Consider the following 54,333-nt stretch of genomic DNA (forward strand, 5'->3'; position numbering starts at 1 on the left):
GCGCCGACCCGCTCCCGCGCTCGCGAGCCCAAGCGCAGCAGCTGACCGCGCAGATGCGCCCGCAACTTAAGGTCGATGCCCGCACCCGCGAGATTGCCGAGCTGATCCTTGCGGGGCGAGGTGCGCCGGCGATGGGAGAGGTTCCTCGCAAGCTGGCGATGCAGGCGGCGATCGACCTTCTGCCGGACTGGGCGCGGCGCATGCACGGCTTCTCGCTCTCGCCGCTCGAGCGCCCGCTGGTGCGTGCCGGGACGTTCGGCGTTGCGCAGACCTTGCGCTGGGCCTTCCGTTAAGGGGTTGCTTTGGAACCGAGGTTGGCTGGCGGCCTTCGACAAGCTCAGGCCAAGCGGTGTTGGGGTGTGCCCCTCCGTTTAAACGAAAAGTCGCAGCGATCTTCCTCCAACACCGCCTATGCTGAGCTTGTCGAAGCATGCCAGCCACCGGTGCGTCCGAGCTAGGCGCCCTTGACCCTGCCCCCCACGACAACTCACACGACCAAAATATCACGCCGCAACCAGCGCCAGTCAGGGTCGACACTCCGACGCGGCACGCCCACATGCGCGGCGATGTTCGCCCGCCTCGCTCCCGCCCTCTTCGTGCTCATTTGGTCGAGCGGCTTCGTCGTCGCGCGCTGGGCCGTTCCGCATGCCGCTCCCGAACTGATCCTGCTCGCGCGCATGGCGCTGACTTCGGCGATGATGGGTGGCGCGGCGCTGGCGGCAGGGGAACAGTGGCCCACCGGCGCGCGGCTGCGGCGCCACCTGCTTGCGGGCGTCATGCTCAACGGGGTCTATTTGTGCACCAGTTGGTGGGCGGTGCAGCAGGGCATGCCGGCCGGAGTGATGGCACTGCTCGGCGCCTTGCAGCCGCTCGTGGTGGCCGTGGGCGCCTTCCTGTTCCTGGGCGAGCGGCTGCCGGCGCGCGGGTGGGCGGGCCTGGGCATTGCGCTAGCCGGCGGGGTTATGGTGCTGGCGCCGCTGCTCGAGAGCGGGCTGGCGATCAGCGTGCCGCTCTATGTGGTGGCGGGCGCCGTCGCCTCGATCCTGGCGATGGCAGCGGGCACGATGATCCAATCAGGATCGCTGGCGCAGGACGGCATTCGCGTGTCGAGCTCGGTGCAGAACGCGGGTGGCGCTGCCGTCGCGCTGGCGGCGACGGTGAGTTTCGGCGACTATCGCTGGGACAATTCGCTTGAGCTGTGGCTTGGCCTGGCGTGGTCGGTGCTCATGCTCTCGGCCGCTGCCTTGTCGCTCCTGGTGTGGATGACCCGCCGCCAGGGCGCCACGCGCGTCAGCGTGCTGCTGCTACTGGTGCCGCCGCTCACGGCCGTGGAGTCCCGGTTGCTCTTCGGCGAGCACCTGATCACGATCCAACTGCTCGGCTTCGCGCTGGCGCTGGGCGGCGTGCTCCTTGCCCGCTCCGGCAAGGCAGCACCTCCGCCCGAGCCTGCTTAACGCTTCTCGTAGCGGGTCAGGCCAGGGCCGATGGCGTTCTGCCCCAGCTTCACCGCGTCGCCCGACCAGTCGGCCACGAATGCGCTGCGGCGCTCGACACCGGGCGCGAAGCGAGCGTCGTTGCCGTCGATCAGCAGCCCGCCCGAGGTGTGGTTCTGATGCTCGGCCGCGACCGCGATGAAGGCGGAGTAGTTCTCTTTGTCGCGTCCTTGCACGAACCAGTTGCCCGCGATCTTGCCGGTGGCGCCATCGCTGAGGTCGATCATGTAGTTGCTCTGTCGACCGTGCGAATCGTCAAAGCTGCAGTTGAGGATCGCGATCTTGGCGGCGCGGGTCTTGGCGTAATGGCCGCCCGTGCCCTGCTCGAAACGGCTGCGGGTGACGGACAGCGCACCGTAATTGCCGATGTAGATCGAGTGCGCGCAGCCCGAGCCCTCGCACGTGCCGAGCCGGGTAAACGTCGACTTGTCGATCTGGACGACGCCTTGCGGGTCGTCACCGGTGAGGATGCCCTGCTCGCTGTCGCGAAACCAGCTCTGCGAGACCGAGAGGCTGCCGTGCTCGAGCCGGATGCCGGCGCCGTTCTTGTCGCTGACGCGCATGTTGGCGAAGACGAGGCCGTCCACGCGCGAGGCGCGGCCGCGCAGTACCAGGGCCGCCTTGCCCTCGCACGTCACGCCATCGAACACCGCTTGTCCGGGCACCGCCGCGACATAGGCGACATCGCCCTGCGTCTGCACCGCGCAATCGGCATAGCGCGCGGGCGCCAGGCGGATGGTGCCGCGTCCGTCCCCTATGGCATCGATCGCGTCCTGCAGCCGCGTGTAGCCGCGGCCGCTCTCGACCACGGTGTAGGGCGCGGCCTCGTCGCGCGCAAAGGTCGGCGCGGCTGCGAATGTGAGCGTGGTGGCGGTTGCGGCGAGAGCGAGGATCGTCTTCATGCGTCAGGGCATAAGCGCTGATCGGTTAAGAACTAACCAGCGACATCTGCCTAGATCCTCCCCTGCAAGGGGAGGATCTATTCTGCACTTGTGACAAATCGTGTCCCGACGCACCCAATCCTTGAACATCGCTTTGTACCGCTTAACTTGTTTCATGCGGACCGGGCCCCTCTGGCGCGGCGCTCTTCGGAGCGTCACGTGATGTCGGACCGCATCGGGTGAGACCGATGCTGGAGCCCGGGGCACCTTCCCCCAAACTCCCTAGGCACCGGGGTCGAGCATCGGCTCATTCGATCGAACCAACATCCTCGTTCGATAGGGATCCGATATGAACACCCGCTTTTTCCTGATGCTCGAGCTCCTCCAGAAGCTTGACACGCGCCTGCGCATTGCCCGCACTCCCCTGGAGGCGGCGCGGTTGCGTGCCCGCAAGCGCACCGTGCGCGAGCGGCTGGCGCGCGCCATGAAGACCTCCACCCCGCAACCGGCGTGAGGCGCGCATGGAACTGCTGACCGCCGACTGGCTCGGCACGCCGGCCTGGTTCTGGCTCGCTTTCGCCGCCATTGTCCTGATCCTCACTGCCTTCGACCTCGGCGTCCTGCACAAGGACGACCGCGAGATGGGCATCGCTGAATCGCTCAAGCTTTCAGTGTTCTACATCGCGATCGCCATGGCGTTCGGCGGCTGGGTCTGGTTCGCTAAGGGCGCGACTTCGAGCGTCGAATACTACACCGGCTACTTCATCGAGAAGGCGCTCTCGATCGACAACGTCTTCGTGATCTCGATGATCTTCGGCTTCTTCGCGATCGCGCCCAAGTACCAATACCGCGCGCTTCTGTGGGGCATCCTGGCGGTGATCGTGCTGCGCGGTCTGATGATCGCCGGCGGTGCGGCGCTGGTGGCGAGCGCGCACTGGGTGATGTGGATCTTCGCTGCTTTCCTCGTCTTCACCGGCTTGAAGATGCTGCTGAGCAAGGATCACGATCCGGACATCGGCAACAACCCGGCCGTCCGCTGGATCTCGAAGCACCTGCATGTCACCAAGGAGCACCACGGCCACCACTTCTTCGTCCAGCAGCCCAACGCCGCTGGCAAGCTGGCGTGGGCGGCGACGCCGCTGTTCCTGGCGCTGGTGGTGATCAACCTGGCCGACTTGGTGTTCGCGGTGGATTCGGTGCCGGCGATCTTCTCGATCACCACCGATACCTTCATCGTCTACACCTCCAACATCATGGCGATCTTGGGCCTGCGTGCGCTCTATTTTGCGTTGGCAGCGATGGTGCACCGCTTCCACTACCTGAAGTATGCACTGGCGCTGGTCCTGGTCTTCATCGGCGCGAAAATCCTGGTTGCCGACTTCGTGCTGGGTGGCGCCAAGTTCCCGCCGCTGCTGAGCCTGGGCGTGACCCTGGCGCTGATCGCGGGCGGTGTCGGCTGGTCCTTGTGGAAGACGCGGCGGGAGCCTGAAGCCCCCATCCTCGCCCCGCCGGGGAGAGGATAGCGAAGCTTGCTCCGCCAGGAGCTAGCGCAGCTTGGAGAGGGCAGCGTGCGCGCGCAACCCTCTCCGACTCCGGCTAGTTCGCTGCGCTATCCAGCCCGAGTATCCTCTCCCCGCGGGAGGATCGGGTCCGTCCGCTCTTTACCCGTGCAAGCCATGCCCAGCATCGCTAAGGCCCGGCGATGCAAGCCGTTGCCGCGACACCGAATGCCCGCACCTGGAGCCCCGCCCACCTTGCCGCGCTGATCACCGCCAACGTGGCGCTGGCACTTGGCCCATGGTTCGTGCGCCTGGCCGATACCGGTCCGGTCGCCGCCGGGTTCTGGCGCCTCACCATCGCGCTGCCCGTGATCTTCGCGCTGTCCTTGCGCGAGCCGGCGGAGCGCCGCCGGGTCGCTGGTGGCACCCTGGCACTGGTCGCGGGTGCCGGCGTGTTCTTCGCGCTCGACCTCGCCAGCTGGCATGTCGGCATAGCCACCACCAAGCTTGCCAACGCCTCGCTGTTCGGCAACTCGGGAAGCGTGATCCTGATGGCCTGGGGCCTGATCGCGGCCCGCCGGGCGCCGCGCGGGCTGGAGATCGCCGCGATCGTGGCCGCTCTTGCCGGCGCCGCGCTGCTGATGGGCGGCTCGCTGGAGGTCAGCCACGCCAGCTTCGTGGGCGACTTGTTCTGCTTGCTCGCGGGCTTCTTCTACGCCTTCTACATCCTGATGCTGGCGCCTGCCCGCGCCCGACTGGGGCAGTTCTCGGTGCTGTTCTGGTCGACGCTGACCGGCGCACCGATTCTGCTCGGCGTGGCGGCACTGATGGGCGAGGCGATCGTGCCGCACCACTGGACGCCGCTGCTGGTGCTGGCGATGAGCAGCCAGGTGATCGGTCAAGGTTTCCTGATCTACTCGCTCAGGAACTTCACTCCACTGGTGATCGGCCTGGCGCTGCTGACGCAGCCTGCGGTCTCCGCGCTGGCAGGCTGGCTGGCTTTCGGCGAGGTGCTGAGCGCCGGCGACGTGCTGGGCATGGTCCTGCTCGCCGGCGCGCTAGCGATGGCCAAGGCCGGCGACAAGCCGGGTTAACCCGGACCCGGGTCAAGCCCGGGTCGACGCGCCAGCGAGCGCGTCAGCGCGCGCCCAGATCTCCATGACCAATGGTGCCGCTCGCCAATTCGAGCATGCGGTCGAGGCTCTTCTTGGCCGAGAGGCGCAAGCCGTCCTCGATCTCGATCCGCGGCTCCCGGTCACGCAGCGCGACGTAGAGCTTCTCCATGGTGTTGAGCGCCATGTAGGGGCAGATGTTGCAGTTGCAGTTGCCGTCCGCGCCCGGCGCGCCGATAAAGGTCTTTTCCGGCAGAGCCAGCTGCATCTGGTGGATGATGTGCGGCTCGGTGGCCACGATCAGCGTGTCGCCCGGCATCGTCTTGGCGTACTGCAGGATACCGCTGGTCGAGCCGACATAGTCCGCATGGTCGACGATGTGCGGCGGGCATTCCGGATGCGCGGCGATCGGGGCGCCGGGGTGCTGCGCGTGCAGCTTCAGGAGCTCGGTCTCGCTGAACGCCTCGTGGACGATGCACACGCCCGGCCACAGCAGCATGTCACGGCCGAACTTGCGGTTGAGATAGCCGCCCAGGTGCCGGTCCGGCCCGAAGATGATCTTCTGATCCTTGGGGATCTGCGCCAGGATGGTTTCGGCGCTGGAGCTGGTGACGATCACGTCGGACAGCGCCTTCACCTCCGTCGAGCAGTTGATGTAGGTCAGCGCGATGTGATCGGGATGCGCCTCGCGGAAAGCCTTGAACTTCTCGGGCGGGCATGAATCCTCAAGGCTGCAGCCCGCGTCCATGTCGGGCAGGACGACGATCTTGTCGGGGCTGAGGATCTTGGCGGTGTCGGCCATGAACTTGACGCCGCAAAACGCGATCACGTCGGCATCGGTCTCGGCCGCCTTGCGGCTGAGTTCGAGCGAATCGCCCACGAAATCCGCCAAGTCCTGCAGCTCGGGCTTCTGGTAATAGTGCGCGAGGATCACCGCATTTCGCTCCTTGCGGAGCCGATCGATCTCGGCGCGCAGGTCTACTCCGGTCAGGTTGAGGGTCTGTGCGGTCATGGTATCCCCTGGGGTCTTTGGCCGCTCATGTAGTGAGTGACGGCGCAGACCCCAAGGGCTTTCACGCTAGAACGGCGGCTTGGGGTACGTGAGCGCCGGCTGCTCTGCGCCTGGCGTGCCGGCGACTGTGCGATCGTAGATGGCGGCTGCAAAGGCGCTGCGCCCGACGGTCTCGGTGGTGAGCTGCAGCAGCAGCAGTACGACCAGACCAAACCACCAGGCCGGATGCACGCGGCCATAGCGCCGTTTGTCACGCACGATGCCCGCGACGGGGAACGCGATCATGCCGATGAACACCGCGGTGACCATGCCGTACATCAGCAGCGGCGCCGGCAGCAGCCGGCCGAACGCCGGTCCCATGATCGCCGCCATGCCGCACACGATCAGCCGCGGGTGCCACTCACGGTCGCGCCGCTTGACGACCGCGCCGATCAGCAAGGCGGCGAACACGACGACGCTGACCGGGTTCATGATCAGGAACTGCGCAGGCAGGAAGAAGAACGGCACGCCGCCCATCTGCACCGTCCAGATCGTCGTCAACGTGCCGACCACCACCATCGCGAGCGCCCAGCCAAGCGCCACCCAACCGAGCTTGCGATGCAGCGCCAGTGAGTTGGTGCCGGCAAGAGAAACCTGCAGCGAAAACAGCAGCACCCAGCCCATGAACAGGACAGCGTGGATGTGGACGTAAACAGGCGCGCGGAAGCTCGAGATGCCCATCGCTGCAAAGAATGAAAACGCGGCGATGTTCAGCACCGCCATGATCAATGCGATAATGACGTAAAAGCGTGTGTCGCCGGCAAGTGCCGGACGCTGCAAGGCCACGGTCGCCATACTCAGTGCCCTCCCCGATCTGAGCCATTGTCGAGGAGGGTAACAATACATCAGCCGGCGGAGGCTGGATAGGGCTGGTTTTGGATGGCGCTGCTATTTGGGAGGTGCTTCACCTTCAAAGTGTGCGTTCACCGTCACATCGCCGAAGCCCGCCACTTGCAGCGGTATCGCCAGGTTCTGTCGGATCGCGTCCTTTGCGGCGGAGCGCGCGAGGTTCATCAGCACCGGATTGCTGGCCTGCTGCGTCGCCTGCTGCTCGGCGAGACGGGTGTTGCTGCGGCTGAGCGAGTCCTGCGCCTCGCGGCTGATCCACACGCCCTCGCGCAAGTACTGGGCACGCGCCTCGTCCAGGTTGGGCGTGCCGACGGTGAGCGGCGGCAGCAACACGTCGAGCGTGTGTGTGCTGGTGTTCCACGCGAGGCGGTTGCGGTCCATCCGCGAGAGGTCCAGGGCATAGTCGACCCGTGCCGGGATGACGGCCACCTGGCGCGACTTGACGAGGCCCATCAGGCGGCTGTCCTCTGCCGCGACCACGGGCGCCAGTTGTGCGGTGAACACGGTCAGGCGGTTCTGCTTTTCGAACGCGACGATGGTTGTGCCGATCGGATCGCCCCCGCCCTTGGGCCAGAAGGCGCGGTAGCCGAGCCAGGCGGCGAGCGCGAGCATGAGGATGAAGAGCAGCCACGGCAGGGCCTGGGTGCGGGCCAGCGCGCGATTTAATTCGGGTGCGGGCGGCGGGGTCTCGGGGCTGATCATGCGCGAGAAACGCCAGGGTCGCGCTTCGTGTTCCGTGCTGCGGCCGAGGTTGGCTGGCGGGCTTCGACAAGCTCAGCGCTAGCGGTGTTATGGGAGGATCCGGCTAACTTCCTAACGGCTTACACATGCACCGCTAGGGCTGAGCTTGTCGAAGCCCGCTAGCTGCCCTCTCGCCCCTACCTACAACAAATGCCCGGTACGATCCCGCTTGGTGTCCAAATACCGCGCATTGTGCGGGTTGGACGGCAACTGGTGCGGCACGCGCTCAACCACGGTCACGCCGACCTCCTCCAGAGCCGCGACCTTGGCTGGGTTGTTGGTCATCAACCGGATGGCATGGACACCCAGCAGTTCCAGCATCCTCGCCGCCACCGGGAAGTCGCGCGCCTCCGTCGGCAGACCGAGGCGGTTGTTGGCATCGACAGTGTCGAACCCTTGGTCCTGCAACCGATACGCACGCAGCTTGTTGACGAGGCCAATGCCGCGGCCCTCCTGCCGCAGATAGAGCAACACGCCCCAACCCCCTTGCGCCGCCTCGTCCGCCATGGCCCGCAGCGCGGCATCGAGTTGCGGGCCGCAGTCGCACTTGAGCGAGCCCAGGATGTCGCCCGTGAGGCATTCCGAATGAAGCCGCACCAGCGGCGCGCGATCCCCGTCCTGCTCGCCGATCACCAGCGCCACATGCTCGCGCATGTCGTCCCGCGAGCGGAAGGCGACGATCTCCGCCTGCTCGGTTGCGGCGATCGGCAGGTGCGCGCGCGAGGCGATCGCCAGGCGCCCGGTGTCCTTCCAGGCGGCGAGGTCGGTCGCAGCAACGGACTGAGCCTCCTCCTCGGCCGCCGCGGAATCGACTAGGAAGGCTGGAAGGATGCCCGCTAGCCGTGCCAGCTCCATCGCCGCCCGCGCGGCATCGAGGTCCACGATGTGGTCGGCCGCAAACGGCCCCTTCATCGGGAACACGAGATCGAGCGCGGGATCGGCGATAGCGCGCGCGGCGGCAAGGTCGAAGGGCTCGGCGGCGCGGATCAGCACCGGTGCTTCGGGCACCGCCGCCTCACGCTGGTTGGCGAGCTTCAAGGTGACTGCACGCGCGGCCGAGATCAGCATGCGCCCGGCGTGCGCACCGGGCGCAAAGCCCGTTTCGGCGGGCAGCAGGGTGAAAGCCTCATCCACCCGGATCGCCCAGCCGTGGCGCAGCGCATCGATCGCCAGCGCCACGCGGCGGGATGGCGAGCTCTGGCTCAGAGATCGAACTCGGTGATCAAGGGCACGTGGTCGCTCGGCTGCTCCCAGCGGCGCGTCTCCTCGACGAAGCAGTGCGTGCGGGCTTGCGGCGCCAGCTCGGGGCTCGCCCACATATGATCGAGCCGCCGCCCCTGGTCCTTTTCGCGCCAGTAGCTGCGGTACGACCACCAGGAGTAGTTGCGCTCAGGCGCAGGGATGAACTGCCGTCCCAGATCAACCCAGCCGTGCGCATCGCGGAAGGTGCCTAGCGTCTCGACCTCGATCGGGGTGTGGCTGACGACTTTCAGCAGTGCCTTGTGGTCGTAGACGTCGCAGTCGAGTGGGGCGACATTGAAGTCCCCTACGATTAGCGTCGGCCGGTCGATCGCATCGGCCCAGCGCGTCATGCGACCGAGAAAATCCAGCTTCTGCCCGAACTTGGCGTTGACCTCACGGTCGGGCACGTCGCCGCCTGCGGGAATGTAGACGTTCTCGACGATCAGGCCCGATTCCAGCAGCTCGACGCCGATGTGGCGGGCTTCGCCGTTGTCCTGCCAATCGTGCTTGGAGAAGTCGCGGAATGGCAGGCGGCTGATGGTCGCCACGCCGTGGTAGCCCTTCTGCCCGTGGATCGCGCGATGGGTGTAGCCAAGCCGCTCGAACATCTCGTGCGGAAACAGGTGCTCGGCAACCTTGATCTCCTGCAGGCACAACACGTCGGGGGCCTGTTCGGTGAGGAAGCGTTCGACCTGATCGATGCGCAGGCGGACCGAATTGATGTTCCAGGTGGCGATGCTGACCATGCGGGCGCTTTAGGGATGTGGGTCTAGAATTGCCAGAGTGTCGGAAGTCACGATGTCCCCTCTCCCCTTCCTCGTCATTCCCGCGAAAGCGTGAATCCATCTCCGGTGGTCGGGAGCCGCGACTGTCCGGGCGCATGCGGCGATGCAGCGTCCCGGCGCGCCATCAGATTAACCGCAAGCTCTGAAGATGGATTCCCGCTTTCGCGGGAATGACGAAGGGGGTGGAGCAAAGAGCAGAAGACAAAAGAAAACCCTCGAGCCGGGGGCAGAGGCTCGAGGGTTCCTTTGAGCGTTCGTCACGCTTGTCAGCCAGCTATTGGGAGGACAGGCAACAGGGGGGAAACCCGCCTCGAGCCTTGCTGACACCCCCTATGTAGGAGGTATCGCCTTGCTGCCAAGTGAACGACTTCGGCTGTTTTGTCGCAGTTTGTCGCACCTAAGGCGCTGCTGCCGACGAACCGTTGTTCCTTAACGACGAGTGTTCGGACGCGGATCCCGCCAGCGGAATGCCGAGTCAGGAACGGCGACGCCATACTGCTGATTGCTGAGCTGAACGGTCGTGCGCTTGTTCTGGGAATCGAGCGAAACCCAGTAGCTCAGTTCCAGTCCGCCCGGGGCGGAGGCCTTGCGCGTGAAGATCAGCGTGATGATGCCGTACTCGGGGTGCTTCCGGTCCCGCACCTCGACGCTGATCACATTGGGATTGCCGGTCGGCTTGAGAGTGCCGAACTTGCCGACGTCGCGGCTGGGATCGAGCAGTGCGCCCAGCGGGCTGTTGCCGATCGGCCAGCGCTGGACCTGCTTCACTTCGTAGTCGACCAAAGTCAGCGCCTTGCCATCGCCGACGATGAGCAGCGGCACGCCCTGCTGGTACTGGAAGCGGATACGCCCCGGACGCTTGATCGTCAGCACGCCACTGACGCTCTGCCCGGAGCGATCGGTCTGGATGAAGTTGGCGCGCAGCGTGGAGATTGCGCGCAAGGCTTCGACGACTTGGCCAAGCGGGTTCGCAGCTTGCGCGGCGGCCGGCACAGGGACGGTCAGGGCAGGAACGCAAAGCGCGGCCAAAGCGGCCGCGCTCGCGTATGTACGAAGGGTTTTCAAAGACTGGTTCATAGGCTCCCTATGCGGGTCTCAGCCTTGAACCGGCCCTGAATCGCCGGAAGCTGAGCCCTTACTTGATCTTGGCTTCCTTGAACTCGACGTGCTTGCGCACGACGGGATCGTACTTCTTGAAGCTCATTTTCTCGGTCGTGTTCCGCGGATTCTTCTTCGTGACGTAGAAGAAGCCGGTGTCGGCGGTCGAGACCAGACGGATCTTGACGGTTGCGGGCTTCGCCATGGCGCTTGTCCTGTTCCTTTAGAGCCGCGCCGTGGCGGCCGCTGTACGCTGTTTCGAAATAAATGAGGGCGGCAACAACGCACCGCCCCGCAAGGCTGCGGCCCATGGCGGATGAGCGTGGGTGAGTCAAGGGGTGGGGTTGTTGCAGGAGGTTCGCTGTCGGGCTTCGACAAGCTCAGCCCAGGCGGTGTTGGACTATATTCCTGCATGCCCGAGGTTCGCCCAAGAAGCGTTGGAGCTGAGCTTGTCGAAGCCCGACAGCCGCCCTCGCGGCCTATGCTTCTTGATGCGAAGCGATCGGCTTCAACACCCCGAACTCCTCACGCGCCGGCTCATGGCCGAGCGGCTTGAAGTCCAGCGCCGGCGCCTCGCACTGCGTGTCCGGCAAACGGTCGAGCAGGTTGCGGATCAGGGTCAGCCGCCCGCGCCGCTGGTCGTTGAAGTCGACGAGGGTCCACGGCGCATGCGGCGTGTGCGTTGCGGCCAGCATCGCCTCGCGGGCCTCGGTATAGGCGGTGTACTTGTCGCGTGCGGCAAGATCGACCGGTGAGAGCTTCCAGCGCTTGAGCGGATCTTCGAGCCGCTCGGCCAGGCGCTGCTCCTGTTCCTCCTGATCGCACGTCAGCCAGTACTTGAAGAGCAGGATGCCGTCATCGACCAGCATCTTCTCGAAGGCGGGCGCGTGCTCCAGGAATGCGCCGACCTGCTCGGGCGCGGCGTACCCCATCACGCGCTCCACACCGGCGCGATTGTACCAGCTGCGGTCGAACAGAACGATCTCGCCGCGCGCGGGCAAGTGCGGCACGTAGCGCTGGAAGTACCACTGCCCCTGCTCACGCTCGCTGGGCGCGGAGAGCGCGACAATGCGGCATTGGCGCGGATTGAGCACATGACTGATGGCGCCGATCGCGCCACCCTTCCCCGCCGTGTCGCGCCCTTCGAACAGCACCACGATCCGTGCGCCGGTGACCGCGGCCCAGCGCGCCATGCCGACAAGCTCAAGCTCTAGCGGCTCGAGGGCGGCCTCGTATGCCTTGCGCTTCAATCCGCCCATCAGCGCGACAGCAGAAACACGGCGAGCGCGCCCGCGACGATGCGGTACCAGGCGAACGGCCCGAAGCCCGACTTGCTGACGAAGGCCATGAACGCCTTGATCACGACGAGCGCGACCACGAACGACACGAAGAAGCCGATGCCGATCTCGCTCCAGCCCACCGGCCCGGTGCCTGCGGCGAGGGCATGACGATTGTCGAGCAATTCCAGCGTGGTCGCGCCGACCATCGTCGGGACGGCGAGGAAGAAGCTGAACTCCGCCGCCGTGCGCCGCTCGACGCCCATGGCGAGCGCGCCCATAATCGTTGCGCCCGATCGGCTGACGCCCGGAACCATGGCCAGGCACTGCGCGATGCCGACACCCAAGCACTTGGAGACGGGCAGCTCGGCAACACCCGTCAGCGGACCGGGCTTGGCGACTTTCTCCACCGCCAGAATCGCGATGCCGCCGACGATCAGCGCGTATCCCACCACGATGGGCGCTCCGAGCAGCATGTCGATGTAATCCTTCAGCAGCAGGCCCAGCATTGCCGACGGCAGGAACGCCAGCAGCACGTTGCGCACGAACTTCACGCTCGTGGGGTTGAGCACCAGCAGCCCCGAGCCGACGGCCCAGAAGGTGCGCCAGAACTGCACGACCACCGCGAGGATCGCGCCCAACTGGATGACGATGTTGAACACTTTCCAGGTGTCCGCATCGTACCCGAACAGCGCCGAGGCCAGGATCAGGTGCCCGGTCGAGGAGACCGGCAGGAATTCGGTGAGGCCCTCGACGATGCCGAGGAGGATGGCGGTGAGCGTCAGTGTCATCGCCGCAGAGACATGACGCGCCGCCAAGACATGTCAATTGCACTCATGCGGCGGCGCACAATAAAGCTGGCGAAACCGCGGCGTTGTAGTCGGCGCGAGGCCCGCTGCAATCAGGCAGGCAGCGCCCGCGCCATGACAGGATACTCGATCAAGGCATTGAGGATCTTGCGATAATGGCGCGCCAGCTCAAGATGGAGCGTCCGCTTCTCCGGCCGGCGATGGCCAGCCGCGATCAGGTAGCAACGATCGATGCGCCTCAAGAGAAACTCACGAGTCATCTGCAATCGCATGTTCGTCTCCCGTTACAGGCTTGTTCAACTCTTCAGGTAGAGTTTGTTCCACGTTTTTAGAGAACATGCAAAGGCAAGTGAGGCGAGCGGTCGAATCCTTGCGCTGAGCTGAACAAGACTAGCGTATGGCACAGGCCAAGCGGACGCAAGCAATCACCGAGATGATGCGGGCGAACCCTCCGGCGATGGCGAGATCTGCGCGACTATGTCGTGCAGCCAGGACTCTCAGCCGGCAGCCTACCCCGCCAGCAGCACCGCCGGAGCTTCCAGCAACCGCTTGAGCGCCTGGGCGAAACTTGCCGCATCCCAGCCGTCGACCACCCGGTGATCGCAGCTCATCGAGATGTTCATCAGCTTGCGCTTCTCGACTCGCTCCTGGCCGTCGGCGCCGGTGACGAACATCGGTCGCTCGACGATCCGATTTGGCCCGATGATCGCTACCTCCGGACGATTGATCACCGGCGTGGTCGCAACTCCGCCCAGTAGCCCCAGCGAGGTCAGCGTGATGGTGGATCCTGACAGCTCCGAGGACTTCGCGCTGCCGTCGCGCGCAGCTTGCGCGAGTCGACCGATCTCGTGAGCAAGCTGCCACAAGTTGCGATCCTGCGCGTCGCGGATCACAGGCACCATCAGCCCTCCTGGGGTCTGCGCCGCCATGCCGAGGTGCACCGCGCCGTAGCGGCTCACGACACCCGCCTCGTCGTCGTAGTGCGCGTTGAGCATCGGGAACTCGGGGATCAGCCGGCAGATCGCGGTGATCAGGAAAGGTAGCATCGTCAGCTTCGGACGCCCGTCATTATTGGCGCCGCGCGCGGCGTTCAGCTGCGTGCGCGCCTCTTCCAAGGCTGTGACATCGTACTCCTCGACGTAGGAGAAATGCGGGATGTTGCGCTTGGACGCGGCCATGTTCTCGGCGATCCGGCGCCTCAGGCCGATAACGCGCACTTGCTCGTCCAGACCCTTGCGCCCGGCCGGCTGGAACCCGCCCGCCGCGTTGTAGGCGAGGAACTGATCGAGATCGGCATGGCGCACGCGGCCGTCCTCGGCCGGGCGCACTTCGCCAAGGTCGATGCCGAGATCCTGCGCGCGCTTGCGCACGGCCGGGCTAGCGAGGACTTTGGCTGATGCTTGTGCAGGTGCACTTGCTTCCGTTCGGGTCGAGCTTGTCGAGACACGGGGCTCAGGCGCTGCGCGTGGTGTCTCCACTTCGCTCGACACGAACGGAGGTGGTGAGCTGGGCTGCGAGGGCGCCGGATCTGCAGCGATGGCACGATCGGCATCACTCGCGTCAGAGTTCTCGGCCTCGATCCGCTCTGTGACCACCTTAGCCTTCGGCGCCGGAGCCGAAGCAGGCGCCGCCTCCTCCCCCTCGCCCTCGGTTTCGATCACCACCAGCGGAGAGCCGATCGCGATCACGTCGCCTGCAGCACCGGCGACGTCGATCACCTTGCCCGAAACCGGGCTTTCCATCTCGACGGTGGCCTTGTCGGTCATCATGTCGGCGATGCGGTCGTCTTCCTCGACCATGTCGCCGATCTTTACGTGCCAGGCGACGATCTCGGCCTCGGCAATGCCCTCACCGATGTCGGGCAGACGGAACGTGTACTTGCCCATCAGATCAGTCCTTCAACAGCCGATCGACCGCTTCGCCGATGCGAACGGGACCGGGAAAATACGCCCACTCGAGGCTATGCGGATAAGGTGTGTCAAACCCGGTGACGCGCTCGACGGGCGCTTCGAGGTTATAGAAGCAGCGTTCCTGGACCAACGCCGAGAGTTCGGCACCAAAGCCGGAAGTGCGGGTCGCCTCGTGTATCACCAGGCATCTGCCGGTCTTTTCCACAGAGGCTTGCACAGTTTCGATGTCGAGCGGGACCAGCGTGCGCAGGTCAATGATCTCGGCATCCACGCCCTTCTCGGCCAGGACTGCCTCGGCCACGTGGATCATCGTGCCGTAGCTGAGGACCGTCAGCGCCGAGCCTTCGCGTACCACCCGCGCCTTGCCGAGCGGAATGGAATAGTACCCCTCGCGCACCTTTCCGCCGGGATGGTTCTTCCAGGTCTTGGAGGGGTTGTCGTAATAGCCGTCGAACGGGCCGTTGTAGATGCGCTTGGGCTCGAAGAAGATCACCGGATCGTTATCCTCGATCGCAGCGATCAGCAGCCCCTTGGCATCGTGCGGGGTGGACGGGATCACCGTCTTGAGGCCCGCGACGTGCGTGAACAGCGCCTCCGGGCTCTGGCTATGCGTCTGCCCGCCGAAGATGCCACCACCGAAGGGCGATCGGACGGTTAGCGATGCCGTGAACTCGCCCGCCGAGCGATAGCGCATGCGCGCCGCCTCGGAGATCAGCTGGTCAAGTCCAGGGTAGATGTAGTCGGCGAACTGAATCTCGGGCACCGGGCGCAAGCCATAGGCAGCCATGCCGACCGCCGCGCCGACGATGCCGCATTCGTTGATCGGCGAATCGAACACGCGCGACTTGCCGTACTTCTTCTGCAAGCCAGCGGTGGCGCGGAACACGCCACCGAAATAGCCCACGTCCTCGCCCAAAATCACGACGTCGGGATCGCGCGCCATGGTGATGTCGAGCGCTTCGTTGATCGCCTCGATCATGTTCAGCGCGCGCGCGCCCGAAGCCGCCTGGGGGGTGTCCTGCAGGCCGACGGGTTCCTCCTCGTTCATGAGCGTGGCTCCGGCATTTCGGGCGTCCAATCGGGAAACTTGGTCCGGCGTTCGCGGATGGCCTGGTCGGCCTGCTCCTCCAGATGCCAGGGCAGTTCCTCGAACACGTCCTCGAACATGGTGTGGAAGGGGTGATGCATGCCGTGGCCGAGGATACCGTTCTTCTCGGCTTGCTTCGTCGCGGCCTTGACCTCTTCGGCGACCTCGCGGTCCATGGCCGCGTGCTGCTCCTCGGACCATTCGCCCATGCCGATCAGGTGACGCATCAGGCGAGTGATCGGATCGCCTAGCGGCCACTCTTCACGCTCCTGCACCGAGCGGTAAGCGCTGGGATCGTCGGAGGTAGAGTGCCCTTCGGCGCGGTAGGTGAAATGCTCGATGAGCGTCGGCCCGCCATTGGCGCGCGCCCGATCGGCCGCCCACTGCATCGCTGCGTAGACCGCCAGGATATCGTTACCGTCCACTCGCAGCCCAGCGATGCCATAGCCCTCGGCGCGCGCCGCGAACGTCGCGCGCTCGGCCCCGGCAAACCCGGAGAAGCTGGAAATTGCCCACTGATTATTGACGATGTTGAGCACCACCGGCGCATTGTAGACCGCGGCAAAGGTCATCGCCGCGTGGAAGTCCCCTTCGGCGCTCGATCCCTCGCCGACAAAGGCGGTGGCGATGCGGGTATCGCCCTTGATCGCACTCGCCATCGCCCAACCGACCGCCTGCGGGTATTGCGTGGCCAGATTGCCCGAGATGGTGAAGAAGCCGTAGTCGCGCGCCGAGTACATCACCGGCAGCTGGCGGCCCTTCAGCTTGTCCGCGCGGTTCGAGTAGATCTGGTTGACCATCTCCACCAGCGGATAGTCGCGCGCGATCAGGATGCCCTGCTGGCGATAGCTGGGAAACACCATGTCCTCACGGTCGAGCGCAAAAGCCGTGGCGATGGAGATCGCCTCCTCGCCGGTGGACTTCATGTAGAAGCTGGTCTTGCCCTGGCGCTGGCTGCGATAGAGCCGATCGTCGAACGCACGGGTCAGTGCCATGGCGCGCAACATGCGGCGCAGCGTCTCTGCATCGAGCTTGGGATCCCAGGGCCCGGCTGCGCGGTACTCGTCGTCGAGCACCCGGATGAGGTCCTCGCAGAGCGGCTTGGTCTGCGAGGCCGGGCAGGTCTCGTCGGGGCGCGGTTGAGCGCCGGCCGGCGGCACGGAAATGTGCGAGTAGTCGACCTGATCGCCGGGACGAAAGCGAGGCTCGGGAACGTGCAGCTCCAGCGGCGGCAGATTGCCGCGGGGTCGCCCAGGCGCAGAGCCGCTATCGGCCATCGTCGTCTCCCTAATCCCGGAGCCTCACAATCGGCGGTGAAGCTTTATTCCAATTGGGCGTCATTTTATTTCACAGCCGCGCAATGTCAATCAGACCGCGACAGGTGCCGCGATATGCGCCTGCGGCGTGTAGCCGCTCACTTCCAGATCCTCGATCCGGTAGCCGAATATCGAGGCGGGCTGGCGCGCGAACCGCAGAGTCGCGGTGCCCTCGGGCGTGCGGGCAAGCTGCTCTTCGACGAGCGCGGCATGGTTGAGGTACAAGTGCACATCGGCTCCTGTCCAAACGACTTCGCCGGGCTCAAGGTTGCATTGCTGCGCCAGCATGCGGGTGAGCAGCGCCAGCGACCACATGTTGAACGCAAAGCCCAGGCCCAAGTCGCAACTGCGCTGAAACAGCATGCCGGAGAGGCGCCCATTGGCGACATGGAACTGGTAGGTCTTGTGGCAGGGCGGCAGCGCCATGGCGTCGAGCTCCGCGACGTTCCACCCCTCGATGATGTGCCGGCGACTGCCCGGATTGCGCTGCAGGCTCTCGACCACTTGCGCGACCTGGTTGATGCCGGGGCCGCGGCTGAACAGCCCCTCGCCTGCCGGCTCGTACGTCGGCCAGTCGACCCATTGCTTGCCATAGACCGGCCCGAGGTCGCCCCATTGCGCCGCGAAATCCGCATCCTCGACGATCCGGCGCGAGAAGGCAGCGCGGCCGATTGCGTCGCCGGTCTCGCGCCGGTAGCGATCGAGCGGCCAGTCGGTCCAGATCTCCACCCCTTGCGCACAGAGCGAGCGGATGTTGGTAGCGCCGGTCAGGAACCACAGCAACTCGCGGCTGGCGGTTTTCCAATAGACCCGCTTGGTGGTGAGCAGCGGCATCGCGTCATCGGCCAGATCGAAGCGGATCGTCTCGCCGAACAGGGAGCGTGTGCCGACGCCGGTGCGGTCGACCCGCTCGTCGCCCTCCTCCCAGATGCGACGCATGAGGTCGAGGTACTGCCACTCCCAGTGGCGCGAGCGGTCGGCAGGCGAGGTCATGCACCATGGTTAGGCTCGCATGATCGCACTGCCAACCCGGCCAGATCGCTCCAGTGTTCGGGTCTGCAGATAATACCACCCAAGCCGCTTGCCCTGCCCGGATTCGCTCTCTATAGGCGCGCTCCTGCCTCGGGCCGATGCAAGTCGGCACGATCGGTCGGGGAGTAGCTCAGCCTGGTAGAGCACTGTCTTCGGGAGGCAGGGGCCGGAGGTTCGAATCCTCTCTCCCCGACCATTTCACGTCATAGCTATCGCGGTCTATCGGGCGTAGCGTTCGCCCGCGGCCAGAGCGGACTTCGCCATGCTGCGGTCGTACGACCACGAGCAGCTCCCTCGCGTGCACTCAGCATCTGCGGTGGTTAACCCGCCCATAAGCATTTCCTTGTACCCCTCCGTCCGGGGCGGAGGGATGTCGCGGATGAGCTTGTCGGATTCGCTGTTACGCAGAGTCGATCAATTGCAGGGCAAGGCGCACTACTTCGTCGCCTCCATTGCGCTGATGGGTACGCTGCTCGTCGGATCCTCGCTGATCGCATGGCAGTCGAGCGAAGAGCAGCAACGCCTCGCGATCGCCTACACGCAGACCTTGCGCGTGCTGCGCGCCGCCAACGAGGTGAAGATCGCCACGCTCGACACCGTGCGCGGTGAACGGGGCTTTCTTCTTACCGGCGAGCCAAGCGAACTGGAGCCCTATGTCGCGGGCCGCCGGCAGCTGGCGCAGAGCCTGGACGAACTTGATCGCTACACCACCGGCCGGGACGAGCAGGACGCGATCAATACGCTTCGTCACGAAGCCGGCGCGTTCCTGATGAGCGTGGACGAGATCGTCCGCATCGCCAAGGACGGTCGCATCGAGGAGGCACGCGATGCCGTGGGCCATAGCGGCGTGCGCGGCGGCATCGAGGCTATCGACCGGATCGCCGAGAACATCCTACAGAACGAGCGCAGCCGCCTCTACGACTTACGGTCGCATGTCGAGCGCGTCACCCGCACGCTGCTGCGTTTCTTCTATCTCATGTCGTTCGCCGGCCTCTGCCTGCTGGTGCTGGCCGTTCTCTCGGCCGTCGCACTACGCCGATCGTTCGCGCGTGAGCGCAGCTACCAGGACGAACTGCGCAAGCGCGCGGAGACTGACGATCTGACCGGCGTCGCCAACCGGCGCGAGATCCTGGCCTACCTCGACAAGCGCATCGCCGAGGCTCGGCGGTTGGGCACTCCGCTCTCCTTCGCCATGTTCGACATCGACAACTTCAAGCGGGTCAACGACACCTACGGCCACGCGGTGGGCGATGAGGCGATCCGCCATGTCGTCGGCCATGCTCAGGGCGCCACCCGCATCAACGACCGGATCGGCCGCATGGGCGGCGAGGAGTTCGGCGTGGTGCTGCCCAAGTCCTCCGAGGACAATGCCTACGTGGTGTGTGAGCGCATGCTCGGCCGACTGCGGGCCAATCCGTTTGCAGCGGGCGAAGGCTTGCACCTGATGGTCACGATCAGCACGGGCATCGCCAGCCTGACCGACGAGGACGATGCCGCCAGCTTGATCGAGCGTGCGGACAAGGCGCTGTACGAAGCCAAACGCTGCGGCCGCGACCAGGTGAAGACGGCGGCTTGAGGTAGAGCAAAGCACCTGATCCGATCGTCGAGCGAGTAGAATTCGCCGCTAGCCACCTCGGAGCAGCTGCACGCCCCAGTCCCGCTCGAACAAGTAGAGCAGCAGCCGCGCCGCCTCCCCACGTTCGCCGGCAAGGCCACCATCGCGCTCGATCAGCAGCCGGGCGTCGTCGTGCGCGATGGGCAGCAGCTTCTGGATCTGCTCCAGCGAAGCGACGCGGAACGGCGTATCCCCTGACTGGCGCGTTCCCAGCAGCTCGCCACCGCCGCGCAGCTCCAGGTCCTCCTCGGCCAGGCGAAATCCGTCCTGCGTCTCGCGCATCAAGGCGAGCCGCTTGGCGCCGGTCTCGGACAACTCCGCCCCGCGCAGCAGCAGGCACACCGATTTTGCCTGCCCGCGCCCGACACGTCCGCGCAACTGGTGCAACTGGGCGAGCCCAAAGCGCTCGGCCTGCTCGATCACCATCAGTGTCGCATTGGGCACGTCGACCCCGACTTCGATCACGGTGGTCGCGACCAGCAGCTTGGCGCCTCCTCTAGAGAACCGCTCCATCGCGGCGTCCTTCTGCTCGGGCCGCAGCTGGCCGTGAACCAGCACGACCTCGTCGCCGAACCGCGCCTTGAGCCCGGCATAGCGAGCCTCGGCGGCGGCGATGTCGTCACCCTCGCTCTCGCGCACCATCGGGCAGACCCAGTACGCCTGGCCGCCGCCCTCCAAGTGCCGCGCCAGGGCGCCGACGACATCGTCCATGCGCTCGGCCGAGACCACGCGGGTGTCGATCGCCTGGCGTCCGGGCGGCAGTTCGTCGAGGCGGGAGACGTCCATCTCGCCATACTGCGCCAGCGTCAGCGTGCGCGGGATCGGCGTCGCCGTCATCGCCAAGAAGTGCGGCGTACGGCGCCCCTTCTTGGCGAGCAGCAGCCGCTGGGAGACGCCGAAGCGGTGCTGCTCATCGATCACGGCGAGCGCCAGGTTCTTGTAGGCGACCGCCTCCTGGAAAATCGCGTGGGTGCCGACCAGGATGTCGATTGAGCCATCGAGCAGACCCATCAGGATCGACTCGCGCGCCCGGCCCTTGTCGCGCCCGGTCAGCAGCGCGATCTCCACGCCGGTGCCTTGTGCCATGCGCATCAGCGTTTCGTGGTGCTGGCGCGCCAGGATCTCGGTGGGCGCCAGCATCGCCGCTTGCGCGCCCGATTCGACCGCGATCAGCATCGCCGAAAGCGCAACCACCGTCTTGCCCGAGCCGACATCCCCCTGCAGCAGCCGCAGCATCGGCGCGGCTTGAGCCAGGTCTCCCTCGATCTCGCCGATCGAGCGCACTTGCGCGCCGGTCAGCGCGAATGGCAGCTTGAGCTTGGCACGCAAGGCGCCGTCGCCGATCAGCGGCGTGCCCTTTTGCGAGCGATTGCTCGCGCGCACGAGCATCAGCGCCAGCGCGTTCGCGAGCAGTTCGTCATAAGCGAGGCGATCGCGCGCGAGCGGGTCCATGCGGCGGTGCGCCGTCTCCAGCGCCTCGCGCCATTGCGGCCAGCCCATCCGCTCGACAAGGCCCGGCTCGCACCATTCGGGTAGCTCAGGAACCGCCTTGAGCGCTTGCTGCACCAACCCCGTGATGCGCCCCAGCGTCATGCCTTCTGACAGGCCATAGACCGGCTCGCGCACTTGCCCCGCGAGCCCGGACGCGCTTTCCGACACATGGTCGGGATGGACGATCTGCAGCATCTGCCCGTATTGATCGAGCCGCCCGGCGACCCAGCGCTTCTCGCCCACCGGCAGCGCCTTTTTGCCCGAGTAGGACGCGCGGCCGAAGTAGCTGATGGCGCAGACATTGCCTTGCGCGTCCTCCGCCAGCACCCGGAACGGCCCGCGCCCGGAGGAGGAGCGATGCTCGCGCACCGTCAGCGCGACGATGATGTTCTCGCCAACGGTTGCCTCGTCGAGATCGGCGACGGCGTGGCGTTCCACGAAGCGCTCGGGCAGGTGGTAGGCGAGGTCGCGCACACGCGTCAGGCTAAGCTTCTCCAACGGGCGCATCAGCTTGGGGCCGACACCATCGAGCGCTTGGACTTCGACAAACAGGGGATTGAGCGCTTCGGGCCGCATGGCGCCTCTTAGCGCGCGAACAGAGCGTTTCGCCAGAGCGCAAGGGAACGACCCGGGCCGCGGCTCCTTGTTGACATGCATCAAGAGAGACAAAGGAGGCTCCATGCTCTTGCCACACGGAACATCGATCGCCGTCGCCGACGGCACCAAATTCGAGTTCTTCCGCAACACCGGCACCGAAGCGGAGCCTAAGCTGACCGCGCAAGACACCCCAGAGCTGGAATTGACCAACTTCAGCGCTGGCGCACATCGTTCCGATACCAGCGAAAGCTTCTCCGCACGCACGGGCAACGGCGCCAACGATCAACTGGACGAAAGCGCGCATGCGATCGCGGTAGCCGACTGGCTCAACCATCAGGTGCTCCAGCACAAGATCGAGAAGCTCGTCATCATCGCCGATCCCAAGTCGCTGGGCGAGATGCGCAAGCGCTACCACAAGCAGCTCGAAGGCCTGCTGATCAAGGAGCTGGCCAAGACGATGACCGGCCGCCCGGTGGCGGAGATCGTCAACGCGCTGAAGGGGTGATGTCGACGTCGTCCCGGGTTGACCCGGGACGACGCTGGCCCGCTTTCCCGCTCGCCACCTCAGACCACCTTGCCCCTACTCGCTCGCTCCCCTACCTCGCGCCGCATGACCGAACTCTCCCCCCGCCTCGCCCGCATGCGGTTTCGCGCCTGGCACCGCGGCACGCGTGAGGCCGACTACATGATCGGCTGCTACTTCGACCGCTTCCACGGCGAGTGGAGCGGCGACGACGTGCAATGGTTCGAGGACCTGATCGAGGAAGACGACGTCGAGATCATGGCCTGGGCGCTGAAGACCGAGCCGGTGCCGGAGCGCTTTGCCGGCGCGCTGATGGAACGCATGCAAGTGCTGGACTACGTCGACATCCCGAGGTGATCACATCGTCGACCCGGGCTCGACCCGGGTCCGGTTTCGCCATGTTGCGATCTCCCGGGGGTACGCCTCCAAGATTAAGACATGGCGGAACCGGACCCGGGTCAAGCCCGGGTCGACGCCTATCCGCCTCACAGCCGGAACACTTGCCGAACGCGTCGGCTCTCCCTAACGGACACCCGGAACCCTCCACCCTGCTGCCGACTTCCCCAACACACATGCCCGATCTCAACCGGATCCTGTCCGCCAAGTCCCCGCTGACCCTGTCCTCCGTCGTGCGCGGGGCGCAGCCGCTCGTCATGGCCGACCTGGCGCGGGCGATCGGCACCAAGGGTCGCGCCGTGTTCGTCGCCACCGCCGAGGCGGAGATGCGGTCGGTTGCGGACGCCGCCACTTACTTCGCGCCCGAGCTGGAGGTGATCGAGTTCCCGGCGTGGGACTGCCTGCCTTACGATCGCGCCAGCCCGGCGCTGTCGGTCAGCGCGCGGCGCCTGTCCGCCCTGCACCGTCTGCAAGCCAAGCGCGAGGGTCCGCAACTTCTCGTCACCACCGTCAACGCCCTGCTCCAGCGCGTGCTGACGCCGTTCCGCATTCGCGAGTCCGTGCGGCTGCTGATGCCCGGGCTGGAGATCGGCCACGAGAGCCTGATCGCGCTGCTACGCCGCCAGGGCTACCAGCGCAGCGACACCGCGATCGACGCGGGCGAGTTCGCCGTGCGCGGCTCGATCTTCGACATCGTGCCGTCAGGTCTCGAACAAGGCTTGCGCCTCGATTTCTTCGGCGACGAACTCGAAACCCTGCGCCTGTTCGACACATCGACCCAACGCTCCACCGGGCCGGTCGACGGCCACCTGCTGCTCCCCGCCAGCGAAGCGCTGATGGACGAGGACACGGTGAAGCGCTTCCGCGCGCGCTACCGTGAGATGTTCGGCGCCAATGCCACCGCCGATCCGCTCTACCAGGCCGTTACCGACGGGCGGCGGCTGGCCGGCATGGAGCACTGGCTGCCCTTGTTCGAGGAGCGGCTGGTCACGCTGTTCGATCACTTGGGCAAGGGCGACCTGATCGTCTTCGACAACGCTGCGCAGGCCGCCGGCGAAGAACGTCTCAAGGACATCGAGGACTACCACAAGTCCCGCCTCGAGACCTCCGGGCAGAAAGCCGGCAGCTACCGCCCGCTCGCACCCGAGGCGCTGTACCTCACCCAGGCCGAACTCGACACGTGCGCCGCCAACTGGCCCGTCCACCGCGCCGATCCCTTTGCCCAGCCCGAGAGCGCCAAGGTGCTCGACTTTGGGTTCGGCAACGCGCGCGACTTCGCGCCCGAACGCGCTCGCGGCGACAACGTGTACGAAGCGGCCGCCCGGCACCTCCAGGCAGTCGCGAAGTCGGGCAAGAAGGCGCTGTTCGCCGCCTACTCGAAGGGCAGCCGGGCGCGGATCGTCTCGATCCTGGGCGAAGCGGTCGCGCCCGAGCCGGGCTTGGCCGAAAGCTGGCAAGACGCGCTCGGCAAGGCGAGCAAGAGCCGCCCCGCGGCGCTGGTGCTCCCGCTCGAGACCGGATTCTCGAACGACGACCTGGAGATCGTTACCGAGCAGGACATCCTCGGCGACCGGCTGGTCCGCCGCAAGAAGAAGCGCAAGGACGCCGACGCCTTCCTGGCCGAACTGGCGGCGCTGACGCCGGGCGACCTCGTGGTCCACATGGACCACGGCATCGGCCGCTACGAAGGCCTGCAATCGATCCCGGTGGGCAAGAGCCCTCACGACTGCGTGATGCTGACCTACGGCGGCGGCGACAAGCTCTACATTCCGGTCGAGAACCTCGACGTGCTCTCGCGCTACGGCAGCGAGAGCGAAGGCGTGGTGCTCGACAAGCTGGGCGGCGAAGGCTGGCAGCGGCGCAAGGCGCGCCTGAAGGAGCGCATCCGCGAGATCGCCGGCGCGCTGATGAAGACGGCGGCCGAGCGCGCGCTTCGCCAGTCGCCGGTGATGGAACCGGACAGCTCCTCCTACAACCAGTTCGCCGACGGCTTCCCGTGGCAGGAAACCGACGACCAGGAACGCGCGATCGAAGACGTGCTGGGCGATCTTTCCGCCGGCAAGCCGATGGACCGCCTGGTCTGCGGCGACGTCGGCTTCGGCAAGACCGAGGTCGCCCTGCGCGCCGCTTTCGTCGCGGCGATGTCCGGATACCAGGTGGCCGTGGTTGCGCCGACCACGCTGCTGGCGCGCCAGCACTTCTCAGGTTTTTCCGAGCGATTCGCCGGCTTCCCGCTGCAGGTCGGGCGCCTCTCGCGCCTCGTCGGCGACAAGGAAATGAAGGCCACGCGCGAGGGGCTGGCGAACGGCACAGTCGACATCGTCGTCGGCACCCATGCGCTGCTGTCCAGGTCGGTCATGTTCAAGCGCCTGGGGCTCGTCATCGTCGACGAGGAGCAGCGCTTCGGCGTCACTCATAAGGAGAAGCTGAAGCAGCTGCGCACCGACGTGCACATGCTGACGCTCACCGCCACGCCGATCCCGCGCACGCTGCAGATGGCGATGAGCGGCCTGCGCGAACTCTCCACCATCCAGACGCCGCCGGTCGACCGCCTCGCCGTGCGCACCTACGTCATGGAATGGGACGAGATGGTGATGCGCGAGGCCTTGCTGCGCGAGCACCATCGCGGCGGCCAGAGCTTCATCGTCGTGCCGCGCATATCCGACATGGCCGAGATCGAGGAATGGCTCGCCAAGACGGTGCCCGAGATCAAGGCGATCTCCGCCCACGGCCAGATGAGCGCGGGCGAAGTGGAAGAGCGGATGAGCGCCTTCTACGAGGGCAAGTACGAGGTGCTGCTCTCCACCACCATCGTCGAGAGCGGCATCGACATCCCGCGCGCCAACACCATCATCATCCACCGCGCCGACCGCTTCGGTCTCGCCCAGCTCTACCAGCTGCGCGGGCGCGTCGGCCGTTCCAAGCTGCGCGCCTATGCCTACCTGACCACGCCGGCGAACATGGCGCTGAACGAAGTGGCCGAGAAGCGCCTCAAGGTGCTGGGCGATCTCGACAGCCTGGGCGCGGGCTTCCAGCTCGCCAGCCACGACCTTGACATCCGCGGCGCCGGCAACCTGCTGGGCGACGAGCAGTCCGGCCACATCCGCGAAGTCGGGTTCGAACTCTACCAGTCGATGCTAGAGGACGCGATCCTGATGGCGCGCGCGGGCGGCAACGCCCTGGAGAAGAGCAACGCCGGCCTCAGCCCCCAGATCACCGTCGAGGCGCCGATCTTGATACCCGAGGACTACGTCCCCGATCTCGCCGTCCGCATGGCGCTTTATCGCCGCTTGAACGATGCCGAGAGCACCGCCGAGATCGAGGCGATGTCGGCCGAGATGATCGACCGCTTCGGCCCGCTGCCGCAGCCGACCGCTAACCTCGTGCGTCTGATCGAGATCAAGCGCCAGGCGATCGACGCGCATATCGCCAAGATCGACGTCGGCGCGCGGGGCTCGCTGGTCAGCTTCCACAACGACGCCTTCCCCAACCCCGCCGGCCTCATCGCCTATGCCGAGCGGCTGGAGGGCACGATCAAGCTGCGCCCTGACAACAAGCTGGTGATCACGCGTGTGTGGGGCGATCCGAAGTCGCGGCTGAACGGGCTGTACCAGCTGACCAAGGGGCTCAGCGGGATCGCCAAGAAGGCGGCTTGAATCTCCCTTGCCTTCCCCCGGGTCGGGGGAAGGATAGCGAAGCTCGGCTCCGCAGGAGACTAGCGCAGCTTGGATGGGGATCCCGGAGCTGTCCGGCAAGCGCCGATACCCCATCTAACTTCGGCTAGGTCGCTGCGCTCCCAAGCCTGCGTATCGTTCCCCCCGTTCCGGGGGGAAGGTAGGGCAATCGCAAGCATTCTCCCCTAACCGGGCCCCATGGCCACGCTCGCTCCCCAATTTCAGCAGACGACGCGGGAAAGGTGGGTCCGCGTGGCGGCCCTGCCCACTCCCGCCGCCCTCGCGCTGATTGCGCTTGCCACGCTGCTCTTCCGCCTTGGCAGCCTGTTCCCTGAACAGATCGACTGGGACGAATGGAGCTTCATCCTAATGGGCGCCGACGTCGCGCACGGCCACTTGCCGTTCGTGCACCAGTTCGACCTCAAGCCGCCGCTGATCTTCTTCCTGTTTGGCGCCGTCATCGCCCTGTTCGGCAAGAGCCTGCTCGCGATCCGCCTGCTGGGAAGCCTGTGCGTCTTTGCAGCCGCCAATCTCGTCTACGTGACCGGCAAGCGCTTGGTCGGGCCGTGGGCCGCACTCGCTGGAGCGCTGGTCTGCGCCTTGCTCGCCTCGGCCCCGTTCGGCTTGGCGACCAGCTCCGAACTTCCCGCCATCGCGTTCCTGGCCGCCGCGACGTGGCGCCTCGCGCGCGTACCGCTGCGCAACGGGGATGCGGCGATTGCGGGCTTGTTGGTAGCCCTTGCCGTGCTCACCCGCACCAACCTCGCGCTGGTGGCGCTGGTGCTCGGCCTGGGGTTGGTTGCCGCTGCGATCCTCATCCCAGCGCAAGTCTCGCGCCGGGCATGGCTGGCCTTTGGCGCGGCCGGGCTGATCCCGCCGCTGCTGCTCGTGCTCGTCTACGCCATCGCGGGCGAGCTTGCGACGCTCAAGCTCGCCATGATCGATGTGCCGCTCGCCTACTCCGGCCAGCTCACCGCGCTGCAAGTCGCGCGCGAGCATGTGACCCAGCTCTACTACACCGCGCAGAGAGCGCCGCTGCTGTACGGCCCACCGCTCCTGCTCGCCGGAGTCGGTGGCCTGGAGGCAATCCGGAAATTGGCGGTCTGGAAGCAGGACAGCTGGCCCATTGCCCTGCTGCTCGCCACCACTGCCGCCGTGGCGGGATCGCTCCTCATCGGCGGTGCGGCCTATCCGCACTACTGGTTGCAACTGATGCCCTTCATGGGCCTGTTCGCGGCCTTGGGAGCGCACGCGCTGAGCTCCGCCGCCAAGCCACTGCGCCTAGCCAGCGCGACTCTGGTGTTGCTCCCGGTCGCCACGTCGATCAGCGCCGCACTCCCTGCTGCGCGCGAGGCTTACGCAGCGCCACGTCCGATCGCTCAGGCCGCCGCCTACATCCGCGCGAGTGGCGGCCCGCATCCGCAAGTCTGGGCGCTGCACAAGCACCTGGTGCATTGGTACCTCGACGCGCCGCAGCTTTCACGAGCCGGAGTGCATCCCGATAACCTCGCGCGGCGAGCCATCATCGATACTCTGGCGGCGCACGGCTATGTCGGCCCAGACGAGGTCGGCCGGCTGATAGCGCTTAAACCGCAGTTCGTGGTGACCGATGCGGACGGGAAAGGCGTGGCGTGGGTGCGGGCGGACGGCAAGCCGGTCGAGGCCTGGCTGGACACGAACTACCGCGTGGATGCGCAGTTCGGCGATGTTGTGATCTACCGCCGGCGTTAAGAGGATCTAAACCGCCGCGGTAGCTGCCGCGCCTACTCCGAAACCGCCACCAGCTTGGCAAACATCTCTGCGCTCATCGGCTGCGCGCGCACGAAGCCCTGGTAGTAGGCACAGCCCTCCGCGGCGACGCGCGTGCGCTGCGCCTCGCTCTCGATGCCCTCGGCGATGACCTCGAGATCGAGCGCCTTGGCCATGGCCACGATCGCCCGCAGCACGGCCCGGTCGCGCCGGTCGCGCCCAATGCCGTCCACCATGGAGCGATCGAGCTTCAGGTAATGCAGCGGCAGCAGCTTCAGATAGCGGAAGTTGCAGAACCCCGCGCCGAAGTCGTCGAGCGCCATGCGGATACCGTTCGCGGCAAACTCCGCCATGATCTGCGCCGCCAAGCCCACGTCGCTGATCAGCGATTGCTCTGTGACTTCCAGCGTCAGGCGATTGGGCGGGAAGCCCGTCTCGCGCAGCTTGTCGAGCAGCTGGCGGGCGTAGCTGCCGAACGCCAGGTCCGCCGCCGTCACGTTCAGCGACAGTCGCAGCCGCGCCGGCCAGGCTTGCGCCAAGTCCAGCGACTTGCGCGCTATGTGGCGGGACAGCGGCACGATGTGGTCGGTCCGCTCCGCGATGGCGAACAGCGCACTGGCGCCGATGCGGCCAAGCTCCGGGTGGTTCCACCGCGCCAAAGCCTCGGCCCCGACCAGGCGATCGTCGGGCAGGCTGAACTGCGGCTGGAAGAGTACCTCGATCTCGTCGCGCTCGATCGCGGCCAGCAGATCGGCCTCCAGCTGCGCCGAGGAGCGCCCCGGCGGCGTTGCCTCACCGTTGGCCCAGACGATGCGCGCACCCTGACGCTGCGTCGCCTCGCTCAGCGACTGGCCCAGCCGATCAAGCATGAGGTCGATCGCCTCACCCTCCAGCATGCGCACCAGCGCCAGACGCGGCGAGAGGCGCAGCACGCCCGACGGCGTCGGGATCGGGCGGGCGACCGCTTCGGCCAGCTCGTCAGCGACCAGTTGCCAGCGCTCGCGGCTGCACGGCTCGGCTGCGAGCAGCAGGAACGAGCCGCCACCGGCGCGCGAGACCAGCCAGCGCCCTTCCAGCTCTCCAGCCGCGAAGTTGCTCATGCGCGCGGCGACTTCCTCCAGCGCCTCGTCACCGGCGGCCTCGCCATACGCCAGGTTCACCGCGTCGAACCGGCGCAATCCGACCAGCATGGCGTGCAAGTGCGCGCGGCCTTCGTCGATGCCTTCGCTGGCGAGCCATTCGGCTATGCGGCTGCGTGCACTTTCCGTGCCCGGGCTGCCCAGGAAGCGCTCTCGCGGGGCCGAGGCGCCAAACGCGTCCTCGCTACTGTCTTCTGCCTGATGGTGCCCGCGCATCAGCTCTCATAACGCGAAAGCCCTTGCCAAACACGTGTAAATTGGACAGCCCTTGCGCCCCTATGCGGGACACGACAGTCCGCGATGAGGATCGTCGATGAGCGTGGAACCCCGGCTAGCCCTGATCGTGTCCGACAGTCCCCGCGCGCAAGCGGGAGCCGCCGAGCTGCGCCGCTCGCACAACTGGGTGCCACCGACCGAAGCCGACGTCCTGGTGGTCGTCGGCGGCGATGGGTTCCTGCTCCATGTCCTGCACGAGATGCTCGATTGGGACCACATGCTGCCCTGCTATGGTTTGAACCTGGGCACCGTCGGCTTTCTGATGAACGGCCAGCACGACGACGCCCGCCCGATCGGCAAGCGCGTGGCCGAGGCGCATGCGGTCTCGGTCCGTCCCCTGGAGATGCATGTCGTCGATCAGCACGGCAAATCGTTCTGCTACTATGCCATCAACGAAGTCTCGCTGCTGCGCGAGACGCGCCAGACGGCCAAGCTTGAGGTACGGATCAACGGCAAGGTGCGTATGGAGGAGCTGGCAGGGGACGGCATCCTGGTCTCTACCCCGGCCGGTTCGACCGCGTACAACCTCTCCGCCGGCGGCCCGATCCTGCCGCTCGGCTCACGCATGCTGGCACTGACGCCGCTCAGCCCGTTCCGCCCGCGCCGATGGAAAGGCGCAATCCTGCCGGAGAGCGCCGAAGTCGAGTTCCGCGTCCTTGAACCGCGCAAGCGCCCGGTCGCCGCGGTGGCCGACCAGAAGGAAGTGCGCGAGGTGCGCGACGTGAAGATCGTCGCCTGCCAGCGCAAGGAATTGACACTCCTCTTCGATCCCGGAGCCAGCCTGGAGGAACGCATCTTCGCCGAGCAATTCCAGGTCTGACTTTCGCCGCGCAAACACGCTTGCCAAACGAATCCACGCTGTTATACGCGCACCCCTGCCCGATGGTGGAGACACCTGGGCTGCTCCCCGATAGCTCAGCGGTAGAGCATTCGACTGTTAATCGAATGGCCGTAGGTTCGAATCCTACTCGGGGAGCCAGTTTTTGCTAGGTCTGGCTGCAGAGGCCAAGCGCAGCGAGCGCTTGGAACGGCGGGCATTGATGCCTTTAGCCGAGCCTCTGCTCGAAGACGTTGTAGATCGCGTCGGCCGATCCAACCGTCTCATCACCTACTCGGAACAAGCCGCGTGTGAATACCATGCGGCGCGTCCGGCGCACCACTTCGGGCACGCAGACGAGGAGGCTGCCGACCTTCACTCCGGCGGCGAAGTGGTATTGCAATTGCGCCGTCGAGCAGTTCGGCGCGCCGATCGCATCCACGACGGCCACGCCCAGCGCGATATCCGCAAAGGTCATCAAGGCGCCGCCATGGACCATGCCCATGTGATCGTTCGCGACAACGTCTCCGCATGGGAGGCAAAACTAGCGGGCGCCTGGCTCTCCCCGCGCCCAGATCGTGCCGACTGTCGCCGAGAACGCGCGGGTCGGCAGTGCCGACCAGCCTTGTGCTTCGAATTCCGCCTCCTGCATCTCCGCTGCGGAAATCAGACCTGGTTGCCCAACCCCGCTGCATGCTTCGCCGCGATCCAGCCGAAGGTCATCGACGGCCCGACGCTGGCGCCTGCGCCGGGGTAGACCTTGCCCATCGGCGAGGCGGTGGCGACGCCGCAGGCGTAAAGGCCCTCAATCGGTGTGCCCTCCGGCGTGAGCACGCGCGAGTCGCTGTCGCATACGACACCGCCATAGGTGCCGACGTCGCCCGGCACGATCGGGATCGCGTAGAACGGACCCTTCTCGATCGTGCCCATGCACTGGTTCGGGCCATCCTTGAAGAACGGGTCGCCCAGCCAATTGTCGTAGGCACGCTCACCGCGGTGGAAGTCCTCGTCCTTGCCGTTGCGGACGAAGCCGTTCCAGCGATCGACGGTGCCCTTCAATGCAGCGGGGGGAACCTTGATCGCCTCGGCCAAGCCCTCGACGCTGTCGGCGCGGCGCATCCAGCCGGACTCCAGCCACTTGGCCATGTTCTTCTTGGCCGTGCCCTTACCGGCGACGGTGTACTCGTTCATGTACTGCTGGTCCATGATCGCCCAGCTGGGGATCGCCGGTACCGTGCGGTCGCGGATCAGCATGTTTTCGCAGAACTCCTCGTAGGAGCCGCCTTCGTTCATGTAGCGCACGCCCGATTGGTCGACCTGGATCGCGTGCGGCTTGCCGGTGGTGCTCTGGGTGCCGGGCTTGACGTAGTCGGTTTCCCAGCCGGGCGCCTCGCTCATCTGGAAGCCGACCATCTGGTCCATCTGCCCCAGCGCCGCGCCCTTGCGCTCCAACTCCTGGTGCATGTCGCCGTGATCGGTCTCGATCCCGTTCGACCACTCCTTGCGGCTGCCGGGGATGTACTTGTCGCGCATCGCCTGGTTTTGCGAGAACCCCCCGGCGTTCACCAGTACGCCCAGCTTCGCCCCGATGCGCCAGGGCTTGCCGTCCTTCACCGTCACTACGCCGAGCGCCTTGCCACCCTCGATGATGACTTCGTTCACCGGCGAGTTAACGCGGATGTCGGCGGCGTTCTTCTCCAGCACGGCCTTCAGCATGCGGCCCTGCAACGCCGCGCCTGCGGTGACCCAGTGCTTGCCGGTCAGCTTGCCGAGCACGAGCTTTAACGCGATCTTGAAGAAGATCCTCTTGATCTCCCACGAATGCTTCATGAACGGCAGCTTCATGCCATCGTCGAGGCGCGCGGGCACTTCGAGGAAGCCCTTGCGCAGCTTGGGTGCCCAGGCGCCGAGTTCCTTCTTGTCGAACGGCAGCGCCGTGACCGTGCGGCTGGTCTTCACGCCCCCGGGCACTTCGTCGTAGTAGTCGGGCCAGAACGTCGAGCCGCGCTCCAGCTGCACGCCCTGGCTGATGATGAAGTCGAGCATGCGCGGCGCCTGGTTCACGTAGGCGCGCCGACGCTGCGGACTGGTGCCGGGCGTGTCGGGCGCATCGCCGACGAGGTTGTCGAGGTACTCGACGCCTTTCTCCACGCTGTCCTCGCCGGGGTTCATGAAGCGGTTGGCGGGGATCCACATCACGCCGCCGGACTTGCAGGTGGTGCCGCCCACCCACTCCGCCTTTTCGAGGATCACGACCGACTTGCCCGCCTGCTTCATCAGCAGCGCCGAGCTCATCGAGCCTGCGCCGCTGCCGACCACCACCCAGTCGAACGTCTCGTCGAATTGCGCCATGAACACCTCTCCGCGTGGCCTGTCCGGCCCTGTTGCTGCGCAACTGTTCAGCACGATAGGACCCGGCACGCAATGGCGCGCATAGCGCCACGGCGATGCGCGCGGGCAGATTGCTGTGGCTCTACGCGCAAGCCCGGTTATGACGGCCGCGATTGAGAGGGAGAGATGCGCATGACCGACACCGTTCCGGCCCTGCCGAGCCTGCAGACGATCGCGCTCTCCCGCGAAGGGCGACTGCTGCGGATCACGCTGAACCGGCCTGAAACGATGAACGCGGTCAACTTGCAGCTTCATGATGAGTTGGCCGAAGCGCTGTGGTTCGCGCAAGGCGACACTGACTCCGACGTTCTCGTCCTCACGGGTGCCGGTCGTGCTTTTTCCGCCGGTGGCGACCTCGACCACATCGAGCATAATGCCAGAAACCCGCACTTGTTCGACCATGAGGCGCGCATGGCCAAGCGCATCGTCTCGACGCTTCTCGACATCGACAAGGTGGTGGTCTGCCGGCTGAATGGTCACGCTGTAGGGCTGGGGGCCACGCTAGCCCTGCTATGCGACGTGATCTTCGCCGCCGAGAACGCCAAGATCGGCGATCCGCATGTCGGATTGGGCCTGGTGGCGGGCGACGGCGGCGCGGTGATCTGGGCGCAGCGGATCGGGCTGACGCGCGCCAAGGAATACCTCCTCACCGGCGATCTCCTGCCTGCGAGCAAGGCGGCCGAGATTGGGCTGATCAACCATGCGGTGCCGCTCGACGAGCTGGACGCGCGGGTCGACGCGTTCTGCCAGAAGCTGCTCAAGGGCGCGATGGTCGCGATCCGCGCTACCAAGGTGCTGACGAACCTGGAGCTTAAGCGCCTCGCCACCGCGCTGATGGATGCGGGGATCGCCTATGAGTCGGTGAGCGTCCGCAGTGCCGATCACCTGGAGGGCATCCAAGCACTGAAGGAAAAGCGCGCCCCCAACTTCACCGGGCGCTGAGCAGGTCTTGACCTAAGGCGTGGGGTGAGGCGATAGGGCTTGCACCGGGCTTCAGGCGGACGCCCGTTCAGACGGCTCTCGTCCAAGTCCGCTCCAGACGCCGCTTCCGCGGCGAAGGAGCGCGTGCGTGATGAATGAAGATGCCAGTCTGCGCGGTGGCGACGCGATGCCGCCGCCGATCACCCTTTCAGCATTGTTTCTCAAGTTCCTGCGTTTCGGCGCGCTCGCCTTCGGCGGCCCGGTCGCGCAGATCGCCATGTTGCGCCAGGCTTTGGTCGAGGAGGAGCGCTGGATCGACAAGGGGCGGTTCAATCGGCTGCTCGCCGTGCTGCAGGTGCTGCCCGGGCCGGAGGCGCACGAGCTGTGCGTTCACTTGGGGATGGTTGCCCGGGGTCGGCTCGGCGGTTTGCTGGCGGGGCTTGGATTCATGCTGCCCGGGCTCGTGCTGATGCTGATCGCCGGCTGGGGCTACATGACGTGGGTTGCTGGACGGACGGGCTGGTCGGGTGTCCTGCTGGGTGTGCAGATCGTCGTGCTGGCCGTCATCCTGCGCTCGGTCGTCCGCATCGGGCAGCATATCATCGAGAACCGGCTGCTCGCACTGGTGGCGGCAGGGAGCTTTGTCGCGACGCTGGTCGGCGTGCCGTTCTGGATTCCCTTGCTTGCCGGCGGGCTCGCCTATGCCTTGGCGAGGCGCCCCATCTGGGCCGTGCTGGTCATCGCCGCCGCTGTCGGGCTTGCAGCGGCATCGATGGTCCTGACCTTGCAGGGGCAGCAAGCCGGCGGCGTGGCCCATACCTCGGTGACGGCGGGCGCCTTGTTCCTCGCTGGACTGAAGGGCGGACTGCTGACCTTTGGCGGCGCTTACACGGCGATCCCCTACGTGCGTGCCGATACGGTCGGGCGTGGGTGGATTGGCGATGCCGCGTTTCTGGACGGGATCGCGCTGGCCGGCGTGCTGCCCGCGCCGCTGGTGATCTTTGCGACGTTCGTGGGCTACGTCGCCGGCGGCTTCGTGGGCGCGCTCATGGTCACCGCCGGCATGTTCTTGCCCGCATTCGCCTTTTCGCTGCTCCTGTTCGAACGGCTCGAGGCGATCATCGAACACCCTGCGCTGCACCGGGTGCTGGAGGGTGTGGCCGCCGCAGTCGTCGGGGTGATCGCGGCCACCTTCGTGCATCTGTCACAAGCGACCGCGGCTCACGTCACCACGCCGTGGCTGGTGCTGGTCCTGTTCGGCGCCGCTCTTCTGGCTGCATGGCGGCTCAAGGGTGCGTGGGTTACGCCGGCCATCATCCTGGCGGGCGCCTTGGTTGGATGGTTGGTGCTGAGCAGCTAGGTGCTCAGTCCTTCGGCTTCACCGTCACCCAGATGTCGACGGGCGCTGCGAACTTGCCGGGTGCGGGCTTGCCCACGTCGATCCGCTCGGCGGTGACCAGTTGGCCGTTCTCGAGATTGAAGCTGATCCAAGGCTTGGGCATGCGCCCGAAGGTCATTTTCTGCAGGGGACGGCCAGTCGCCGTGTTCATGATGGTGGCTACGATGCTCATGCCCGTCCGGTAGCCGCGGCGGAGCGCACGTGTCCATCGGGCGAGGCTCACTATCGACAGCCACGCGGCAGCTATGAATTGCGTCCACTTGCAGCGGCAGCGATCCTTGGCGCGCAAAAAGCATCTGTCGCGCCATTGACGTTGTGCAGTGCAGCATACCATCTCCTGCGCTCACTCGAACCTGGAGATGCCGCCCCGATGACCAAGGCTACGCCTTCGGCACACCCCGCGCTTGTCACCCTGGCGCTGGCCATGGGCGCCTTCGCGATCGGCACCACCGAGTTCGCGGCAATGAGCCTGTTGCCCTTCTTCGCCGCCGATCTGCACATCGACGAGCCCGCCGCTGGCCACGCCATCAGCGCCTACGCGCTGGGCGTCGTCGTCGGCGCGCCGGTCATCGCGGTGCTCGCGGCGCGCATCGCCCGGCTCACGTTGCTGATCGGGCTGATGGCGCTGTTCGCCGTCGGCAATGCGCTGAGCGCGATCGCGCCCAGTTACCATGCCCTGCTCGTGTTCCGCTTCATCACCGGACTGCCGCACGGCGCTTACTTCGGCGTGGCGGCGCTGGTCGCCGCGGCCCTGGTTCCCGACAACAAGCGCGCGCTGTCGGTTGCCCGCGTGATGACCGGTCTGACCGTCGCCACCATCATCGGCGTGCCGATGGCCAACTGGCTCGGCCAGGCCTTCGGCTGGCGCACTGGCTTCGGGCTTGTCGCAGGGCTCGCCGCGGTGACGATGGTGCTTGTGGCGCTCTACGCGCCGCTCGGCGAACCCAGCCGCGACGCGAGCCCCTTGCGTGAGCTGGGCGCATTGCGTCGGCCCCAAGTGCTGCTGACGCTGCTCACCGGCGCGATCGGCTTCGGCGGGTTCTTCGCGGTCTACACTTATATCGCGTCGACCTTGATCTCGGTCACTCATGTCTCCGAGCGGTGGGTGCCCGTGGTTCTGGCCGTGTTCGGCGTGGGCATGACGATCGGCAACCTCGTCGCGGGGTGGGCGGCCGGCTACAGCATCAACCGCACGGCCATCGCGATCATGCTGTGGACCACCGCGGCCCTGGCGTTCTTCACCACCTCGACCGACAGCTTGTGGACGGTGACGCTCGCCGTGTTCCTGATCGGCCTGGGCGGGGGTCTCGGCGCAGTGCTGCAGACCCGGCTGATGGACGTGGCGGGGGACGCGCAGGCGCTCGCGGCAGCTGCACATCACAGCGCCTTCAACGTCGCCAATGCGCTTGGCCCGTGGCTTGGCGGCCTGGCGGTTTCGGCGGGTTACGGGTTCGCTTCGACTGGCTGGATCGGCGTGGCGCTGTCGCTCGGCGGGCTGGCGGTTTTCCTCCTCGCGCTGGCTCTGGAACGACGCTCGTCGAAAATGGCGGCTCGGATCGCCTAGGGCGGCACTGCCTCTGGGGGCAATGAGCATGAGCATCATCAATCCTTAACCAATCGGACTCACAAGGGCAGAACGGCGAGCTGCAGCTTGAGGGGCGCATGATCGACTTGCAGAACGTCATCCTGGAAATGATCGCCAAGGGCGAATCCCTGGGCGACACCGCCGACAGGCTCTGCCTCGAAGTCGAGCGCCTCATTCCCGACGCAGTCTGCTCGGTCGCGACGATCGATGCCGATGGGCGGCTCAACTCGCTCGCTGCGCCCAGTTTGCCGCGTGCTTATTCCGATGCCCTGCAAGCCGTTCCGATCGGCCCGCAAGTCGGTACCTGCGGTGCTGCCGCGTTCCATGGCAGGGACGTGATAACAGAGGACATCCGCGCCGATCCGTCGTGGGAGGGATACCGCCACCTCGCCCTGCCCTATGGGCTGCTCGCGTGCTGGTCGCATCCGATCTTCGATGCCCAAGGTACCGTGATCGCAACCTTTGGCTTCTATTACCGCCAGTGCCGCACACCCACTGCGCACGAGCACGAGTTGGCCGAGCAATGTGCACGCCTGTGCACCATCGCACTCGACCGGCACCGCCGCGTGCTGGAGCATCAGCGCCGCGCCACGATCGACGATCTTACCGGCCTGCTGAACCGATCGGCCTTTGATGCAGCACTGACGCAGCTCGATTGCACCGTCCCCGGTGCCTGGGCGCTGGCGGTGCTCGACCTCGACAACCTGAAGGTGGTCAACGATACCTTTGGCCACGCCGCGGGCGACTGCCTGCTGCAGCATGTCGCCAAGCGACTGCAGCAAGTGGCACGACCGGAGAAGGTCTACCGGCTAGGCGGCGACGAGTTCGCGGTCATCCTGACGCATGACGACATGCTGCGCGACCTCGACGCGACAGCGGCGGCCTATCTGGAGGCCTTGTCCCCGAATGCCGATTGCGGCGGCAACGTGATCGGCCCGCGGGCGACGATTGGACTTGCCGTGCTCGCAGCCGGCGACCGGACCGCCGAGCGGGTCCGCCAAAATGCCGACTTCGCGCTCTACCATGCCAAGGAGACCGGCCGCGGCGGTTACGTGCGCTACTGGCCCGGGATCGGCACGCGCATGACGCGGCGGCTGACTGCGGTGCGCGAAGTGGACGCGGCGCTGCGCGAGGATCGGATCGAGGCGCACTACCAGCCGATCGTCCGCATCGAGACTGGCGAGATCGTCGGGCTGGAGGCGCTATGCCGGATGCGCCTTGGCCAGAAGCTCCTGACCGCAGCCGCGTTCCACGAGGCCACGACCGACGCGCAGATCGCCAGCGCCCTGACCGAGCGGATGATGCGGCTGGTGGCCGCCGACCTGCGATCCTGGCTGACCGCCGGCATTCCACTGCAGCACGTCAGCATCAACGTCTCTTCGGCCGACTTCCACGGCTTAACCATCCTGCCGACCGTGCTCGAGGTGTTCGGACGCGAGGACGTCCCGCTCAAGCACGTGATCCTGGAAGTGACCGAGCTGGTCTACATGGCGGACGACGCCGGCGTGGTGCAGAAAGCCGTGGCGAAGTTGCGCAAGGCGGGCCTGGAGGTCGCGCTGGACGATTTCGGCACCGGCTATGCCTCGCTCACGCACCTGATGACGGTGCCTGTGGACTACATCAAGATCGACAAGAGCTTCGTCGATCGCATCGTCGATCACATGCCCAGCATCGCCATCGTCGAAGGCATGGTGGGCATCGCTCACAAACTAGGCATCCGCGTGGTCGCCGAAGGCGTGGAGACGTCAGCGCAAGCGCGTCAGCTGCTCGCGCTCGGCTGCACGATGGCGCAAGGGTACTTCTACTCGCCCGCGGTGAGTGCGGTGGAGGCAGCTTCGATGATGCGTGCCTCGGCCGAGGGCCTTGCAGACCCGACGCCGCAGGCCAAGTGGCGGGTCCTCTAGACTCTGTCCTGTGAGACGGCATCGGCCCACGCCCCCACCCGACCTCCCAACGATAGTACCCTATGGGAGGTCGGGTGGGGGCGTGGGCCGGTGCCGCTTCCGCTTCATGCGGACAGACTCTAGGCGAGGCTCACCTGCCCCGCGTCGCCCGGATCGTGGCGACCACGAGCACGGTCGTGGATAGCAGGATCCCACCGACCAGGCCGCCGATGCTCAGCAGGCCGGCAGGGGTCACATTCACTTCCGCCTTGAGCTTTACGCGCCTGCCGATGCGGACGAGCGAGCGAGCGGTCTGGCGTTCGGCGAGCGGGTTCATGCGGGGCACAACGTCTCCACTCGCCGAAGGTTCTCGCACGATATCTAACTCGGCAGAACCGGTTCGCCGAGCGCTTGGAACACTGCGGTGTAGCAAGTGCCGAAATCCTGCGCGTCGCTCTGCGTCAGCTTGCCGCTCTGCGCGGCCTCGCCCATCTGGCCCAGGAACGCCATCGGATCTTCGGCTTCCCACTCGTAGATAGCCAAGTAGGGGTTGGTGTCGGAGCCCATCAGCTTGGCGACCAGCTCCCACCGGCTCGCCTGCGTGAAGCCAAACTGGTTCACAAGCTCAGGCAAGTGGCAGTTGTTGTACCAGTCGTGGAATTCCTGCTCCCGGCCCGGCTTGGGCGTGGTGAGCGCGATCATCCTCATCTTGACCATGTGTTCGGCTTCCTCTCGATTGTGGCGCCAATCATCGGCAATGCCGCCCAAGCTGGCAAGCGCGCAAAAGCGACATCGTGCGGGCGACATCGCGCGGGGAGCCAGCATGCATCGAACCGGGACGGTTGTAATTCGCTTGTCATTTTGAACACGTCTCCGCTTCACCGACCACGCACAAACACGTAGTTATGCGAGGATGAAGCGGTACAAAACCATATCCCTGATAGATGCCGATTTCCGCCGCCGCGCAGAGCACTCCAAGGCCCTTGCAGGAAGCAGCTTCCACATCGAGCCGTTCGAAAGCGTCGAGGAGTTTCGCCACCAGGGTCGGGCCGACACGCTGATCCTGGTGCACGACGATGGGACTGCGGTGGCCGACATCCTTGAGGATATGCGGACGCGAGATTACTGGTCGCCCGTATTGGGCTACGGCAAGATCCTCGATCCGGTGCGGTGCTCGCAGATCATCCTGCAGGGCCTGGTCGGCTATCTGCCCGACCCGTTCGACCGCTACGACATCGAGGCGCTGCTGGAAGGTGCCAGTGAGCAACTGACCAAGCTGATCGACTTGCGCTTCGGTGCGGCCGATGCCCGGCAGAAGATCAAGACCCTGACCAAGCGCGAGGCGCAAGTGCTGGAGCGGCTCCAGGCCGGCCTCACCAATCGCGAGATCGCCGACTCGCTCGAGATCAGCCCGCGGACGGTGGAGATCCACCGCGCCAACATGCTGCGCAAGATGGACACCAAGTCCGCGCTGACAGCCATTCGCATGAGCGTGCAGGCCAAGATCACGGGCTAAGCGCGAGCGACGATCGAGCCCGTGCTTGCGCCGCACTCGCTGCCGAACTGCTCGAAGACCAATGCTACCTTATGCAATCCCCGGTCGCTAAGCCGGATGTAAGTGCGACGCTTGTCGTGCTCGTCGCGGTTGCGCTCGACAAGCCCATGGCGTGCCAGTTCGTCGATCTGGCGCAACGCCGTCGAGTGTGACGCGCCCGAGGCGATGCAGGCGCTGCTTACCGGAACGCGCATGCCTTTGGCTTCCATGACGAATAGGTCGAGCAGGATGTCCCACGCCGGCTCCCCGAAGATCGGGCCGAACAGGCGGTCGCGGTGGCGCCGAGCCGCATAGAGGAGCTCGGCCAAGGCTCGCCCACGATCCAGCAATTCCGCACGTTCGCCCTCCGGCGCGACGTGGGAGGGGATTGCGACATTGCCGCCCTCCTCGCCTTCGCTACACTCCTGCCGCATCTGCTCGGCCATTGCGACCAGCTGTGCGGCCAACCTCTCCAGTTTTTCGCTAGGCATCGTCTTGCGCCTGCTTTCTTGCCGCCCCCGTGTACCTCTCGTTCTTGTTTGCATCCGCTCCAAATGGCGGACGCTTCAAAGGCATTACGCTCTGGCGCTGCCCGCGTTCCCTCAAACCTCGGAACATTGCGTAGGTTATGCTGCTTAGTCGCCGCTGCGTGGCTCAGCAGGCGATGCGCGGGAGCGACCGACCAGCAGGCTGGCGGCGACGAGTGCCAGTCCCACGATCGCGGCCAGCCATGCCCCCCGCTCAAGCTCGGTGACCTCGAGCCTTGCATCGACCCTGTGCCGTCCTGCCGGGACCTTGCACGTCGCCATAGCGGAGGAAGCCAGTGCTCGGGACGGCTCGCTCCAGGCAGCCCCGTCGACGCGGCACGACCAGCCGGTGAAGTTGAACTGATGCAGCGCGACCACAGCCGGTGAACGTGCCTCGACAACCATGCTCACTGCACGGTGGCCGAGTTGGTAACTGCGCACATCGCCAGCGCCCGACAGGACCGCGCCGCGGATGGGGTTGGGCTGGCCGATCGTCGCCCCCAGGACGTACTCAGAGCTGTCGCGGCTCTCCGCCAGGATCTCGGCAATGCCCGGCAGGTGCTTGTCGCGTTGACGCAGCGCCTGGACGGCGATCAGGCCTGCATCGAACACCAGCAACACAGGAACGAGGCCCCACAGCAGCCGGGCGAGCCTGGGCGAGCGGGCATATGCCTGCGCCAGCGCCAACCCGCTCAGGCCGGCGAGGGCAACCACCTGCACACCGAACAGGCGGAACGGGAACTGGATGCGGCTGAGTGGGGTCGGCAGGCTCCAGAACCAGCGCGAAGCCTCAGTGTTCAGCAGGGCGATGAGGGCGACTGATCCAGCCAGATACACAATATAGGGGCGCATGCCTCGACCGCGTGCCCACCATCCCAGCCACGCGAAAGCTGCGGCCATGGCGATGCCGCCCACCGTCAGCACCAAGGCCATCAGGTGCATCGCAGGATCGATCCACGGTGCGCCAGACAGCAGCAGCCAGTTCGTCGGCCGATTGCGCAAGCCGAACATCGCCGTCTTGTCCGTGAGGTAGTCCAGCAGGCCCAGGGCCGGCACGATGCACGGGGCAGCGACGAGTATGCCGGCCACAGAGGCCAACGCGCCGCGCCAGAGGACCGCACGGTCACCTCTCCCGAACTCGACGAGCAGCCATCCGGTCGAAAACAGCAGTCCGATCAGCGCTGCCGGCAAGTGGCAGTACAGGATCGCCGCGACGCTGGCGGCATAGCAGGCGAAGCCGCCGCGCTTGCCGCGAGCCAGCTGCCTGGCTCCGAACAGGAGCCACGGCATGACCGCGATGCCGGCAAGCTCCGCAAGCGCCGCACGCTGGTAGAAGTCGAAGAACGCGCGGTACGGCATTGCCAGGAAGACGAGCGAGCCGAACAGGGCTGCACGCGGTGAGAGGTCCATGGCCCGCAGCCAGCGCAGGCACCCGAAAGCACCCAGAGTGGATATCAGCCAGATACCCAGTGCGAGGCGCTGGGGCGTCTGCAACGCAGACGGCAGGATCGGCAGGAACAGGCTGCTCAGCCACTGCAGCATAGGTGGGTAGAAAAAGAAGACGGGAGATCCCAGGCTCTGGTTCAGCGTGGGAATCCAGCGCGGGTAAAGAACGCCGCTCCAAACCAGTGGCGCGAATACGGCCTGCCAGCGCAAGTGCACCGCCGCGTCGCCGACAAACCCCCACACGCCGCACAGCGCGGGCAGGACGATCGCGAAGGAGACCGCGCTGAGGATCGCCGCATGCCTCACGCCCTGACCATCGCGCCTGCCCCACCTTGCCATCACCGCCGTGTTCCCCACTTGCCCGCTGCCGTGCTTGAACGGTGAGTGTGAGCACCGCAAGTTGCCGATACGCATATGCAGCAGGGCACGGCGCCCACGCCATGCCAGGACGCGCAACTTGACCTGATGGCAGACTCCGTTTAAGGGCGCCCATCCCTGCGGGTCCGCTCGCATGGAATGCATAGACATAGAGCTGAACATTGCCGGGTGCGGGAGGAGCTTTCCTCCGGTCGCTTCGGGCAAAGTAATCCGGCGGGTGCGTCGGGTGGAGCGTTTTCGGCTCACGTGTTGGCGAACTTACGCGACAGGGCATTGGCCTCATGTCGCATCGCCGCTCGTGACACCCGGCATTCTCTTCCCTCCCTCCTCGCCACACCAGTGGACCGGGGTGCGACGGGTCCGTTCCGCGCTACCTCTCGTGAGATGCGCGGACCGGATCCATCGCACTCCCTTCAGGAAGAAGAGATCAATGCCCACTATCAACCAGCTGATCCGCAAGGGTCGCGAGCCGCAGAAGGCCAAGTCGAAGGTCCCTGCGATGGAGCAGAACCCGCAGAAGCGCGGCGTCTGCACCCGCGTCTACACGACGACCCCGAAGAAGCCGAACTCGGCGCTCCGCAAGGTCGCCAAGGTGCGCCTCACCAACCAGCGCGAAGTCATCACCTACATCCCGGGTGAAGGCCACAACCTGCAGGAGCACTCGGTGGTCCTGATCCGCGGCGGCCGCGTACGCGACCTTCCCGGCGTGCGCTACCACATCCTGCGCGGCGTGCTCGACACGCAAGGCGTCAAGGACCGCAAGCAGAGCCGCTCGAAGTACGGCGCCAAGCGTCCGAAGTAAGGTTTCACCGCGCTAAGGCCGGCACCGGCCCGCTTCCCCATCCGGACACCCTACCGAGGGTATCCTGTGGGAGGCCGGGTGGGGGAGCGGGCCGGTGCCGCAAGGCAGACCCGGATGGGTCTGCCGCACTCCGAAGGAGTTCAAGCAAATGTCACGTCGTCGTCGTCCCGAGAAGCGGGAAATCCTGCCCGATCCCAAGTTCGGGGATCTCATCCTGTCCAAGTTCATGAACAACCTCATGTACGACGGCAAGAAGTCGGTCGCCGAAGCGATCGTCTATGGCGCCATGGAGACCATGGAGACCCGCGCCAAGGCCGATCCGGTGCAGCTGTTCCACTCGGCCCTGACCAACGTCGCGCCGCAGATCGAGGTCCGCAGCCGCCGCGTCGGCGGTGCGACCTACCAGGTGCCGGTCGAGGTTCGCCCCGAGCGCGCCCAGGCCCTTGCCATTCGTTGGCTGATCACCGCGGCGCGCAACCGCCCGGAGACCACCATGTCGGCGCGCCTGTCGGGCGAGCTGCTCGACGCCGCCAACAACCGCGGCAACGCGGTGAAGAAGCGCGAAGACACCCACCGCATGGCCGACGCCAACCGCGCCTTCTCGCACTACCGCTGGTAATGCTCAGGGCCGCGGTTTGAACCGCGGCCCACCGGTGCTCGTCATCGCGGCGTCACACTTCTAATCAAGGGGTTGGGAACCTATCTTCCGACCGGTTCCCCTCCTCCGCACACCCAAGGATCAAGATCATGGCACGCAGCCATCCGCTCTCGATGTACCGCAACATCGGCATCATGGCGCACATCGACGCCGGCAAGACGACGACCACCGAGCGCATCCTCTACTACACCGGCAAGTCCTACAAGATCGGCGAAGTCCACGACGGCGCCGCGACCATGGACTGGATGGAGCAGGAGCAGGAGCGCGGGATCACCATCACCTCGGCTGCCACCACCTGCTTCTGGACCTCCGAGGGCCAGGAATACCGCATCAACATCATCGACACCCCCGGCCACGTCGACTTCACCATCGAAGTCGAGCGTTCGCTGCGCGTGCTCGACGGCGCGGTGGCCTGCTTCGACGGCGTGGCTGGCGTTGAGCCGCAGTCCGAGACGGTGTGGCGCCAGGCCGACAAGTACGGCGTGCCGCGCATGTGCTTCATCAACAAGCTTGACCGCACCGGCGCCAACTTCAAGTACTGCGTGCAGTCGATCATCGACCGCCTCGGTGCGACGCCTGCCGTGCTGTATCTCCCCATCGGCATGGAAGCGGACCTCAAGGGCCTGGTCGACCTGGTGAACAACCGCGCGATCATCTGGAAGGACGAGTCGCTGGGCGCCGAGTTCTTCTACGAAGAGATCCCGGCCGACATGGCCGACGAGGCTGCCGAGTACCGCACCAAGCTGGTCGAACTTGCCGTCGAGCAGGACGACGACGCCATGGAGAAGTATCTCGAAGGCGAAGAGCCCAATGCAGCGACGCTGAAGGCGCTGATCCGCAAGGGTACCCTCGCCCATGCGTTCGTGCCCGTGGTCTGCGGCTCGGCGTTCAAGAACAAGGGCGTGCAGCCCCTGCTCGACGCCGTGGTCGACTACCTGCCTTCGCCGCTCGACATCCCTGACGTCCAGGGCGTCAAGATGGACAGCGACGAGAAGGACAGCCGTCCGCCGGAAGACGGCGCGCCGTTCTCGGCCCTCGCCTTCAAGGTCATGAACGATCCGTTCGTCGGCTCGCTCACCTTCATCCGCATCTATTCGGGCACGCTCACCAAGGGCGGCTACCTGAACTCGGTGAAGGACAAGAAGGAGAAGGTCGGCCGCATCCTCGAGATGCACGCCAACGACCGTAAGGACATCGATGAGGCCTTCGCGGGCGACATCGTTGCTCTCGCGGGCATGAAGGAGACCACCACCGGCGACACCCTGTGTGCCGAGCGGTCGCCGATCGTGCTGGAGCGCATGGAGTTCCCCGAGCCCGTCATCGAGCTCTCGGTGGAGCCCAAGACCAAGGCCGACCAGGAGAAGATGGGCGTCGCGCTCAACCGTCTCTCGGCCGAGGATCCCTCCTTCCGCGTCTCGACCGATCACGAATCGGGCCAGACGATCATCAAGGGCATGGGCGAGCTTCACCTCGACATCATCGTCGACCGCATGCGTCGCGAGTTCAAGGTCGAGGCCAACGTGGGTGCGCCGCAGGTGGCCTATCGCGAGTACCTCGCGAAGCCGGTCGACGTCGACTACACCCACAAGAAGCAGTCGGGCGGTACCGGTCAGTTCGGCCGCGTGAAGGTCAAGGTCACGCCGGGCGAGCGCGGTTCGGGCATCACCTTCACCGACGAGATCAAGGGCGGTAACATTCCGAAGGAATATATCCCCGCGATCGAGAAGGGCATGCGCGAGACGGCCGCCTCGGGTCAGCTGGTCGGCTTCCCGATCATCGACTTCGACATCAACCTCTATGACGGTTCGTACCACGACGTCGACTCGTCCGCCCTGGCGTTCGAAATCGCCGGCCGCGGTGCGATGCGCGAAGTGGCGTCGAAGGCAGGCATCAAGCTGCTCGAGCCGATCATGAAGGTCGAAGTCGTCACCCCCGAGGAGTACCTCGGCGACGTCATCGGCGACATGAACAGCCGTCGCGGCCAGATCCAGGGCACCGACACCCGTGGTAACGCACAGGTCGTCGAAGCCATGGTGCCGCTCGCGAACATGTTCGGCTACGTGAACCAGCTGCGCTCGTTCACGCAGGGCCGTGCGAACTACTCGATGTTCTTCTCCCACTACGACGAGGTCCCGGCGAACGTCGCGGCCGAGGTCAAGGAGAAGCTTGCCTAACAGGCGAGATCACTTTAGGGGCGGCGCCTGCTTCAGTGGGCGTCGCTCATTTCCCACAGAACCAAAATCAAGCGAACAGAAGGTTTGAACAATGGCGAAGGCTAAATTCGAGCGGAACAAGCCGCACTGCAACATCGGCACCATCGGTCACGTCGACCATGGCAAGACCACGCTGACCGCCGCGATCACCAAGGTGATGGCCGAGGCGTTCGGTGGTGAAGCGGTTGACTTCGCCAACATCGACAAGGCTCCCGAAGAGCGCGAGCGCGGCATCACCATCTCGACCGCGCACGTCGAGTACGAAACCGAAGCACGTCACTACGCGCACGTCGACTGCCCGGGCCACGCCGACTACGTGAAGAACATGATCACCGGCGCGGCTCAGATGGACGGCGGCATCCTGGTCGTGAACGCTGCTGACGGCCCGATGCCGCAGACCCGCGAGCACATCCTGCTCGCACGTCAGGTCGGCGTGCCGGCGCTGGTCGTGTACCTCAACAAGGTCGACCAGGTCGACGACGAGGAACTGCTTGAGCTCGTCGAGCTCGAAGTTCGCGAGCTGCTCAGCTCGTACGACTTCCCGGGCGACGACATTCCGATCGTCAAGGGCTCGGCCCTGGCTGCTCTGGAAGGTCGTGACGACAATATCGGCAAGAACTCGATCCTCGAGCTGATGAAGGCCGTCGACGAGTCGATCCCGCAGCCGCCCCGCCCGACCGACAAGCCCTTCCTGATGCCCGTCGAGGACGTGTTCTCGATCTCGGGTCGTGGTACGGTCGTGACCGGCCGCGTAGAGACCGGCATCGTCAAGGTTGGCGAGGAAGTCGAGATCGTCGGCCTCAAGGACACCCGCAAGACCGTCGTCACCGGCGTCGAAATGTTCCGCAAGCTGCTCGACCAGGGTGAAGCCGGCGACAACATCGGCGCGCTGGTTCGCGGCGTTGCACGTGAAGACGTCGAGCGTGGCCAGGTTCTGGCCAAGCCCGGTTCGGTCACGCCGCACACCGAGTTCGACGCCGAAGTCTACGTTCTGTCGAAGGAAGAAGGCGGCCGTCACACCCCGTTCTTCGCGAACTACCGTCCGCAGTTCTACTTCCGCACCACCGACGTGACCGGCGAAGTGATCCTCCCCGAGGGCACTGAGATGGTCATGCCTGGCGACAACGTCACGATCGCCGTCAAGCTGATCGCGCCGATCGCCATGGACGACGGCTTGCGCTTCGCTATCCGCGAAGGCGGCCGCACCGTCGGCTCGGGCGTGGTTGCCAAGATCACGAAGTAAGCTTCGCGCTTCTTCGGGTTCTACCGAAACAAGAGGCCCGGCTTCCGAAAGGAGGCCGGGCTTTTTGGTGTGAGCCCTCCTTTGCTACCTAGGCAGAGGAGAATAAGCACGATCACCCCTTGCGCGAATCCCTTCACACACGTAAGGGCGCGCTTCGAAATTCTTCTGGGGCCGCGAGGCCCCTTTGCTCTTTCTCATCGGTAGGGACATGGAAGCTCAGAACATCCGCATCCGCCTCAAGGCGTTCGATCATCGCGTGCTCGATCAGGCGACCGGCGAAATCGCCGATACCGCTCGCCGCACCGGCGCTCTGATCCGTGGCCCCATTCCCCTGCCGACGAAGATCGAGAAGTTCACGGTCAACCGTGGTCCTCACGTCGACAAGAAGTCGCGTGAGCAGTTCGAGGTCCGCACCTACAAGCGCTTGCTCGACATCGTGCAGCCGAACGCTGCCACCGTTGACGCGCTCATGAAGCTCGATCTGGCTGCAGGCGTGAACGTCGAGATCAAACTCGCGTAATTCGCGACTAGTCGACGCACAAGTTTTGGTCTAACGGCCACATTCCTTCCGGACTCGCAAGAGTCCGGCTCTGGCAACCCAGTTGCTACGAGACAGAGCCACGGCGACCTAGCCGCCGCGGACACAAGGGATACCTCCGGGAGTTCGTCTCCCGGGAATGCGTCCCCCGTCTCGCTTCCGAAAGCCCACGCGGGCTTTGTCAGGGAGCACCCAGCCCGGACGGGGGCACGCATCGAACCAGGGCTGGACACGCCTGTCGGGATGGTCTCGGCAGGCCTCTGTTAAGGAGCATGGTCATGCGCACTGGCGTGATCGCCAAGAAAGTCGGGATGACCCGACTTTTCCAGGAGGACGGACGGCACGTGCCGGTCACCGTTCTGGCGCTGGAAGACAATCAAGTGATTTCGGTTCGCACCACCGACACCGACGGTTACGTGGCCGTCCAGCTCGGCGCGGGCGAAGCCAAGCAGAAGAACGTCGCCAAGCCGCAGCGCGAGCACTTCGCCAAGGCGCAAGTGCCGCTCAAGCAGCGCGTGGCAGAGTTCCGCGTCGCTGACGACGCCCTCCTCGACATCGGCTCGACGATCGCGGCCTCGCACTTCGTGCCCGGCCAGCTGGTCGACGTTGCCGGCCACACGCAGGGCAAGGGCTTCCAGGGCGCCATGAAGCGCTGGGGCTTCGGCGGTATGCGCGCCACCCACGGCGTTTCCATCTCGCACCGTGCTCACGGTTCGACGGGCAACCGCCAGGATCCGGGCAAGGTTTTCAAGAACAAGAAGATGGCCGGCCACATGGGCGACCGTCAGCGCACCCAGCAGAACCTCGAGATCGTCCGCGTCGACGACGAGCGCGGCCTGCTGTTCGTGAAGGGCTCGGTGCCCGGCTCGAAGAACGCCTGGCTGACCGTCTCGGACGCCGTCAAGGTCGCTCGCCACGCCGAAGCGCCCTACCCCGCCGGCCTGAAGCAGGCCGCCAACAGCAATGACTCGGCCGTAGCCGACACGCCTGCGGACAACACCGCAGCGGTCGAGACGACCGAAGGTCAGGAGGGCTGATCAAGTGAAGGTACAGGTCCTCAATCTCGACGGTTCGACCGGCAACGGCGACATCGAGCTCTCGGAAGACGTGTTCGGCCTCGCGCCGCGCGCCGACATCCTCCATCGCGTCGTCACCTGGCAGCTCGAGAAGCGCCGTGGCATCGCCCGCGCCACTCGCGAGCGTTCGGAAGTCGCCCGCACCGGCAAGAAGTTCGGCAACCAGAAGGGCGGCGGTACCGCTCGTCACGGCGACCGCGCTGCTCCGGTGTTCATCGGCGGTGGTAAGGCTCACGGCGCCCGTCGCCGCGAGTTCAACCCCTCGCTGAATAAGAAGGTTCGTGCGCTCGGCCTCAAGATGGCGCTCTCGGCCAAGGCCCAGAGCGGCCTGATCGTGGTCGACACGCTCGACGTGGCGGATGCCAAGACCAAGACCCTCGCCGGTCAGTTCGCTAATGCGGGCTGGGGCAAGAAGGTCCTGGTAATCGATGGCGAAGCGGTGAACGAGAACTTCGCGCGCGCTGCCGGCAACCTCGTCGGCGTGAACGTGCTCCCGGCTCTCGGCGCCAACGTCTACGACATCCTGAAGCATGACACGCTGGTGCTGACCCGCGCCGCTGTCGAGAAGCTGGAGGCGCGTTTCGCTGCCCCCGCGGGAGTGGCTGAATAATGGCTAAGAACCAGCAAGTGGATGTCCGTCACTACGACGTGATCCTCTCGCCCCACATCACCGAGAAGTCGACGATGCTCTCCGAGCACAACGCCGTCGTCTTCAAGGTGGCGGACAAGGCAAGCAAGCTCGAGATCAAGGCAGCCGTCGAGGCGCTGTTCTCCGTCAAGGTGACCGGCGTCAACACGATCGTCGTCAAGGGCAAGACCAAGCGCTGGCGCGGTAAGGAATACCGTCGCAGCGACGTGAAGAAGGCGATTGTCACGCTGGCCGAAGGCCAGTCGATCGACATCACCGAAGGCGTACGGGGCTGATCCGATGGCACTGAAGCATTACAACCCGACGAGCCCCGCCCGCCGCGGCCTGGTTCTCGTCGACAAGTCGAGCCTGCACAAGGGCAAGCCCGTCAAGGCGCTGACCGAAGGCAAGCACAAGACCGGCGGCCGCAACAACAAGGGCCATGTGACCTCGCGCGGCATCGCCGGCGGTCACAAGCAGAAGTACCGCTACATCGACTTCAAGCGTCGTAAGTGGGATGCTCCGGCGACTGTCGAGCGGCTCGAGTACGATCCCAACCGCACGGCGTTCATCGCCCTCGTCAAGTACGAGGACGGCGAGCTCGCCTACATCCTGGCGCCGCAGCGCCTGGCGGTTGGCGACCAGGTCGTCGCCGGCGAGAAGACCGATGTGAAGCCCGGCAACGCGATGCTCCTGTCGCAGATGCCCGTCGGCACGATCTGCCACAACGTCGAGATGAAGCCCGGCAAGGGCGGCCAGATCGCCCGTTCGGCAGGCACCTACGTGCAGGTCGTCGGTCGTGACCGCGGCATGGTCATTGTCCGCCTGAACTCAGGCGAGCAGCGCTACCTGCGCGGCGATTGCATGGGCACGGTGGGCGCGGTGTCGAACCCCGACAACGCCAACCAGACCCTCGCCAAGGCCGGCCGCAAGCGCTGGATGGGCCGTCGTCCGCTCACCCGCGGTGTCGCCAAGAACCCGGTCGACCACCCGCACGGTGGTGGTGAAGGCCGTACCTCGGGTGGTCGTCACCCGGTTACGCCTTGGGGCAAGCCGACCAAGGGTGCCCGCACCCGCAACAACAAGCAGACGGACAAGCTCATCATCCGTTCGCGCCACGCCAAGAAGAAGAGGTAAGACACGATGGCACGTTCCGTCTGGAAAGGCCCCTTCGTCGACCTGTACCTTCTCAAGAAGGCTGAGGTCGCGCAGGATGCCGGCACCCGCGCTGGTCCGATCAAGACCTGGTCGCGTCGCTCCACCATTCTCCCGCAGTTCGTGGGCCTGACGTTCCAGGTCTACAACGGTCACAAGTTCATCCCCGTCGCGGTGAACGAGGACATGGTCGGTCACAAGCTCGGTGAGTTCGCACCCACCCGCAGCTTCCCCGGCCACGCTGCCGACAAGAAGGGCAAGCGCTGATGAGCAAGCAAGCAGCACCCCGTCGCGTCGGCGACAAGGAAGCTCTGGCCGTCAACACCACGATCCGTGGTTCGGCCCAGAAGCTCAACCTGGTTGCCGGCCTGATCCGCGGCCGCCGCGCCGAGGACGCGATGAACATTCTCGCGTTCTCGAAGAAGGGCATGGCCGACGAGGCTCGCAAGGTTCTCGCCTCGGCGATCGCCAATGCCGAGAACAACCACAACCTGGACGTCGACGCGCTCGTCGTGGCCGAGGCTTCGGTTGGCAAGTCCATCGTCATGAAGCGTTTCCACGCTCGTGGCCGCGGCAAGTCGACCCGGATCCTGAAGCCGTTCTCGCGCCTTCGGATCGTCGTTCGCGAAGTCGAGGAGGCCTGAGCCATGGGTCATAAGTCCAATCCCATCGGTCTGCGCCTGCAGATCAACCGTACCTGGGACAGCCGCTGGTTCTCCGAGGGCAGCGACTACCGTCAGCTGCTTGAGGAAGACCTCAAGATGCGCAAGTTCATCGTCGAGACCCTGCCCCAGGCAGCGATCTCGAAGGTGGTGATCGAGCGTCCGGCCAAGCTGTGCCGCGTGTCGATCTATGCCGCCCGTCCGGGTGTCATCATCGGCAAGAAGGGCGCCGACATCGAGAAGCTGCGCAAGCAGCTCGCCGCGATGACCAAGAGCGACGTGAAGCTGAACATCGTCGAGATCCGCAAGCCGGAAGTCGACGCCAAGCTCGTTGCCCAGGGCATTGCCGACCAGCTGATCCGCCGCGTGGCGTTCCGCCGGGCGATGAAGCGCGCGATGCAGTCCGCGATGCGCCTTGGCGCAGAGGGCGTGAAGGTGATGTGCTCGGGCCGTCTCGGCGGCGCCGAAATCGCCCGCGTTGAGCAGTATCGCGAAGGTCGCGTTCCGCTCCACACGTTGCGTGCGAACATCGACTACGCCGATGCCGAAGCGCTGACCGCGTACGGCATCATCGGCATCAAGGTCTGGGTCTTCAAGGGTGAGATCCTGGGTCACGATCCGACGGCGCAGGACCGCCTGATGATGGAGGCTCAGACCTCCGGCGTCCGCCCGGCCCGCTGAGTCTAGGATAGAGTAAGCACCATGCTGCAACCGAAAAAGACCAAGTTCCGGAAGGCCTTCAAGGGCCGCATCCACGGACTCGCCAAGGGTGGCACCGACCTGAACTTCGGCTCGTACGGCCTGAAGGCCCTAGAGCCGGAGCGGATCACCGCACGCCAGATCGAAGCGGCTCGCCGCGCGATCACCCGCCACATCAAGCGTCAGGGACGTCTGTGGATCCGCGTGTTCCCCGACGTGCCGGTTTCCAAGAAGCCCGCCGAAGTCCGCCAGGGTAAGGGCAAGGGCGCCAACGAATACTGGGCCGCTCGCGTCAAGCCGGGCCGGATCCTGTTCGAGCTGGACGGCGTTGCCGGTCCCCTCGCCGCCGAGGCTTTCAGCCGCGCCGCGATGAAGCTGCCGATCAAGACCAAGGTTGTCGCTCGCCTCGGCGACACGACCCACCTGGGAGGCGAATGATGGCCAAGTTCGAAGACCTGTCGACCAAGACCGATGATCAGCTCAAGGATGAGCTGTCCGATCTGAAGCGCGAGCAGTTCAACCTGCGTTTCCAGGCCGCCACGAGCCAGCTCGAGCGTCCGGCCCGGATCAAGGAAGTGCGTCGCGACATCGCCCGCATCAAGACGCTGCAGACGCAGCGCTCTGCCGAAGCGGCGAAGTAAGGAGACCAACGATGCCCAAGCGTATCCTGACGGGGACCGTGGTTTCCGACAAGACCGACAAGACCGTGACCGTGCTCGTCGAGCGTAAGGTGAAGCACCCGCTCTACGGGAAGATCATCCGCCGTTCGAAGAAGTACCACGCCCACGACGAAGAGAACGCCTACCAGACCGGCGAGCGCGTTCGCATCGAAGAGACCAAGCCGATCTCCAAGACCAAGTCTTGGAAGGTGCTCGATCGCCTGCAGGCGAGCAAGGGCACCGCGATCGAGGCGAACCTCGACGTGGACAACGCCCGCTAAAGTGAGTATGGGCGCCGATCCCTCGGCGCCCTGCTCCGCTTTTGCAGGTCACGAGAGATTTTTTGGAACTGCCGGACTGGTTCCGGCAAGCCGTTGAGAAGGAACCGGATCGATGATCCAGATGCAATCCAATCTCGACGTCGCGGACAACAGCGGCGCTAAGCGCGTCCAGTGCATCAAGGTGCTGGGTGGCTCTAAGCGTCGTACCGCAGGCGTCGGCGACATCATCGTGGTGTCGATCAAGGAGGCGCAGCCCCGCGCTCGCGTCAAGAAGGGCGACGTTCACCGCGCGGTGATCGTGCGCACCCGCAAGGACGTGCGTCGCGCCGACGGGAGCGTGATCCGCTTCGACAGCAATGCTGCCGTGCTGATCAACAAGAACGAGGAGCCGATCGGCACTCGTATCTTCGGCCCCGTGGTCCGCGAGCTGCGCGGCCGTGGCTTCATGAAGATCATCAGCCTCGCGCCGGAGGTGCTGTAATGGCCGCCGCTAAGATCAAGAAGGGCGACAGCGTCGTCGTTCGCTCGGGCAAGGACAAGGGCCGTACCGGCACTGTCACCCAGGTCCTCCCCAAGGAGGGCAAGGTCGTGGTCGAAGGCATCAACGTGATGACCCGCCACCGCAAGCCCAGTCAGACGAACCCGCAAGGTGGCATCGATCGCCTGCCGGCGCCGATGGCAATCAGCAAAGTCGGCCTGGCCGACACGGACGGCAAGCCTACGCGCGTGCGGTTCGAGACCAAGGACGGCAAGAAGGTCCGCGTGGCCGTGAAGTCCGGAGAGACGATCGATGGCTGACACCTACACCCCGCGTCTTCGCACGAAGTATGACGCCGAGATCGCGAAAGCGATGACCGAGAAGTTCGGTTACAAGAACGTCATGGAAGTGCCCAAGATCGAGAAGATCACGCTCAACATGGGCGTGGGCGAGGCGAGCCAGGACAAGAAGAAGGTCCAGACCGCCGCTGCTGAGATGGAAGCGATCGCCGGCCAGAAGCCTGTGATCACCAAGGCTCGCAAGTCCATCGCGCAGTTCAAGCTGCGCGAGGGCATGCCGATCGGTTGCAAGGTCACCTTGCGTCGTGAGCGCATGTACGAGTTCCTGGACCGTCTGGTCACGATCGCGATGCCCCGCATCCGCGACTTCCGTGGCCTGAACCCCAAGTCGTTCGACGGCCGTGGCAACTACGCCATGG

58 protein-coding genes and 2 tRNA genes (2 of these 60 cut by a window edge) are annotated in these 54,333 nt (G+C 65.6%); 36 read left to right on the top strand and 24 right to left on the bottom strand.

What is annotated here, in order from left to right:
• Positions 1-293, top strand: partial view of an oxygenase MpaB family protein gene (locus tag GV044_RS12815; RefSeq protein WP_159870367.1) — the 3' portion only. It extends 550 nt beyond the left edge of the window; 293 of the gene's 843 nt are visible here — the last part of the coding sequence; the start codon falls outside the window, past its left edge; its stop codon occupies positions 291-293.
• A gap of 273 nt (positions 294-566) precedes the next feature.
• Positions 567-1,454 (top strand): DMT family transporter, encoded by an 888-nt coding sequence (locus GV044_RS12820; RefSeq protein ID WP_159870370.1) that lies wholly within the window; start codon positions 567-569, stop codon positions 1,452-1,454.
• Here GV044_RS12820 and GV044_RS12825 read toward each other — a convergent pair.
• A complete protein-coding gene (locus tag GV044_RS12825) occupies positions 1,451-2,395 on the bottom strand; it encodes a right-handed parallel beta-helix repeat-containing protein (RefSeq protein ID WP_159870373.1) in 945 nt (314 codons plus the stop codon). The two genes, GV044_RS12820 and GV044_RS12825, sit on opposite strands and share 4 nt — an antisense overlap.
• 328 nt (positions 2,396-2,723) lie before the next feature.
• Here GV044_RS12825 and GV044_RS12830 point away from each other — a divergent pair, with 328 nt between their 5' ends.
• From GV044_RS12830 to GV044_RS12840, 3 genes are all read left to right on the top strand, one after another.
• Complete coding sequence (locus tag GV044_RS12830; protein ID WP_159870376.1) at positions 2,724-2,888, top strand: DUF465 domain-containing protein; 165 nt, start codon at positions 2,724-2,726, stop codon at positions 2,886-2,888.
• Between the two features lie 7 nt (positions 2,889-2,895).
• On the top strand, positions 2,896-3,897 hold the full coding sequence (locus tag GV044_RS12835; RefSeq protein WP_159870395.1) for a TerC family protein: 1,002 nt from the start codon (positions 2,896-2,898) through the stop codon (positions 3,895-3,897).
• Positions 3,898-4,076: 179 nt separating this feature from the next.
• Positions 4,077-4,967: a DMT family transporter gene (locus GV044_RS12840; RefSeq protein ID WP_159870398.1), complete on the top strand. Its 891-nt coding sequence runs from the start codon at positions 4,077-4,079 to the stop codon at positions 4,965-4,967.
• Positions 4,968-5,010: 43 nt separating this feature from the next.
• Here the strand turns inward: GV044_RS12840 and nadA are convergent, their stop codons facing one another.
• The 14 genes from nadA to thyA form a co-directional block, all read right to left on the bottom strand.
• Complete coding sequence (gene nadA / locus GV044_RS12845) at positions 5,011-5,997, bottom strand: quinolinate synthase NadA (RefSeq protein WP_159870401.1); 987 nt, start codon at positions 5,995-5,997, stop codon at positions 5,011-5,013.
• Positions 5,998-6,063: 66 nt separating this feature from the next.
• Positions 6,064-6,831, bottom strand: coding sequence for a hypothetical protein (locus GV044_RS12850; protein WP_236554909.1), 768 nt, complete (start codon positions 6,829-6,831; stop codon positions 6,064-6,066).
• Positions 6,832-6,924: 93 nt separating this feature from the next.
• The gene (locus tag GV044_RS12855) at positions 6,925-7,587 is read right to left on the bottom strand and encodes a DUF4230 domain-containing protein (protein WP_159870404.1); all 663 of its coding nucleotides are present in this window, start codon (positions 7,585-7,587) and stop codon (positions 6,925-6,927) included.
• Between the two features lie 180 nt (positions 7,588-7,767).
• Complete coding sequence (gene ribA / locus GV044_RS12860; protein ID WP_236554910.1) at positions 7,768-8,805, bottom strand: GTP cyclohydrolase II; 1,038 nt, start codon at positions 8,803-8,805, stop codon at positions 7,768-7,770.
• Between the two features lie 23 nt (positions 8,806-8,828).
• Entirely contained in the window at positions 8,829-9,614 is a 786-nt protein-coding gene (locus tag GV044_RS12865; protein WP_159870407.1) for an exodeoxyribonuclease III, read from the bottom strand.
• Positions 9,615-10,082: 468 nt separating this feature from the next.
• Positions 10,083-10,730 carry an outer membrane lipoprotein carrier protein LolA gene (locus GV044_RS12870; protein WP_159870410.1) on the bottom strand — a complete coding sequence of 216 codons (648 nt, stop codon included), beginning with the start codon at positions 10,728-10,730 and terminating at the stop codon, positions 10,083-10,085.
• A gap of 58 nt (positions 10,731-10,788) precedes the next feature.
• Positions 10,789-10,956: a 50S ribosomal protein L33 gene (gene rpmG, locus GV044_RS12875; RefSeq protein ID WP_058736926.1), complete on the bottom strand. Its 168-nt coding sequence runs from the start codon at positions 10,954-10,956 to the stop codon at positions 10,789-10,791.
• A gap of 274 nt (positions 10,957-11,230) precedes the next feature.
• Positions 11,231-12,010 carry a polyphosphate kinase 2 gene (ppk2, locus tag GV044_RS12880; RefSeq protein WP_159870413.1) on the bottom strand — a complete coding sequence of 260 codons (780 nt, stop codon included), beginning with the start codon at positions 12,008-12,010 and terminating at the stop codon, positions 11,231-11,233.
• Positions 12,010-12,819 (bottom strand): undecaprenyl-diphosphate phosphatase, encoded by an 810-nt coding sequence (locus GV044_RS12885; protein ID WP_159870416.1) that lies wholly within the window; start codon positions 12,817-12,819, stop codon positions 12,010-12,012. The genes ppk2 and GV044_RS12885 overlap by 1 nt, the downstream gene beginning before the upstream one ends.
• Positions 12,820-12,929: 110 nt before the next feature.
• On the bottom strand, positions 12,930-13,109 hold the full coding sequence (locus GV044_RS12890) for a hypothetical protein (RefSeq protein WP_236554911.1): 180 nt from the start codon (positions 13,107-13,109) through the stop codon (positions 12,930-12,932).
• Positions 13,110-13,346: 237 nt separating this feature from the next.
• A complete protein-coding gene (locus GV044_RS12895; RefSeq protein ID WP_159870422.1) occupies positions 13,347-14,723 on the bottom strand; it encodes a dihydrolipoamide acetyltransferase family protein in 1,377 nt (458 codons plus the stop codon).
• A 4-nt stretch (positions 14,724-14,727) separates the two neighbouring features.
• On the bottom strand, positions 14,728-15,732 hold the full coding sequence (locus GV044_RS12900; protein ID WP_159871497.1) for an alpha-ketoacid dehydrogenase subunit beta: 1,005 nt from the start codon (positions 15,730-15,732) through the stop codon (positions 14,728-14,730).
• 59 nt (positions 15,733-15,791) lie between these two features.
• Complete coding sequence (locus GV044_RS12905; protein ID WP_159870425.1) at positions 15,792-17,111, bottom strand: 3-methyl-2-oxobutanoate dehydrogenase (2-methylpropanoyl-transferring) subunit alpha; 1,320 nt, start codon at positions 17,109-17,111, stop codon at positions 15,792-15,794.
• A gap of 90 nt (positions 17,112-17,201) precedes the next feature.
• The gene (thyA, locus tag GV044_RS12910) at positions 17,202-18,143 is read right to left on the bottom strand and encodes a thymidylate synthase (RefSeq protein ID WP_159870428.1); all 942 of its coding nucleotides are present in this window, start codon (positions 18,141-18,143) and stop codon (positions 17,202-17,204) included.
• A gap of 158 nt (positions 18,144-18,301) precedes the next feature.
• Between thyA and GV044_RS12915 the strand changes: the two genes are divergently transcribed.
• Positions 18,302-18,378 (top strand) — tRNA-Pro (locus GV044_RS12915).
• Between the two features lie 183 nt (positions 18,379-18,561).
• On the top strand, positions 18,562-19,758 hold the full coding sequence (locus GV044_RS12920; RefSeq protein WP_159870431.1) for a diguanylate cyclase: 1,197 nt from the start codon (positions 18,562-18,564) through the stop codon (positions 19,756-19,758).
• Positions 19,759-19,806: 48 nt separating this feature from the next.
• On the opposite strand, the gene recG is transcribed toward GV044_RS12920, so the two are convergent.
• Positions 19,807-21,864 carry an ATP-dependent DNA helicase RecG gene (gene recG / locus GV044_RS12925; RefSeq protein ID WP_159870434.1) on the bottom strand — a complete coding sequence of 686 codons (2,058 nt, stop codon included), beginning with the start codon at positions 21,862-21,864 and terminating at the stop codon, positions 19,807-19,809.
• Positions 21,865-21,967: 103 nt separating this feature from the next.
• Here recG and GV044_RS12930 point away from each other — a divergent pair, with 103 nt between their 5' ends.
• The 4 genes from GV044_RS12930 (at position 21,968) to GV044_RS12945 (ending at position 28,209) form a co-directional block, all read left to right on the top strand.
• Positions 21,968-22,390 (top strand): host attachment protein, encoded by a 423-nt coding sequence (locus GV044_RS12930; protein ID WP_159870437.1) that lies wholly within the window; start codon positions 21,968-21,970, stop codon positions 22,388-22,390.
• 105 nt (positions 22,391-22,495) lie between these two features.
• Entirely contained in the window at positions 22,496-22,765 is a 270-nt protein-coding gene (locus tag GV044_RS12935) for a succinate dehydrogenase assembly factor 2 (RefSeq protein WP_159870440.1), read from the top strand.
• Positions 22,766-22,980: 215 nt separating this feature from the next.
• Positions 22,981-26,460, top strand: coding sequence for a transcription-repair coupling factor (gene mfd / locus GV044_RS12940; RefSeq protein ID WP_159870443.1), 3,480 nt, complete (start codon positions 22,981-22,983; stop codon positions 26,458-26,460).
• A gap of 270 nt (positions 26,461-26,730) precedes the next feature.
• Positions 26,731-28,209: a glycosyltransferase family 39 protein gene (locus GV044_RS12945; RefSeq protein WP_159870446.1), complete on the top strand. Its 1,479-nt coding sequence runs from the start codon at positions 26,731-26,733 to the stop codon at positions 28,207-28,209.
• 32 nt (positions 28,210-28,241) lie between these two features.
• On the opposite strand, the gene GV044_RS12950 is transcribed toward GV044_RS12945, so the two are convergent.
• On the bottom strand, positions 28,242-29,582 hold the full coding sequence (locus GV044_RS12950) for a bifunctional diguanylate cyclase/phosphodiesterase (protein WP_159870449.1): 1,341 nt from the start codon (positions 29,580-29,582) through the stop codon (positions 28,242-28,244).
• Positions 29,583-29,679: 97 nt separating this feature from the next.
• Here GV044_RS12950 and GV044_RS12955 point away from each other — a divergent pair, with 97 nt between their 5' ends.
• The gene (locus GV044_RS12955; RefSeq protein ID WP_159870452.1) at positions 29,680-30,462 is read left to right on the top strand and encodes an NAD kinase; all 783 of its coding nucleotides are present in this window, start codon (positions 29,680-29,682) and stop codon (positions 30,460-30,462) included.
• An 84-nt stretch (positions 30,463-30,546) separates the two neighbouring features.
• A tRNA-Asn gene (locus GV044_RS12960) sits at positions 30,547-30,621 on the top strand.
• 67 nt (positions 30,622-30,688) lie between these two features.
• On the opposite strand, the gene GV044_RS12965 is transcribed toward GV044_RS12960, so the two are convergent.
• Together GV044_RS12965 and GV044_RS12970 are read right to left on the bottom strand one after the other, a co-directional pair.
• Positions 30,689-30,964: a PaaI family thioesterase gene (locus tag GV044_RS12965; RefSeq protein ID WP_159870455.1), complete on the bottom strand. Its 276-nt coding sequence runs from the start codon at positions 30,962-30,964 to the stop codon at positions 30,689-30,691.
• Positions 30,965-31,125: 161 nt separating this feature from the next.
• Positions 31,126-32,811, bottom strand: a complete 1,686-nt coding sequence (locus tag GV044_RS12970) for an FAD-binding protein (RefSeq protein WP_159870458.1) — start codon at positions 32,809-32,811, stop codon at positions 31,126-31,128.
• Positions 32,812-32,982: 171 nt separating this feature from the next.
• On the opposite strand from GV044_RS12970, the gene GV044_RS12975 reads away from it, so the two are divergent.
• The gene (locus tag GV044_RS12975) at positions 32,983-33,792 is read left to right on the top strand and encodes an enoyl-CoA hydratase/isomerase family protein (protein ID WP_159870461.1); all 810 of its coding nucleotides are present in this window, start codon (positions 32,983-32,985) and stop codon (positions 33,790-33,792) included.
• Positions 33,793-33,958: 166 nt separating this feature from the next.
• Entirely contained in the window at positions 33,959-35,131 is a 1,173-nt protein-coding gene (gene chrA, locus GV044_RS12980) for a chromate efflux transporter (protein WP_159870464.1), read from the top strand.
• A gap of 4 nt (positions 35,132-35,135) precedes the next feature.
• Here chrA and GV044_RS12985 read toward each other — a convergent pair whose 3' ends face one another.
• Entirely contained in the window at positions 35,136-35,342 is a 207-nt protein-coding gene (locus GV044_RS12985) for a hypothetical protein (RefSeq protein ID WP_159870467.1), read from the bottom strand.
• Between the two features lie 198 nt (positions 35,343-35,540).
• Between GV044_RS12985 and GV044_RS12990 the strand changes: the two genes are divergently transcribed.
• Both GV044_RS12990 and GV044_RS12995 read left to right on the top strand, forming a co-directional pair.
• Entirely contained in the window at positions 35,541-36,734 is a 1,194-nt protein-coding gene (locus GV044_RS12990; RefSeq protein ID WP_159870470.1) for an MFS transporter, read from the top strand.
• A 98-nt stretch (positions 36,735-36,832) separates the two neighbouring features.
• A complete protein-coding gene (locus GV044_RS12995; RefSeq protein WP_159870473.1) occupies positions 36,833-38,659 on the top strand; it encodes a bifunctional diguanylate cyclase/phosphodiesterase in 1,827 nt (608 codons plus the stop codon).
• A gap of 130 nt (positions 38,660-38,789) precedes the next feature.
• Here GV044_RS12995 and GV044_RS13000 read toward each other — a convergent pair whose 3' ends face one another.
• Positions 38,790-38,975, bottom strand: coding sequence for a hypothetical protein (locus GV044_RS13000; RefSeq protein ID WP_159870476.1), 186 nt, complete (start codon positions 38,973-38,975; stop codon positions 38,790-38,792).
• A 44-nt stretch (positions 38,976-39,019) separates the two neighbouring features.
• Positions 39,020-39,463 (bottom strand): DUF4286 family protein, encoded by a 444-nt coding sequence (locus tag GV044_RS13005; protein WP_236554912.1) that lies wholly within the window; start codon positions 39,461-39,463, stop codon positions 39,020-39,022.
• An 88-nt stretch (positions 39,464-39,551) separates the two neighbouring features.
• Here GV044_RS13005 and GV044_RS13010 point away from each other — a divergent pair, with 88 nt between their 5' ends.
• Positions 39,552-40,154, top strand: a complete 603-nt coding sequence (locus tag GV044_RS13010) for a response regulator transcription factor (RefSeq protein ID WP_159870479.1) — start codon at positions 39,552-39,554, stop codon at positions 40,152-40,154.
• Here the strand turns inward: GV044_RS13010 and GV044_RS13015 are convergent.
• Together GV044_RS13015 and GV044_RS13020 are read right to left on the bottom strand one after the other, a co-directional pair.
• Positions 40,151-40,663, bottom strand: coding sequence for a winged helix DNA-binding protein (locus GV044_RS13015; RefSeq protein WP_159870482.1), 513 nt, complete (start codon positions 40,661-40,663; stop codon positions 40,151-40,153). The two genes, GV044_RS13010 and GV044_RS13015, sit on opposite strands and share 4 nt — an antisense overlap.
• A 144-nt stretch (positions 40,664-40,807) precedes the next feature.
• Positions 40,808-42,484, bottom strand: a complete 1,677-nt coding sequence (locus GV044_RS13020; RefSeq protein WP_236554913.1) for a hypothetical protein — start codon at positions 42,482-42,484, stop codon at positions 40,808-40,810.
• 469 nt (positions 42,485-42,953) lie between these two features.
• Here GV044_RS13020 and rpsL point away from each other — a divergent pair, with 469 nt between their 5' ends.
• The 18 genes from rpsL to rplE all read left to right on the top strand — a co-directional run.
• Positions 42,954-43,325: a 30S ribosomal protein S12 gene (rpsL, locus tag GV044_RS13025; protein WP_159870488.1), complete on the top strand. Its 372-nt coding sequence runs from the start codon at positions 42,954-42,956 to the stop codon at positions 43,323-43,325.
• A 148-nt stretch (positions 43,326-43,473) separates the two neighbouring features.
• Entirely contained in the window at positions 43,474-43,944 is a 471-nt protein-coding gene (gene rpsG, locus GV044_RS13030) for a 30S ribosomal protein S7 (protein ID WP_159870491.1), read from the top strand.
• A gap of 128 nt (positions 43,945-44,072) precedes the next feature.
• Complete coding sequence (gene fusA, locus GV044_RS13035) at positions 44,073-46,157, top strand: elongation factor G (RefSeq protein ID WP_159870494.1); 2,085 nt, start codon at positions 44,073-44,075, stop codon at positions 46,155-46,157.
• A 91-nt stretch (positions 46,158-46,248) separates the two neighbouring features.
• On the top strand, positions 46,249-47,439 hold the full coding sequence (tuf, locus tag GV044_RS13040; RefSeq protein ID WP_159870497.1) for an elongation factor Tu: 1,191 nt from the start codon (positions 46,249-46,251) through the stop codon (positions 47,437-47,439).
• A 208-nt stretch (positions 47,440-47,647) separates the two neighbouring features.
• A complete protein-coding gene (rpsJ, locus tag GV044_RS13045) occupies positions 47,648-47,959 on the top strand; it encodes a 30S ribosomal protein S10 (RefSeq protein ID WP_159870500.1) in 312 nt (103 codons plus the stop codon).
• 296 nt (positions 47,960-48,255) lie between these two features.
• Positions 48,256-49,014 carry a 50S ribosomal protein L3 gene (gene rplC / locus GV044_RS13050; protein WP_159870503.1) on the top strand — a complete coding sequence of 253 codons (759 nt, stop codon included), beginning with the start codon at positions 48,256-48,258 and terminating at the stop codon, positions 49,012-49,014.
• A 4-nt stretch (positions 49,015-49,018) separates the two neighbouring features.
• Entirely contained in the window at positions 49,019-49,663 is a 645-nt protein-coding gene (rplD, locus tag GV044_RS13055; RefSeq protein ID WP_159870506.1) for a 50S ribosomal protein L4, read from the top strand.
• A complete protein-coding gene (locus GV044_RS13060; protein ID WP_159870509.1) occupies positions 49,663-49,977 on the top strand; it encodes a 50S ribosomal protein L23 in 315 nt (104 codons plus the stop codon). The genes rplD and GV044_RS13060 overlap by 1 nt, the downstream gene beginning before the upstream one ends.
• Before the next feature lie 4 nt (positions 49,978-49,981).
• Positions 49,982-50,818 carry a 50S ribosomal protein L2 gene (gene rplB, locus GV044_RS13065; RefSeq protein ID WP_159870512.1) on the top strand — a complete coding sequence of 279 codons (837 nt, stop codon included), beginning with the start codon at positions 49,982-49,984 and terminating at the stop codon, positions 50,816-50,818.
• A gap of 6 nt (positions 50,819-50,824) precedes the next feature.
• Positions 50,825-51,103, top strand: a complete 279-nt coding sequence (gene rpsS, locus GV044_RS13070) for a 30S ribosomal protein S19 (protein WP_058737548.1) — start codon at positions 50,825-50,827, stop codon at positions 51,101-51,103.
• The gene (gene rplV, locus GV044_RS13075; RefSeq protein ID WP_159870531.1) at positions 51,103-51,480 is read left to right on the top strand and encodes a 50S ribosomal protein L22; all 378 of its coding nucleotides are present in this window, start codon (positions 51,103-51,105) and stop codon (positions 51,478-51,480) included. Before rpsS ends, rplV begins: the two co-directional genes overlap by 1 nt.
• Before the next feature lie 3 nt (positions 51,481-51,483).
• The gene (gene rpsC, locus GV044_RS13080; RefSeq protein ID WP_159870534.1) at positions 51,484-52,179 is read left to right on the top strand and encodes a 30S ribosomal protein S3; all 696 of its coding nucleotides are present in this window, start codon (positions 51,484-51,486) and stop codon (positions 52,177-52,179) included.
• 21 nt (positions 52,180-52,200) lie between these two features.
• Positions 52,201-52,635: a 50S ribosomal protein L16 gene (gene rplP, locus GV044_RS13085; RefSeq protein ID WP_159870537.1), complete on the top strand. Its 435-nt coding sequence runs from the start codon at positions 52,201-52,203 to the stop codon at positions 52,633-52,635.
• Positions 52,635-52,838 (top strand): 50S ribosomal protein L29, encoded by a 204-nt coding sequence (gene rpmC / locus GV044_RS13090; RefSeq protein WP_201299062.1) that lies wholly within the window; start codon positions 52,635-52,637, stop codon positions 52,836-52,838. Before rplP ends, rpmC begins: the two co-directional genes overlap by 1 nt.
• 11 nt (positions 52,839-52,849) lie before the next feature.
• Positions 52,850-53,137 carry a 30S ribosomal protein S17 gene (gene rpsQ, locus GV044_RS13095; RefSeq protein WP_159870543.1) on the top strand — a complete coding sequence of 96 codons (288 nt, stop codon included), beginning with the start codon at positions 52,850-52,852 and terminating at the stop codon, positions 53,135-53,137.
• A 112-nt stretch (positions 53,138-53,249) separates the two neighbouring features.
• Positions 53,250-53,618, top strand: coding sequence for a 50S ribosomal protein L14 (rplN, locus tag GV044_RS13100; protein WP_159870546.1), 369 nt, complete (start codon positions 53,250-53,252; stop codon positions 53,616-53,618).
• Positions 53,618-53,935, top strand: a complete 318-nt coding sequence (rplX, locus tag GV044_RS13105; protein ID WP_159870549.1) for a 50S ribosomal protein L24 — start codon at positions 53,618-53,620, stop codon at positions 53,933-53,935. Before rplN ends, rplX begins: the two co-directional genes overlap by 1 nt.
• Positions 53,928-54,333, top strand: the 5' portion of a protein-coding gene (rplE, locus tag GV044_RS13110) for a 50S ribosomal protein L5 (RefSeq protein WP_159870552.1). It continues 182 nt past the right edge of the window; the window shows 406 of its 588 coding nt (coding positions 1-406); it begins with the start codon at positions 53,928-53,930; its stop codon lies beyond the right edge, outside the window. The genes rplX and rplE overlap by 8 nt, the downstream gene beginning before the upstream one ends.

The organism is Novosphingobium sp. 9U (genome assembly GCF_902506425.1).
In the GTDB taxonomy this organism is placed as follows: domain Bacteria; phylum Pseudomonadota; class Alphaproteobacteria; order Sphingomonadales; family Sphingomonadaceae; genus Novosphingobium.

Excerpts from the sequence above, each read along its gene's own strand:
- GV044_RS12820 (WP_159870370.1), top strand. The coding sequence starts at position 567 with ATGTTCGCCCGCCTCGCTCCCGCCCTCTTCGTGCTCATTTGGTCGAGC.
- GV044_RS12825 (WP_159870373.1), bottom strand. The coding sequence starts at position 2,395 with ATGAAGACGATCCTCGCTCTCGCCGCAACCGCCACCACGCTCACATTC.
- GV044_RS12830 (WP_159870376.1), top strand. The coding sequence starts at position 2,724 with ATGAACACCCGCTTTTTCCTGATGCTCGAGCTCCTCCAGAAGCTTGAC.
- GV044_RS12835 (WP_159870395.1), top strand. The coding sequence starts at position 2,896 with ATGGAACTGCTGACCGCCGACTGGCTCGGCACGCCGGCCTGGTTCTGG.
- GV044_RS12840 (WP_159870398.1), top strand. The coding sequence starts at position 4,077 with ATGCAAGCCGTTGCCGCGACACCGAATGCCCGCACCTGGAGCCCCGCC.
- nadA (WP_159870401.1), bottom strand. The coding sequence starts at position 5,997 with ATGACCGCACAGACCCTCAACCTGACCGGAGTAGACCTGCGCGCCGAG.
- GV044_RS12850 (WP_236554909.1), bottom strand. The coding sequence starts at position 6,831 with ATGGCGACCGTGGCCTTGCAGCGTCCGGCACTTGCCGGCGACACACGC.
- GV044_RS12855 (WP_159870404.1), bottom strand. The coding sequence starts at position 7,587 with ATGATCAGCCCCGAGACCCCGCCGCCCGCACCCGAATTAAATCGCGCG.
- GV044_RS12865 (WP_159870407.1), bottom strand. The coding sequence starts at position 9,614 with ATGGTCAGCATCGCCACCTGGAACATCAATTCGGTCCGCCTGCGCATC.
- GV044_RS12870 (WP_159870410.1), bottom strand. The coding sequence starts at position 10,730 with ATGAACCAGTCTTTGAAAACCCTTCGTACATACGCGAGCGCGGCCGCT.
- rpmG (WP_058736926.1), bottom strand. The coding sequence starts at position 10,956 with ATGGCGAAGCCCGCAACCGTCAAGATCCGTCTGGTCTCGACCGCCGAC.
- ppk2 (WP_159870413.1), bottom strand. The coding sequence starts at position 12,010 with ATGGGCGGATTGAAGCGCAAGGCATACGAGGCCGCCCTCGAGCCGCTA.
- GV044_RS12885 (WP_159870416.1), bottom strand. The coding sequence starts at position 12,819 with ATGACACTGACGCTCACCGCCATCCTCCTCGGCATCGTCGAGGGCCTC.
- GV044_RS12890 (WP_236554911.1), bottom strand. The coding sequence starts at position 13,109 with ATGCGATTGCAGATGACTCGTGAGTTTCTCTTGAGGCGCATCGATCGT.
- GV044_RS12895 (WP_159870422.1), bottom strand. The coding sequence starts at position 14,723 with ATGGGCAAGTACACGTTCCGTCTGCCCGACATCGGTGAGGGCATTGCC.
- GV044_RS12905 (WP_159870425.1), bottom strand. The coding sequence starts at position 17,111 with ATGGCCGATAGCGGCTCTGCGCCTGGGCGACCCCGCGGCAATCTGCCG.
- thyA (WP_159870428.1), bottom strand. The coding sequence starts at position 18,143 with ATGACCTCGCCTGCCGACCGCTCGCGCCACTGGGAGTGGCAGTACCTC.
- GV044_RS12920 (WP_159870431.1), top strand. The coding sequence starts at position 18,562 with ATGAGCTTGTCGGATTCGCTGTTACGCAGAGTCGATCAATTGCAGGGC.
- recG (WP_159870434.1), bottom strand. The coding sequence starts at position 21,864 with ATGCGGCCCGAAGCGCTCAATCCCCTGTTTGTCGAAGTCCAAGCGCTC.
- GV044_RS12930 (WP_159870437.1), top strand. The coding sequence starts at position 21,968 with ATGCTCTTGCCACACGGAACATCGATCGCCGTCGCCGACGGCACCAAA.
- GV044_RS12935 (WP_159870440.1), top strand. The coding sequence starts at position 22,496 with ATGACCGAACTCTCCCCCCGCCTCGCCCGCATGCGGTTTCGCGCCTGG.
- mfd (WP_159870443.1), top strand. The coding sequence starts at position 22,981 with ATGCCCGATCTCAACCGGATCCTGTCCGCCAAGTCCCCGCTGACCCTG.
- GV044_RS12950 (WP_159870449.1), bottom strand. The coding sequence starts at position 29,582 with ATGCGCGGGCACCATCAGGCAGAAGACAGTAGCGAGGACGCGTTTGGC.
- GV044_RS12955 (WP_159870452.1), top strand. The coding sequence starts at position 29,680 with ATGAGCGTGGAACCCCGGCTAGCCCTGATCGTGTCCGACAGTCCCCGC.
- GV044_RS12965 (WP_159870455.1), bottom strand. The coding sequence starts at position 30,964 with ATGGGCATGGTCCATGGCGGCGCCTTGATGACCTTTGCGGATATCGCG.
- GV044_RS12970 (WP_159870458.1), bottom strand. The coding sequence starts at position 32,811 with ATGGCGCAATTCGACGAGACGTTCGACTGGGTGGTGGTCGGCAGCGGC.
- GV044_RS12975 (WP_159870461.1), top strand. The coding sequence starts at position 32,983 with ATGACCGACACCGTTCCGGCCCTGCCGAGCCTGCAGACGATCGCGCTC.
- chrA (WP_159870464.1), top strand. The coding sequence starts at position 33,959 with ATGCCGCCGCCGATCACCCTTTCAGCATTGTTTCTCAAGTTCCTGCGT.
- GV044_RS12985 (WP_159870467.1), bottom strand. The coding sequence starts at position 35,342 with ATGAGCATCGTAGCCACCATCATGAACACGGCGACTGGCCGTCCCCTG.
- GV044_RS12990 (WP_159870470.1), top strand. The coding sequence starts at position 35,541 with ATGACCAAGGCTACGCCTTCGGCACACCCCGCGCTTGTCACCCTGGCG.
- GV044_RS12995 (WP_159870473.1), top strand. The coding sequence starts at position 36,833 with ATGATCGACTTGCAGAACGTCATCCTGGAAATGATCGCCAAGGGCGAA.
- GV044_RS13000 (WP_159870476.1), bottom strand. The coding sequence starts at position 38,975 with ATGAACCCGCTCGCCGAACGCCAGACCGCTCGCTCGCTCGTCCGCATC.
- GV044_RS13005 (WP_236554912.1), bottom strand. The coding sequence starts at position 39,463 with ATGCTGGCTCCCCGCGCGATGTCGCCCGCACGATGTCGCTTTTGCGCG.
- GV044_RS13010 (WP_159870479.1), top strand. The coding sequence starts at position 39,552 with ATGAAGCGGTACAAAACCATATCCCTGATAGATGCCGATTTCCGCCGC.
- GV044_RS13015 (WP_159870482.1), bottom strand. The coding sequence starts at position 40,663 with ATGCCTAGCGAAAAACTGGAGAGGTTGGCCGCACAGCTGGTCGCAATG.
- GV044_RS13020 (WP_236554913.1), bottom strand. The coding sequence starts at position 42,484 with ATGGCAAGGTGGGGCAGGCGCGATGGTCAGGGCGTGAGGCATGCGGCG.
- rpsL (WP_159870488.1), top strand. The coding sequence starts at position 42,954 with ATGCCCACTATCAACCAGCTGATCCGCAAGGGTCGCGAGCCGCAGAAG.
- rpsG (WP_159870491.1), top strand. The coding sequence starts at position 43,474 with ATGTCACGTCGTCGTCGTCCCGAGAAGCGGGAAATCCTGCCCGATCCC.
- fusA (WP_159870494.1), top strand. The coding sequence starts at position 44,073 with ATGGCACGCAGCCATCCGCTCTCGATGTACCGCAACATCGGCATCATG.
- tuf (WP_159870497.1), top strand. The coding sequence starts at position 46,249 with ATGGCGAAGGCTAAATTCGAGCGGAACAAGCCGCACTGCAACATCGGC.
- rpsJ (WP_159870500.1), top strand. The coding sequence starts at position 47,648 with ATGGAAGCTCAGAACATCCGCATCCGCCTCAAGGCGTTCGATCATCGC.
- rplC (WP_159870503.1), top strand. The coding sequence starts at position 48,256 with ATGCGCACTGGCGTGATCGCCAAGAAAGTCGGGATGACCCGACTTTTC.
- GV044_RS13060 (WP_159870509.1), top strand. The coding sequence starts at position 49,663 with ATGGCTAAGAACCAGCAAGTGGATGTCCGTCACTACGACGTGATCCTC.
- rplB (WP_159870512.1), top strand. The coding sequence starts at position 49,982 with ATGGCACTGAAGCATTACAACCCGACGAGCCCCGCCCGCCGCGGCCTG.
- rpsS (WP_058737548.1), top strand. The coding sequence starts at position 50,825 with ATGGCACGTTCCGTCTGGAAAGGCCCCTTCGTCGACCTGTACCTTCTC.
- rplV (WP_159870531.1), top strand. The coding sequence starts at position 51,103 with ATGAGCAAGCAAGCAGCACCCCGTCGCGTCGGCGACAAGGAAGCTCTG.
- rpsC (WP_159870534.1), top strand. The coding sequence starts at position 51,484 with ATGGGTCATAAGTCCAATCCCATCGGTCTGCGCCTGCAGATCAACCGT.
- rplP (WP_159870537.1), top strand. The coding sequence starts at position 52,201 with ATGCTGCAACCGAAAAAGACCAAGTTCCGGAAGGCCTTCAAGGGCCGC.
- rpmC (WP_201299062.1), top strand. The coding sequence starts at position 52,635 with ATGGCCAAGTTCGAAGACCTGTCGACCAAGACCGATGATCAGCTCAAG.
- rpsQ (WP_159870543.1), top strand. The coding sequence starts at position 52,850 with ATGCCCAAGCGTATCCTGACGGGGACCGTGGTTTCCGACAAGACCGAC.
- rplN (WP_159870546.1), top strand. The coding sequence starts at position 53,250 with ATGATCCAGATGCAATCCAATCTCGACGTCGCGGACAACAGCGGCGCT.
- rplX (WP_159870549.1), top strand. The coding sequence starts at position 53,618 with ATGGCCGCCGCTAAGATCAAGAAGGGCGACAGCGTCGTCGTTCGCTCG.